This window comes from Flavonifractor sp. An306, assembly GCF_002159455.1.
GTDB lineage: Bacteria > Bacillota > Clostridia > Oscillospirales > Oscillospiraceae > Flavonifractor.
In genome coordinates this window covers 1-43,031 of record NZ_NFIQ01000032.1, presented here as the reverse complement: position 1 = coordinate 43,031, position 43,031 = coordinate 1, and the positions used below count along the sequence as shown (strand labels likewise).

The 43,031-nt window shown below is 63.4% G+C and carries 34 protein-coding genes; 20 read left to right on the top strand and 14 right to left on the bottom strand.

What is annotated here, in order from left to right; translation table 11 throughout:
- Positions 1-128: 128 nt before the first annotated feature.
- From rnr to B5F88_RS09665, 5 genes are all read right to left on the bottom strand, one after another.
- Complete coding sequence (rnr, locus tag B5F88_RS09685; RefSeq protein WP_087345039.1) at positions 129-2,159, bottom strand: ribonuclease R; 2,031 nt, start codon at positions 2,157-2,159, stop codon at positions 129-131.
- Between the two features lie 104 nt (positions 2,160-2,263).
- On the bottom strand, positions 2,264-3,118 hold the full coding sequence (locus tag B5F88_RS09680; protein WP_087345035.1) for a helix-turn-helix transcriptional regulator: 855 nt from the start codon (positions 3,116-3,118) through the stop codon (positions 2,264-2,266).
- 153 nt (positions 3,119-3,271) lie between these two features.
- Positions 3,272-3,508: a preprotein translocase subunit SecG gene (secG, locus tag B5F88_RS09675; RefSeq protein ID WP_204246220.1), complete on the bottom strand. Its 237-nt coding sequence runs from the start codon at positions 3,506-3,508 to the stop codon at positions 3,272-3,274.
- Between the two features lie 131 nt (positions 3,509-3,639).
- Complete coding sequence (locus B5F88_RS09670; protein WP_087345032.1) at positions 3,640-5,412, bottom strand: ABC transporter permease; 1,773 nt, start codon at positions 5,410-5,412, stop codon at positions 3,640-3,642.
- On the bottom strand, positions 5,402-6,169 hold the full coding sequence (locus tag B5F88_RS09665) for an ABC transporter ATP-binding protein (RefSeq protein WP_087345029.1): 768 nt from the start codon (positions 6,167-6,169) through the stop codon (positions 5,402-5,404). The genes B5F88_RS09670 and B5F88_RS09665 overlap by 11 nt, the downstream gene beginning before the upstream one ends.
- Before the next feature lie 200 nt (positions 6,170-6,369).
- On the opposite strand from B5F88_RS09665, the gene B5F88_RS09660 reads away from it, so the two are divergent.
- Entirely contained in the window at positions 6,370-6,744 is a 375-nt protein-coding gene (locus B5F88_RS09660) for a RidA family protein (RefSeq protein ID WP_087345026.1), read from the top strand.
- 251 nt (positions 6,745-6,995) lie between these two features.
- Complete coding sequence (locus B5F88_RS09655; protein ID WP_087345020.1) at positions 6,996-8,324, top strand: solute carrier family 23 protein; 1,329 nt, start codon at positions 6,996-6,998, stop codon at positions 8,322-8,324.
- Between the two features lie 51 nt (positions 8,325-8,375).
- On the opposite strand, the gene B5F88_RS09650 is transcribed toward B5F88_RS09655, so the two are convergent.
- Positions 8,376-9,014: a helix-turn-helix transcriptional regulator gene (locus B5F88_RS09650; protein ID WP_087345017.1), complete on the bottom strand. Its 639-nt coding sequence runs from the start codon at positions 9,012-9,014 to the stop codon at positions 8,376-8,378.
- 374 nt (positions 9,015-9,388) lie between these two features.
- Between B5F88_RS09650 and ssnA the strand changes: the two genes are divergently transcribed.
- The 7 genes from ssnA to arcC all read left to right on the top strand — a co-directional run bounded on the left by ssnA (position 9,389) and on the right by arcC (position 21,731).
- A complete protein-coding gene (ssnA, locus tag B5F88_RS09645) occupies positions 9,389-10,729 on the top strand; it encodes a putative aminohydrolase SsnA (protein ID WP_087345014.1) in 1,341 nt (446 codons plus the stop codon).
- 37 nt (positions 10,730-10,766) lie between these two features.
- On the top strand, positions 10,767-13,763 hold the full coding sequence (gene ygfK, locus B5F88_RS09640; RefSeq protein WP_087345011.1) for a putative selenate reductase subunit YgfK: 2,997 nt from the start codon (positions 10,767-10,769) through the stop codon (positions 13,761-13,763).
- Between the two features lie 67 nt (positions 13,764-13,830).
- Entirely contained in the window at positions 13,831-16,413 is a 2,583-nt protein-coding gene (gene xdh / locus B5F88_RS09635) for a selenium-dependent xanthine dehydrogenase (RefSeq protein ID WP_087345008.1), read from the top strand.
- Between the two features lie 287 nt (positions 16,414-16,700).
- Positions 16,701-17,939: a diaminopropionate ammonia-lyase gene (dpaL, locus tag B5F88_RS09630; protein WP_087345005.1), complete on the top strand. Its 1,239-nt coding sequence runs from the start codon at positions 16,701-16,703 to the stop codon at positions 17,937-17,939.
- A gap of 59 nt (positions 17,940-17,998) precedes the next feature.
- Positions 17,999-19,390 carry a YgeY family selenium metabolism-linked hydrolase gene (locus tag B5F88_RS09625; protein WP_087345001.1) on the top strand — a complete coding sequence of 464 codons (1,392 nt, stop codon included), beginning with the start codon at positions 17,999-18,001 and terminating at the stop codon, positions 19,388-19,390.
- 64 nt (positions 19,391-19,454) lie between these two features.
- On the top strand, positions 19,455-20,654 hold the full coding sequence (gene ygeW / locus B5F88_RS09620; protein ID WP_087344997.1) for a knotted carbamoyltransferase YgeW: 1,200 nt from the start codon (positions 19,455-19,457) through the stop codon (positions 20,652-20,654).
- A gap of 135 nt (positions 20,655-20,789) precedes the next feature.
- Complete coding sequence (gene arcC, locus B5F88_RS09615; RefSeq protein ID WP_087344994.1) at positions 20,790-21,731, top strand: carbamate kinase; 942 nt, start codon at positions 20,790-20,792, stop codon at positions 21,729-21,731.
- 57 nt (positions 21,732-21,788) lie between these two features.
- On the opposite strand, the gene B5F88_RS09610 is transcribed toward arcC, so the two are convergent.
- The 4 genes from B5F88_RS09610 to B5F88_RS09595 all read right to left on the bottom strand — a co-directional run bounded on the left by B5F88_RS09610 (position 21,789) and on the right by B5F88_RS09595 (position 26,514).
- The gene (locus B5F88_RS09610; protein ID WP_140402082.1) at positions 21,789-23,471 is read right to left on the bottom strand and encodes a phosphodiester glycosidase family protein; all 1,683 of its coding nucleotides are present in this window, start codon (positions 23,469-23,471) and stop codon (positions 21,789-21,791) included.
- A gap of 89 nt (positions 23,472-23,560) precedes the next feature.
- Positions 23,561-24,085, bottom strand: coding sequence for a helix-turn-helix domain-containing protein (locus B5F88_RS09605; protein ID WP_087344986.1), 525 nt, complete (start codon positions 24,083-24,085; stop codon positions 23,561-23,563).
- Positions 24,086-24,175: 90 nt separating this feature from the next.
- Positions 24,176-25,336 carry an aminotransferase class V-fold PLP-dependent enzyme gene (locus tag B5F88_RS09600; protein WP_087344983.1) on the bottom strand — a complete coding sequence of 387 codons (1,161 nt, stop codon included), beginning with the start codon at positions 25,334-25,336 and terminating at the stop codon, positions 24,176-24,178.
- On the bottom strand, positions 25,333-26,514 hold the full coding sequence (locus B5F88_RS09595; RefSeq protein WP_087344980.1) for a hypothetical protein: 1,182 nt from the start codon (positions 26,512-26,514) through the stop codon (positions 25,333-25,335). Before B5F88_RS09595 ends, B5F88_RS09600 begins: the two co-directional genes overlap by 4 nt.
- 199 nt (positions 26,515-26,713) lie before the next feature.
- Here B5F88_RS09595 and B5F88_RS09590 point away from each other — a divergent pair, with 199 nt between their 5' ends.
- The 6 genes from B5F88_RS09590 (at position 26,714) to B5F88_RS09565 (ending at position 32,984) form a co-directional block, all read left to right on the top strand.
- Positions 26,714-27,283: a hypothetical protein gene (locus B5F88_RS09590; protein ID WP_087344977.1), complete on the top strand. Its 570-nt coding sequence runs from the start codon at positions 26,714-26,716 to the stop codon at positions 27,281-27,283.
- 11 nt (positions 27,284-27,294) lie between these two features.
- Positions 27,295-27,987, top strand: coding sequence for a response regulator transcription factor (locus B5F88_RS09585; protein WP_087344974.1), 693 nt, complete (start codon positions 27,295-27,297; stop codon positions 27,985-27,987).
- A gap of 29 nt (positions 27,988-28,016) precedes the next feature.
- Positions 28,017-29,492: a HAMP domain-containing sensor histidine kinase gene (locus tag B5F88_RS09580; RefSeq protein ID WP_087344971.1), complete on the top strand. Its 1,476-nt coding sequence runs from the start codon at positions 28,017-28,019 to the stop codon at positions 29,490-29,492.
- Positions 29,493-29,612: 120 nt separating this feature from the next.
- Positions 29,613-30,332, top strand: a complete 720-nt coding sequence (locus B5F88_RS09575; RefSeq protein ID WP_087344968.1) for a DUF4358 domain-containing protein — start codon at positions 29,613-29,615, stop codon at positions 30,330-30,332.
- A 97-nt stretch (positions 30,333-30,429) separates the two neighbouring features.
- Positions 30,430-31,833, top strand: a complete 1,404-nt coding sequence (locus tag B5F88_RS09570; RefSeq protein WP_087344965.1) for an MBOAT family O-acyltransferase — start codon at positions 30,430-30,432, stop codon at positions 31,831-31,833.
- 14 nt (positions 31,834-31,847) lie between these two features.
- Positions 31,848-32,984 carry a DHHW family protein gene (locus B5F88_RS09565; protein WP_087344962.1) on the top strand — a complete coding sequence of 379 codons (1,137 nt, stop codon included), beginning with the start codon at positions 31,848-31,850 and terminating at the stop codon, positions 32,982-32,984.
- 63 nt (positions 32,985-33,047) lie between these two features.
- Here B5F88_RS09565 and B5F88_RS09560 read toward each other — a convergent pair whose 3' ends face one another.
- The 3 genes from B5F88_RS09560 to B5F88_RS09550 all read right to left on the bottom strand — a co-directional run bounded on the left by B5F88_RS09560 (position 33,048) and on the right by B5F88_RS09550 (position 36,687).
- Entirely contained in the window at positions 33,048-34,274 is a 1,227-nt protein-coding gene (locus tag B5F88_RS09560; RefSeq protein ID WP_087344959.1) for a hypothetical protein, read from the bottom strand.
- A 78-nt stretch (positions 34,275-34,352) separates the two neighbouring features.
- Positions 34,353-36,026 carry a Na+/H+ antiporter NhaC family protein gene (locus B5F88_RS09555; RefSeq protein WP_087344955.1) on the bottom strand — a complete coding sequence of 558 codons (1,674 nt, stop codon included), beginning with the start codon at positions 36,024-36,026 and terminating at the stop codon, positions 34,353-34,355.
- A 139-nt stretch (positions 36,027-36,165) separates the two neighbouring features.
- Entirely contained in the window at positions 36,166-36,687 is a 522-nt protein-coding gene (locus B5F88_RS09550) for a transcription repressor NadR (protein ID WP_087344951.1), read from the bottom strand.
- A gap of 128 nt (positions 36,688-36,815) precedes the next feature.
- On the opposite strand from B5F88_RS09550, the gene B5F88_RS09545 reads away from it, so the two are divergent.
- From B5F88_RS09545 to B5F88_RS09535, 3 genes are read left to right on the top strand one after another with little or no spacing between them, the layout of a single operon-like run.
- Complete coding sequence (locus B5F88_RS09545; protein WP_242959722.1) at positions 36,816-37,466, top strand: helix-turn-helix transcriptional regulator; 651 nt, start codon at positions 36,816-36,818, stop codon at positions 37,464-37,466.
- 15 nt (positions 37,467-37,481) lie between these two features.
- Positions 37,482-38,888 carry a Sapep family Mn(2+)-dependent dipeptidase gene (locus B5F88_RS09540; protein WP_087344946.1) on the top strand — a complete coding sequence of 469 codons (1,407 nt, stop codon included), beginning with the start codon at positions 37,482-37,484 and terminating at the stop codon, positions 38,886-38,888.
- Between the two features lie 36 nt (positions 38,889-38,924).
- A complete protein-coding gene (locus B5F88_RS09535) occupies positions 38,925-39,614 on the top strand; it encodes a hypothetical protein (protein WP_087344942.1) in 690 nt (229 codons plus the stop codon).
- A 52-nt stretch (positions 39,615-39,666) separates the two neighbouring features.
- Here B5F88_RS09535 and B5F88_RS09530 read toward each other — a convergent pair whose 3' ends face one another.
- A complete protein-coding gene (locus B5F88_RS09530; protein ID WP_087344939.1) occupies positions 39,667-41,109 on the bottom strand; it encodes a 4Fe-4S dicluster domain-containing protein in 1,443 nt (480 codons plus the stop codon).
- A gap of 213 nt (positions 41,110-41,322) precedes the next feature.
- Here B5F88_RS09530 and selA point away from each other — a divergent pair, with 213 nt between their 5' ends.
- Entirely contained in the window at positions 41,323-42,684 is a 1,362-nt protein-coding gene (gene selA / locus B5F88_RS09525; protein ID WP_242959720.1) for an L-seryl-tRNA(Sec) selenium transferase, read from the top strand.
- Positions 42,681-43,031, top strand: a 351-nt coding sequence (locus tag B5F88_RS09520) for a GTP-binding protein (RefSeq protein ID WP_204246219.1), incomplete at its 3' end; no start/stop codon positions are given. The genes selA and B5F88_RS09520, both read left to right, overlap by 4 nt.

Genomic DNA, 43,031 nt, shown 5'->3' with positions numbered 1-43,031 from the left:
GGGCTCCGGCGTGGGGGTAGGCGTCACGGTGGGAGTGGCCTCCGGCGTGGGCGTAACCTCCGGCTGACCGCCGCAGGCCGCTAAAGCAAATACCATCAGTAATAGAACCGGTATGAGCCAACGTTTTGTCATCGCTTTCTCCCTCCCTTGCGGCGCTTGGGCACGTGCATGGACCGGCCCCGGCCCTTCCCCTCCTTCCGGCGGGGCGGTCTGGACCGCTCCTCCTGTTTGGGCTTCCGGGCGGGCACGGGGACGCCGCCGGGCAGGATGAAGTCGATCTGGCCGGACACCGGATCGGCGGCGGCGCACTCCACCTCCAGCTCCATGCCCAGGGCGTACCGGCCATTGGGACCCTGGAGGGTGAGCCGGGCCTCGTCGTACTCCCAGGGTCCGCCGGGCAGGGCCTCCGCCGGCAGCAGCCCCTCCACCCCGCCGGCCACCATGACGAACAGGCCGAACCGGGTGACGCCGGTAATGGCGCCGGTGAACTTCTCCCCCAGCTGATGGGACATATACTCCGCCAGATACCGCTTTTCAATCTCCCGCTCGGCCTGCTGGGCGGCCAGCTCCCGCTGGGAGGACTGGAGGGCGGCCCGGGGCACGGCAGCGGTCAGCCGCTTCCCTTCCTTGTTCCACTTGCCGTCCAGAAGGGCGGTGAGAATCCGGTGGACCATCAGATCCGGGTAGCGGCGGATGGGGGAGGTAAAGTGGCAGTAGTAGGGGGCCGCCAGGCCGAAGTGGCCCAGGTTCTCCCCGTCGTACCGGGCCTTCATCAGAGAGCGGAGCACCATCATGGACACCGCCCCCTCCTCCGGCTTTCCCTTGGCCCAGTCCAGCAGCTTCTGCAGGCCGGGGCCGTCGGCGGTCTTGAGATCATAGCCCAGCGGCGCCACCAGGGTGCGCAGGGCGTCGGTCTTTTCGGTGGAGGGCTTTTCGTGAACCCGGTAGACGCAGGGTTTCCCCGCCCGGGCCAGGTGCTCTGCCACACACTCGTTGGCGGCCAGCATGAAGGCCTCGATGAGCTTTTCGCTCTCCCCCTGGCGGCGGAGCAAAACAGCCACCGGCTCTCCCTGGTCGTCGCACACCACCTGGCTCTCCTGGGTCTCCAGGTCCAGGCCGCCCCGGCGGCGGCGGCGCTCCTCCAGCACCCTGGCCAGGGCGGCCATGTCCTGCAGCATGGGCAGGATATGGTTGTACTTTACCGCCAGGGCCGGGTCCTCCCCCGCCAGCAGCTTGTTGCAGTCGCCGTAAGTCATCCGCTCGGCGGACCGGATCACGGTCTTGGCAATCCGGTGGTCCGCCACAGCCCCCTCCCGGTCCAGGGTCAGGATGCAGGACAGGGTCAGCCGGTCCACCTGGGGGTTGAGGGAGCAGATGCCGTTGGACAGGGCCTCGGGCAGCATGGGCACCACCTGGTCGGCAAAGTACACCGAGGTGCCCCGCTCATAGGCCTCCAGATCCAGGGGGGTGCCGGGCTGGACATAGTGGCTCACGTCGGCGATGTGGACCCCCAGCACCCAGCGTCCCTGTTCGTCTTTCTCCAGGCTCACCGCATCGTCAAAGTCCTTGGATGTTGCCCCGTCGATGGTGATGATGGTCTTGTCCCGCAGATCCAGCCGCCCCTCCAGGGCGGCGGTCTGGACAAATTGGGGGATGGAACGGGTCTGCTCCATCACCTCCGGGGGAAAGTCCCGGTGGATGTCGTTTCCGTACAGGATGGCCGCCACGGCGCTCTCCCGCTGGTCGGCGGGGCCGAAGGTCTCCCGCAGGGTGCCCACGGGGGGATGGCGGTCGCCGCCGAAGCTGGTCATGGACACCGCCGCCCGCTCCCCCACCCGCAGGTTCCGCCGCTTGGTGGCCACCTGGATCAGGCCGGGCAGCCGCTGGCTGTCCGGGCAGAGCCACAGGGCCCGGTCGTGCTTTTCCAGCACGCCGATGACCGTCTTGTTGGCCCGCTCCAGCACGCCGGTCACCCTGGCCGTCCGGCGGCCGGTGGCCGGGTCCTCCTCGGTAATGACGGCGGATACCTTGTCCCCGTTCCAGGCGCTCCCCTGGGCCCGGGGCGGGATGAAGCAGTCCTCCCCCTCCTCCGGAATGAGAAATCCAAATCCACGGCCGGTGGCCTGGTAAGTTCCTGTGAGTTTTTGTAATTCTTTCATATATAATTCCTTTCTGTGTTCACTCTACTTATTATACCCCCTTTTCTTTCCGGTCTCAACGAAAAGATAGGCCCTCCGGCAAAGCCGCCGGAGGGCCCGCAGGATCAGCCGGGCACCTGTTTCCGCCTGCCCCGGAGCAGGGCCAGGGTCAGCGTGATTGCCGCCGCCAGGGCGGCGGTCTGTCCAGCGGCGCAGGCCCCCTGGAGCAGACCGGTCACCAGCCCCGGCAGCTGGATGAGGCCGGTCTCGTCCGCAAACAGTCCAAAGAACAGGGCGCACAGCCGCCATATCAGCAGCGCCGCCGCCCACAGCACCGCGGTCAGCCCCACCATTGGGGAGGTAGGCTCCTTCCGAAGGCCGGAGAAGCTGCGGGCCGTGGCCACTGTCAGGGCCGCCATGACCGCCAGCATCACCCAGCCGATGAACAGGCGGAAATAGTTCATCTCCCGGGTAAAATGGGGGGTGGCGAGGACCAGGCGCCAGGTGATGCCGGTGGCCATGGTCCAGTAGACCTGCTGAGGCAGATAGACCGCCCAGGCGCACCACAGCCCCAGCCGCAGCCGGACCTTCAGACAGAGGACCCCGCACAGCAGAAAGGGCAGCAGGAGCATCAGGCTCAGCAGCAGCCCCTCCAGCCCCCACAGCAGGGTGAACAGCAGCAGGCCCAGCAGCCCCACCGCCAGCAGTACCCCGCCCAGCACCTGGCGGCCCTGGGGCTGGGCTGCCGTGGGCGGCTCCGGTTCGCGCTCCTTCTCCTCATCCCCTTCCCCGCACACCAGTTCATCCAATGTCACGCCGAACCGGCGGCTGAGGGCCACCAGCTTGTCCAGGTCGGGCACCGAGCTGTCGGTCTCCCACTTGGACACCGACTGCCGGGACACCCCCAGCGCATCGGCCAGGTCCCCCTGGGACAGGCCCCTGGCCTTCCGCAGGCGGCAGATCTTCTCTCCCAATGTCATGGTACTCCTCCTTCCGCTTTCCCAACCAGCATAGCCGAAAGGGGCGGATTTGTCCACCAAGCGGCCTTTCAATGGGCGCAACCAACAGTTGCATCCGGCATTTTTCCAACAAAAAACGCCCTTCCGCAGTCGGAAGGGCGTTTTTTCGGTTTCTCAGAGCAGGCAGATGACAAAGGTGAGGATCATAAATCCAATGGCCACCCACTTGGTCATCTTGGCCAGCTTGGCGTCCCAGCTCTTGGCCTTGTTCTTGGCCATAAAGGTGTCCGCCACACCGGCGATGGCACCGGACAGGCCGGCGCTCTTGCCGGACTGGAGCAGCACCACGGCGATGAGGAACAGGCAGGCCGCCACGTCAATCACGCTCAGAACCAGCTTGGTAATATCCACGCTACATCGTCCTTTCGACCCCGTCACGGGGTATGTCGCTATCGTTTGGCGCTTGCAAACCGCGCCTACTCTCACACGTAAGAGGTATGATAGCACATTTCAGGGCCGATTGCAAGGGTTTTTTCGTTCTTTTACCGGGAAGTGCGCAAAATTCTGCGGCTTCCCCAGCAGGTGGCCAGGAAGTAGCCCCCGTACACCACCAGCAGCAGCAGGGCGGTCACGGCGGAGGAGGCGGCGGCATCCACCTTTCCTACCTCGGCAATGACGGCGTTGGCGGCGGTCATACCCACCGCCGCGTGGACCAGAGCCAGAGACAGGGGGAGGAAGAAGGCCAGGAACACCTGGGCAGTCACCGCCCGTCCCCGCATACCGGCCGGGGCCCCCAGCAGGGACAGGAGCCGGTACTGCCCGGCGGAATCGGCGGCCTGGGTCAGCTGCTGGAGGGCCAGCACCGCCGCCGAGGCCAGCAGGAACAGCACCCCCAGGTACAGGCCGATAAAGAGCACCAGCACCTTGGTGCCCATCATGCCCAGCCAGTTCTGCAGCTTGCTGGACCAGCTGAAGCCCCCCAGCTGGGCCAGGCCGGACACCGCCTCCTCAAATTTCTCCTCGGCGGCGTTCTTGTCTCCGGCGTAGTCGGCCAGGAAGTACCAGTAGTTCAGCGGGGCGGTCTGGCCGCCCTGGTGGGCGGACACTTTCAGCCACTCCCGCTCCAGGAAAGCGTCCGCCTCCTCCTTGCCCCAGCGCTGAACTATGGCGTCATAGTCAGCCTGGGTCAGGACGTTGGAGTTCTCCCCCTGATAGACGGGGAAAGAGAGCCAGGCGGAGCACTCGCGCTCCGGATCAAAGCCCCCTTCCTTTAAAATGGCCGCCAGGTCGGGCTCCGGGTCCTCCGGCTCATTCCAGAAGATCAGCTGCATGTCCCGGGGGCTCATCTGATTGGTCATCTGCTCCACGGTGTTGTTCAGCCCCACCGAGCTGGCGGTGATGCCCAGGGCCAGCAGCAGCATGAGGCAGATGACCGTCATGGAGCGGTAGGTGGTGTTGATGCGGGCGTTGAACTGCCGCAGGACAAAGAGGTTGAGATTTTTGTAGTAGAGCCCCTTGCTGCTCTGGCAGATGCGGAGTAAAAAGCCGGACAGGGACCGGAAAAACAGCAGGGTGCCCAGGCTGCCCAGGCCGATCATCACCCAGAACAGGGTATCCACCCGCAGCAGCCCCCGGGTCAGCAGCATGGCGTAGGCGATGACCAGCAGGACGAGCCCTACCAGGAACAGGGCCACCGAAGCCCCCAGGCTCCGCTGCCGCAGGGTCTGGTTCACCCGATTGGCCCGCATCAGGTCGATGAGCCTGCACCGGGACACGGCGAAGGCGTGGTACACCATCACCAGCAGAAAGATGACGGCAAAGGCCAGGGCGGTCTTGACCAGGGCGGGCAGGGACAGTTCAAAGGTGAAAAAGGTCATGGGTACGGCGAACAGCCCGGCGGTAAAGGCGCTCAGGCCCCAGGCGGCCAGGACGCCCAAAACCAGCCCCGCCGCCAGGGCCAGCACGCCGATGCACACCGTCTCCACCAGCAGCAGCCGGGCCACCTGCCACCGCTCCATGCCCAGCAGCAGATAGGTACCCAGCTCGCTTTTGCGGCGGCGGATGAGAAAGCCGGAGGCGTAGAGGATCAGGAAGGCCAGCACCACCCACACAAAGACGGACAGGATGCCGATGAGCCGCTGGATGGCCTCCACCACGTTGACCTTAGGGTTCTGGGCCAGAAAGCGGAGCACCGACTGGGTTTCCAGGGCGTTGAACACATAGAACAGGCACACGCCGAAGGCAATGGTGAGAAACCACACCCCGTAGTCCTTCACGCTGCGGCGGACGTTTTTCAGGGCCAGCTTAGAGAACATCGCTCTGGTCACCTCCCAGCCGGGTCACCACGCCGATGATCTGCCGGAAAAAGTCCCGGCGGCTCCGCTCTCCCCGCTCCAGCTGGGTGAGCACCGCCCCGTCCTGAAGGAACAGGATCCGGTGGCAGTAGCTGGCGGTAAAGGCGTCGTGGGTGACCATGAGGATGGTGGCCTCCCGCTGGCGGTTCAACGCCTCAAACCGGTCCAGCAGCAGCTTGGCGGATTTGGAGTCCAGCGCTCCGGTGGGCTCGTCAGCCAGCACCAGGGCGGGGTCGGTGACGATGGCCCGGGCCGCCGCCGTCCGCTGCCGCTGGCCGCCGGACATCTGATAGGGGTATTTGTCCATGCAGTCGGCGATCTCCAGCAGCTGGGCGGTCTCCCGTACCTTTTTCTCCACCAGCCCCGGGGCCACCCGCCGGATGGTGAGGGCCAGGGCGATATTCTCAAAGGCGGTGAGGGTGTCCAGCAGATTGCAGTCCTGGAACACAAAGCCCAGCCGCTCCCGCCGGAACCGGGAGATCTGCTTGGGCCTGAGCCGGGTCACCTCCCGGCCCTCCACGCAGATGCTGCCGCTGGTGGGGGTGTCAATGGTGGACACGCAGTTGAGCAGGGTGGACTTGCCGCTGCCCGACGCCCCCATAATGCCCACAAATTCCCCCTGCTCCACCGTGAAGCTCACGTCGTCAATGGCCCGGATCAGGCTGCCCCTGCCGCCGTACTCCCGCACCAGATGTTCTACTTGTAAAATCGGTTCCATCTCTGTATCCTCCCTTTCGTTTGTCTCAGGATAGCAGAACTTTCTTAATTTTTTGCAAAGGCCCTCTTACCCTTTTGTGAAGGCTTTCCCATATTTTTCTTGCATGGGGACAGAATTTTTTTAAGTAGTCCTTGATTTTTTTCTGCGCCCTATTATAATGGAGACGAACACATGCAATATTTTATAAGGAGGACTCTTTTATGAATCAGACCATTACCGCCACCAACGCCCCCGCCGCCGTAGGCCCCTACTGCCACGCCAAGCTGGCCGGCAACACCCTGTACACCTCCGGGCAGCTGGGCCTGGTGCCCGCCACCGGAGAGCTGCCCGCCGGCGTGGAGGCCCAGGCCCGTCAGGCCCTGGACAACCTGGGAGCCGTGCTGAAGGCCGGCGGCATGGACTTCTGCGACGTCACCAAGACCACCGTGTTCCTGGCTGACATCAACGACTTCGCCGCCATCAACGCCATCTATGCCGAGTATTTCACCGGCGAGGCTCCCGCCCGCTCCTGCGTGCAGGTGGCCGCGCTGCCCAAGGGCGCTCTGTTCGAGATCGAGGCTGTCGCCGTTAAGTAAACACCTGTCCGCAAAGAAGCGGCCGCTCTGTGAGCGGCCGCTTCTTCTTTAAACCTACCGGTTTACTATTTGTCAGTTTTCCACCCTTCCCTTTCACCATCCCTTCCACTTTTGTATGTTGTGTACAAATTTTTGCCATTCTTTTTGGTAGGCGACCCGGATTTTTTCCTTGCATCTTTGTGGGAAATCGGTTATAGTTTGGATTGTAAAAAATGTTGTTTGTGCTAAAAAAATTTTGTGAGGTGAAAGGAATGGGTGCCCCAAATCTGAACGGATCTGACACCATTTTCCAATGGAAAGGCATTCCCCAACCGGGACAGCTGGTACCGCTTGGTCTGCAGCACGTGGTGGCTGCGGTGGTGGGCATCATCACCCCCGCCATTCTGGTCTCCAACACCTGCGGACTGTCCGAGGCGGAAAAAACGCTGATGATTCAGGTCTCGCTGATCCTGACCGCACTGGCTACCCTGCTCCAACTGTTCCCCATTTTCGGGCGCATCGGCGCCGGCCTGCCCGTCATCATGGGCATCAGCTTCGCGTACATCCCCACCCTGCAGGCCATCGGCACGGAATTTGACATGGCGACCATCCTGGGCGCGGAGATTGTAGGCGGCTGCGTGGCCATCATCTTCGGCATCTTCGTCAAGTGGATCCGCCCCCTGTTCCCCCCCCTGGTCACCGGCACGGTGATCTTCACCATCGGCCTGTCCCTCTATCCCACCGCCGTGAAGTACATGGCCGGCGGCGCCGGCACCCCCATCTTCGGCACCCCCAAGAGCTGGCTGGTGGCCCTGGTCACCCTGGCCGTGGTGTTCATCCTCACCAACTTCACCAAGGGCATCTTCAAGCTGGGCGCCATCCTCATCGGCATGATCGTGGGCTACATCGTGTCCCTGCCTCTGGGTCTGGTGGACTTCGCCGGCGTGGGCACCTCCCAGTGGGTGGCCCTGCCCCAGTTCATGCCCTTTGAGATCAAGTTCGTTCCCGCCGCCTGCGTGTCCCTGGGCATTGTGTATGTGGTCAACGCCGTGCAGACCATCGGCGACCTGAGCTCCACCACCATGGGCGGCATGGACCGTATGCCCACCGACAAGGAGCTGGCCGGCGGCATCATGGGCCAGGGCGTCATGAGCATCCTGGGCGCCTTCTTCGGCGGTCTGCCCGCCGCTACCTACAGCCAGAACGTGGGTATCGTCACCGTCAACCGGGTCATCAACCGGGCGGTGTTCGCCCTGGCCGCCCTGATCCTGCTGGTAGCTGGCCTGATGCCCAAGTTCGCCTCCCTGCTGACCACCATTCCCCAGAGCGTCATCGGCGGCGCCACCATCTCCGTGTTCGCCACCATCACCATGACCGGTATCCGCATGATCACCGAGGGCGGCTTCACTCCCCGCAAGAGCTCTGTGGTAGGTCTGTCCGTGGCGCTGGGCGTAGGCATCACCCAGGTGTCCGGCTGCCTGGCCGGCGAGGGCTTCCCCAGCTGGGTCAACACCGTGTTCGGCTCCTCCTCCGTGGTAGTCGCCACTCTGATGGCCATTATCCTCAACCTGGTGCTCCCCAAGGAGAACGCCAAGAAATAAGCACAAAAAGCGCCCGGCTCCTTTGGGAGCCGGGCACTTTCCAAGCCGCAATTACTCTTTGGCCTCGTCAATGTAGCTGTACAGCGTATATTTGGAGATTCCGAAGAACTTGCACACCTTGTCGCCGCTCTTGGTGATGAGGAAGGCGCCGGTCTCGTTGAGAAACTGCACCGCCTTCACCTTGTCCTCCTTGGTCATCAGGGCCACCGGCTTGCCCACGATCTTCACGCTCTGCTCAATGAGCTCGTCCAGCAGGTCGGAGACGTTGCGGGAGATGGCCTCCGGCTCCTTCTCCTCCTTCTCGGTGGCGGTGAACTGCTTCAGGGCGGTCTCCATGGCCAGCATCAGGGTAATATCGTAATTGATGCCGAAGATGCCGATGGGGTCCCCGTCATCGTCCCGGATGTAGATGGTGGTGGACTTGAGGATCTTGCCGTCCCGGGTCTTGGTCAGGTAGCTCAGGTGATCCTGCAGCTGGCTGTTTTCCCCCCGCAGGGCCTCCAGCACCACATGGGAAGGGCCGTCCCCCACCTTCCGGCCGGTGACCTGGCCGTTCTCAATGGCGACGATGGAGCTCTCCGGGTCATTGGTGGCCAGGTCGTGGACCACCACCTCGCAATTGGGTCCAAACTGGCTGGCGATCCCTTTGGCCAGTTTGAACAGAAATTGCAGCGTTGAGGCTTCTAACACGTGGCTTCTCTCCTTTTCATAGCGTACGTTTATTGAAGTTATCTTCTATTTTACCACAGGCGGCTATAATTGCAATAAAATTATGCGGCCTAAAAATTTTTTAGTTTTTCTAATAAAGGTGTTGCATGTCCGGGCGTTTTGTGGTAATATGAATCCGTAGAGCAAAATAATCTGTTCATATTTCACAAATTTTAACATGTGGTTGTGGCTGCAACGGAGTGCTATCGCGCACGGGCTGGATGGACCTGGATTTCGTCTGGGGAGTTGCGGACACACTGCGGCTCCGCTCCAAAAACCGGCGTCCATTCTTTGAAGAATGGGCGTTTTTTTCTTGCGAAAAAGAACATCTTATATCATAACAGGAGGAACTGCATATGCTGCTGGTTGGAAACGGAAAACTGATTACCCGGGATCCGGCTCTGCCCTATCTGGAGGACGGCGCCGTAGCGCTGGACGGCGAGGTTGTCAAGGAAGTGGGCACCCTGGCCGACCTGAAGGCCAAGTATCCCGACGCGGAGTTTGTGGACGCCAAGGGCGGCGTGATCATGCCCGGCCTCATCAACGTCCACACCCACATTTATTCCGGCCTGGCCCGGGGCCTGGCCATTGAGGGCAACAACCCCACCAACTTCCTGGAGGTGCTGGAGGGGATGTGGTGGAACATCGACCGCCACCTGACCCTGGACGGCACCCGGGCCTCCGCCTACGCCACGGTGCTGGACTGCATCCGGGACGGCGTGACCACCATCTTTGACCACCACGCCTCCTTCTGCGAGATTCCCGGCTCCCTGTTCGCCATCAAGGACGTGTGCCAGGAACTGGGCATCCGGGCCAACCTGTGCTACGAGGTCAGTGAGCGGGACGGCGAGGAGAAAACCCGCCAGTCCATCCAGGAGAACGCTGACTTTGCCAAGTGGGCCAAGGAGCAGGACGACGACATGATCAAGGCCATGTTCGGCGGCCACGCCCTGTTTACCATCTCCGACAAGACCTTTGAGGAGATGGTGAAGGCCAACGACGGCATGACCGGCTTCCACATCCATGTGGCCGAGGGCATGAACGACGTGTACGACTCCCTGCGCAACTACGGCTGCCGCCCGGTGAACCGTCTGCTGTACAACGGCATCCTGGGCGAAAAGACCATGCTGGGCCACTGCATCCACGTCTCCCCCGCCGAGCTGGACATCATCAAGGAGACCAATACCATGGTGTGCCACAACCCGGAGTCCAACATGGGCAACGCGGTGGGCTGCTCCCCGGTGCTGCAGATGTACGGCAAGGGCATCCTTATCGGCCTGGGCACCGACGCCTACACCCACGACATGCTGGAGAGCCTGAAGGTGCTGCTGCCCATGCAGCGCCACAACGCCGCCCTGCCCAACGTGGGCTGGTGCGAGGCCACCGGCATGCTCTTTGAGAACAACGCCAAGATCTGCTCCCGCTACTTCAAGAAGCCCCTGGGCGTGCTCAAGAGCGGCGCCGCCGCCGACGTGATCGTCATGGACTACAAGCCCTTCACCCCCTTCTCCACCGAGAACATCGACGGCCATATGCTCTTCGGCATGATGGGCAAGAACTGCCGCACCACCATCATCAACGGCAAGGTGCTCTACAAGGACCGGGAGTTCGTGGGCATCGACGAGGAGCGCATCAACGCCTGGACCATGGAGCAGGCCAAGAAGCTGTGGGGCGAGCTGAACCACCGCACCTACTGATATCTATTCATCTGATCAAATTTGGAGGTCGAATCGTATGAGCGACATTATGCGCCCCATCCCCTTTTCCAACCTGATGAACTGGATCCTGTCCGAGTACAAGAGCCAGGGCTCCATCTTCGGCGTGTCCAAGCTGGTGCGCCACGACAACGGCAAGGCCCTGCCCATGTTCAAGGAGAAGATCGAGTCCCCCTACGGCCCCGCCGCCGGTCCCCACACCCAGCTGGCCCAGAACCTGGTGGCCGCCTACGCCGCCGGTTCCCGGTTCTTTGAGCTCAAGACGGTGCAGATCATGGACGGCGACGAGCTCTCCAAGTGCGTGGCCAAGCCCTGCATCACCGCCGAGGACGAGTGCTACAACTGCGAGTGGTCCACCGAGCTGTACGTGCCCCAGGCCTTTGACGAGTACGTGAAGGGCTGGTTCGCCTGCAAGCTGCTGGCCAAGGAGCTGGGCCTGGGCGACCCCGACGGCTTCGTGTTCAACATGAGCGTGGGCTACGACCTGAAGGGCATCCAGAGTGAGAAGATCGACAAGTATATCGAGGGCATGAAGGACGCCTCCGGCAGCGCCGTGTGGCAGGAGTGCATGGACTGGGCCCTGAACAACCTGGACAAGTTCCAGAACGTGGACGCCGACTACGTGAAGGGCATCTCCCCCAAGGTCTCCAACTCCATCACCGAGTCCACCCTCCACGGCTGCCCCCCCGACGAGATCGAGCGCATCGCCACCTACCTCATCACCGAGAAGAACCTGAACACCTACGTCAAGTGCAACCCCACCCTGCTGGGCTATGAGTTCGCCCGCAAGACCCTGGACGGCCTGGGCTTTGACTACATCGCCTTTGACGACCACCACTTTGTGGAGGATCTGCAGTGGGCCGACGCGGTGCCCATGTTCCAGCGGCTGATGAAGCTGACCGCCGAGCGGGGTCTGGAGTTCGGCGTGAAGCTGACCAACACCTTCCCCGTGGACGTGAAGGCCGGAGAGCTGCCCAGCGAGGAGATGTACATGTCCGGCCGCTCCCTGTACCCCCTGTCCCTGTCCCTGGCGGGCAAGCTGGCCAAGGAATTCGGCGGCAAGCTGCGCATCTCTTACTCCGGCGGCGCCGACTACTACAACATCAAGGACCTGTTCAACGCGGGCATCTGGCCCATCACCATGGCCACCACCGTCCTCAAGTCCGGCGGCTACCAGCGGTTCAGCCAGATCGGCAACCTGCTGATGGACATTGACTACGGCCCCTGGGCCGGGGTGGACCCCGCCAAGGTGGAGGGCATGGTCACCGCCTTTGCCTCTGATAACCACTACCAGAAGCCCATGAAGCCCATCCCCAGCCGCAAGACCGACAAGAAGGTCCCCCTCATCGACTGCTTCTCCGCCCCCTGCCGCAACGGCTGCCCCATTGAGCAGGACATCCCCGCCTACCTGATGCGGGTGAACGCCGGCAAGTTTGAGGAGGCCCTGGAGATCATCACCCACCGCAACGCCCTGCCCTTCATCACCGGCACCATCTGCTCCCACCGCTGCCAGGACAAGTGTATGCGCAACGCCTATGAGGAGAGCGTGTATATCCGCACCCAGAAGCTGAAGGCCGCCGAGGGCGGGTTTGACGCCCTGCTGCCCAAGCTGAAGCCTGGCGCTCCCGTGGCTGGCAAGAAGGTGGCCGTCATCGGCGGCGGCCCCGCCGGTATGTCCGCCGCCTACTTCCTGGGCCGCTCCGGCGTGGACGTCACCGTATTTGAGCGCAAGGACTCTCTGGGCGGCATCGTCCGCCACGTGATCCCCGCCTTCCGCATCAGCGATGAGGCCATTGACAACGATGTCAAGCTGATGAACGCCATGGGCGTGAAGGTGGAGCTGAACACCGAGGTCAAGGACGTGCAGGAGCTCTTCAGCAAGGGCTACACCCATGTGATCCTGGCCACCGGCGCCTGGGAGAAGGGCAGCGCCGGACTGGAGTACGGCCAGGAGATGAACGTCATTGAGTTCCTGGAGAACGCCAAAAAGAACCCCGGCAGCCTGAACCTGGGCAAGCACGTGGTGGTCATCGGCGGCGGCAACACCGCCATGGACGCCGCCCGGGCCGCCAAGCGTATCCCCGGCGTGGAGAGCGTGTCCCTGGTCTACCGCCGCACCAAGCGCTACATGCCCGCCGACCAGGAGGAGCTGGAGTTTGCCCTGGAGGACGGCGTGGAGTTCAAGGAACTGCTGGCTCCCGTGGGGGTGAAGGACGGCGTGCTCACCTGCCACGTGATGGAGCTGGGCGCCCCCGACGCCTCCGGCCGCCGGTCCCCGGTGGACACCGGCAAGGTGGCTGAGGTGCCCGCCGACACCGTGATCACCGCCGTGGGCGAGAAGGTGGACACCGCTCTGTACACCGCCAACGGTCTGGAAGTGGATAAGCGAGGCAAGGCTGTGGTGAACGCCGACACCCTGGAGTCCTCCGTGAAGAACGTGTTCGTCATCGGCGACGGCATGAAGGGCCCCGGCACCGTGGTGGAGGCCATTGCCGACGCCACCAAGGCCGCCCGGGCCATCGAGAACTTCGACGTGGACACCTACGTGGACAAGAACGTGAACCCCGACTACCAGAAGCCCCTGTCCCGGCGGGGCGACCTGTGCGCCGACTGCAAGAGCAGCAGCGAGATCCGCTGCCTGGGCTGCGCCACCGTGTGCGAGACCTGCACCGAGGTGTGCCCCAACCGGGCCAACGTGGCGGTGGCGGTGCCCGGCATGCGCCAGCGGCAGATCATCCACGTGGACGGCATGTGCAACGAGTGCGGCAACTGCGGCACCTTCTGCCCCTACGACTCCCGGCCCTACAAGGACAAGTTCACCCTGTTCTGGAGCGAGGAGGATTTCCAGAACAGCGAGAACCAGGGCTTCCTGAAGCTGGACGGCACCAAGACCCGGGTGCGTCTGGACGGCCAGGTGAAGGAGTACGACGTGGCCGACGAGAGCTACGGCCTGTACGATCCCCTGCGCCGCCTGATCTGCGCGGTGTACGACAACTACAGCTATCTGCTGAAATAAGCGGCCAAAAGCCTGCCGCCCCCTGGGGGCGGCGGGCTGAACCCGCATCAGAAAAGAGGTACCTCACATGAGCGAGAGCTATTCCTTTACTGTCAACGGCGTCCTGCGTACCACCCAGGAGGACAAACCCCTGCTGCGCTATCTGCGGGAGGACCTCCATCTGACCTCGGTAAAAGACGGCTGCAGCGAGGGCGCCTGCGGCACCTGCACCATTGTGGTGGACGGCAAGGCCGTCCGCTCCTGCATCCTCACCACCAAGAAGGCGGTGGGCAAGACCATCCTCACCGTGGAGGGCCTGAGCTATGACGAGCAGGAGGCCTTTGTGTACGCCTTCGGCTCGGTGGGGGCGGTGCAGTGCGGCTTCTGCATCCCCGGCATGGTAATGGCGGGCAAGGCCCTCATTGACCAGAACCCCAACCCCTCTGAGGGTGAGATCAAAAAGGCCATCCGGGGCAACGTGTGCCGCTGCACCGGGTACAAGAAGATCATCGAGGGCATCTCCCTGGCCGCCGCCATCCTTCGGGGAGACGAGAAGATTGACCCCGCTCTGGAGGGGGGCGACCGCTACCAGGTGGGCGACCGGGCCTTCCGCACCGACGTACGGGAGAAGGTGCTGGGCACCGGCGAGTACTGTGACGACGTGGAGATGGAGGGCATGGTCCACGGCTCGGCCATCCGCTCCCAGTATCCCCGGGCCAGGATCCTGAACATTGACGCCTCTGAGGCCCTGGCCATGCCCGGCGTGCTGGCCGTCCTCACCGCCGACGACGTGCCCCACAACAAGGTGGGCCACCTGCAGCAGGACTGGGACGTGTTCATCGCCAAGGGGGCCGTCACCCGCTGCGTGGGGGACGCCATCTGCATGGTGGTGGCGGAAAACGAGGATATTCTCCGGGAGGCCAAAAAACTGGTGAAGATCGACTACGAGCCTCTGGAGCCGGTGCGCACCATCCAGGAGGCCATGGCGGAGAACGCCCCCCTGGTCCACTCCAAGGGCAACCTGTGCCAGTCCCGCCACGTCACCCGGGGCGACGCCAAGACCGCCCTGGCCAACTCCAAGTACGTGGTCACCCAGCGGTATCAGACCCCCTTCACCGAGCACGCCTTCCTGGAGCCCGAGTGCGCGGTGGCCTTCCCTTACAAGGACGGGGTGAAGGTGTACACCTCCGACCAGGGCGTGTACGACACCCGGAAGGAAATCTCCATCATGCTGGGCTGGGAGCCCGAGCGGATCGTGGTGGAGAACAAGCTGGTGGGCGGCGGCTTCGGCGGCAAGGAGGACGTGTCGGTGCAGCATCTGGCGGTGCTGGCCGCCCTGAAGGTGAACCGCCCGGTGAAGGTGAAGCTGACCCGGCAGGAGTCCATCAATTTCCACCCCAAGCGCCACTATATGGAGGGTACCTTCACCCTGGGCTGCGACGAAAACGGCATCTTTACCGGCCTGGACTGCGAGATCTACTTCGACACCGGCGCCTACGCCTCCCTGTGCGGCCCGGTGCTGGAGCGGGCCTGCACCCACTCGGTGGGTCCCTACTGCTACCAGAATACCGACATCCGGGGCTTTGGCTACTACACCAACAATCCCCCCGCCGGCGCCTTCCGGGGCTTCGGCGTGTGCCAGAGCGAGTTTGCCCTGGAGTCCAACATTAACCTGCTGGCCGAGAAGGTGGGCATCTCCCCCTGGGAGATCCGCTACCGCAACGCCATCGAGCCGGGCAAGGTGCTGCCCAACGGGCAGATCGCTGACTGCTCCACCGCCCTGAAGGAGACCCTGCTGGCCGTCAAGGACGTATATGAGGCCAACATGGACCACGCCGGCATTGCCTGCGCCATGAAGAACTCCGGCGTAGGCGTGGGCCTGCCCGACAAGGGCCGGGCCAAGGTGATCATCCGGGACGGCAAGGTGGAGCTGTACTCCGCCGCCTCCGACATCGGCCAGGGCTGCTTCACCGTCTTTGTGCAGGTCATGGCCCAGACCCTGGGCCTGCCCAAGGAAAAGCTGAAATGCATGGGAGCCAACTCTGAGCTGGCCCCCGACTCGGGCACCACCTCCGGCTCCCGCCAGACTCTCATTACCGGCGAGGCTGTGCGCATGGTGTGCGAGGATGTGAAAAAGGACCTGGACGCCGCGGGCGGCGACCTGACCCAGCTGGAGGGCAAGGAGTACTTTGCCGAGTTCTTCGACCCCACCGACAAGCTGGGCGCCGACGTACCCAACCCCAAGAGCCATATCGCCTACGGCTTCGCCACCCATGTGGTGATCCTGGACGATGAGGGCAAAGTAAAAGAGGTGTGGGCCGCCCACGACTCGGGCAAGGTGGTCAACCCCATCTCCATCCAGGGCCAGATTGAGGGCGGCGTGCTCATGGGTCTGGGCTATGCCCTGACGGAAAAGTTTACCCTGAAGGACTGCGTGCCTCAGGTGAAGTTCGGCACCCTGGGCCTGATGCGGGCCGACCAGATCCCCGACATCCACGCCATCTATGTGGAGAAGGAGGAGCTGCTCCCCTTCGCCTATGGCGCCAAGGGCATCGGCGAGATCGCCACCATCCCCACCGCCCCGGCGGTGCAGGGGGCCTACTACGCCCGGGATCACATCCTGCGCACCTCCCTGCCCATGGAGGATACCTTCTACAACAAGAAAAAATAACCCCCATTTACCCTCCCCTTGCGAAGGCCGGACGGCCCTCCCCAGGGCCCTGGTCCGGCGGCTGCGGCCGCGCTGTACCAGGGCCCCTTTTTTCTCACTTCACTGTAAAGCGCGAAAGGGCGGAGCCATTGATATCCCATGGTTTTTGCCCTACCAAAAAAATTTTTAGCTTTACATGAAATTTTTTAGTTTTCCCTCTTGACATCTGCTCCACACGTGGTATGATTGTGTCAGAAATAAGCTGAAAAATATGCAGGCTTCAAAAACATTTTGGAGGCGACAGATTGATGAAAGACCAGATCAAATGGGTCCTGAACAAGATGCCTAAGAGCGACGACAAGCAGCTGAGTGTGATGTCGCTCTCCAACGTGGCCAAGGCCCGGTTCTTCCACAGCTCCTTCCCCCAGTACTCCATCACTCCTCTGGCCCAGCTGGAGGGCATGGCCAAGTACCTGGGCCTGGGCGGCCTTTTCGTCAAGGATGAGTCCTACCGCTTCGGCCTGAACGCGTTCAAGGTACTGGGCGGCTCCTTCGCCATGGCCCGGTACATCGCCAGCGAGATGGGCCGGGACGTGTCTGAGATGACTTACGACTATCTGACTAGCGAGGCCTTCCGCAAGGAGTTCGGCCAGGCCACCTTCTTCACCGCCACCGACGGCAACCATGGCCGGGGCGTGGCGTGGGCGGCCAACAAGCTGGGCCAGAAGGCCGTGGTACATATGCCCAAGGGCAGCGCCAAGTCCCGCTTTGACAACATCGCCAAGGAGGGCGCCAAGGTCACCATCGAGGAGGTCAACTACGACGACTGCGTGCGTATGGCCGCCGCCGAGGCCGAGCAGACCGAGCACGGCGTGATCGTGCAGGACACCGCCTGGGACGGCTATGAGGAGATCCCCTCCTGGATCATGCAGGGCTACGGCACCATGGCCAACGAGGCCGCCGAGCAGCTGCGCCAGTGCGGCGTGAACCGGCCCACCCACGTGTTCGTGCAGGCCGGCGTGGGCTCCCTGGCCGGCGCCGTGGTGGGCTACTTCGCCAACCTGTTCCCCAACGATCCTCCCAAGTTCGTGGTGATGGAGGCCCGGGCCGCCGACTGCCTGTACCAGGGCGCGCTGGCCGGGGACGGCTCCCCCCGCATCGTCACCGGCGACCTGCAGACCATTATGGCCGGCCTCGCCTGCGGCGAGCCCAACACCATCTCCTGGGATATCCTGCGCAACCATGTGTCCGCCTTCCTGTCCTGCCCCGACTGGGTGAGCGCCAAGGGCATGCGGATGCTGGGCGTGCCTGTTAAGGGCGACCCCACCGTGATCTCCGGCGAGTCCGGCGCGGTGGGCATGGGCGCTCTGGACGCCATCATGTGCGACGACACCTATAAGGAGCTGCGGGAGGCTCTGGAGCTGGACCGGTTCAGCCAGGTGCTGATGTTCTCCACCGAGGGCAACACCGATCCCCTGAAGTTCCGCCGGGTGATCTGGGACGGCGAGTATCCCACCACCGACACCCCCCAGCACCCCTATCAGTAAGTAAGCAAGACCCATTTGGGATGAAGAAAAGGAAAAACTAAGATTTGGAGGTCACTGACATGGATTTTGAGAAGATCAAAGCCGCCGCCGAAGGCTACAAGGCCGACATGACCCGCTTCCTGCGGGACATGATCTCCCATCCCAGCGAGAGCTGCGAGGAGAAGGAAGTGGTCGCCTGCATCAAGGCCGAGATGGAGAAGCTGGGCTACGATGAGGTGGAAGTGGACGGCCTGGGCAACATCATCGGCTGGATGGGCCAGGGCGACAAGATCATCGCCATCGACTCCCACATCGACACCGTGGGCATCGGCAACATCAACAACTGGACCCACGACCCCTACAAGGGCTATGAGGACGACGAGGTCATCTACGGCCGCGGCGGCTCCGACCAGGAGGGCGGCATGGCTTCCGCCGTGTACGGCACCAAGATCATGAAGGAGCTGGGCCTGATCCCCGACGGCTACAAGATCATGGTGGTGGGCTCCGTGCAGGAAGAGGACTGCGACGGCATGTGCTGGCAGTACATTGTCAACAAGTTCTTCCCCGCCAAGGGCATCAAGAAGGAGCAGGTTGAGTTCGTCATCTCCACCGAGCCCACCGACGGCGGCATCTACCGCGGCCACCGCGGCCGTATGGAGATCCGGGTGGACGTGAAGGGCGTGTCCTGCCACGGCTCCGCTCCCGAGCGCGGCGACAACGCCATCTACAAGATGGCCGACATTCTCCAGGACGTGCGCGCCCTGAACGAGAACGACGACGCCGACTCCACCGAGATCAAGGGTCTGGTCAAGATGCTCAACCCCAAGTACAACCCCGAGCACTATGAGGACGCCCGTTTCCTGGGCCGCGGCACCTGCACCACCAGCCAGATCTTCTACACCTCTCCCAGCCGCTGCGCTGTGGCCGATTCCTGCTCCATCTCCATCGACCGCCGCATGACCGCCGGCGAGACTTGGGATTCCTGCCTGGAGGAGATCCGCAACCTGCCCAACGTGAAGAAGTACGGCGACGACGTGAAGGTGTCCATGTACATGTACGACCGTCCCTCCTGGACCGGCGAGGTGTACGAGACCGAGGCCTACTTCCCCACCTGGATCAACAAGGAGAACGCCGCCCACGTGCAGGCTCTGGTGGACGCCCACCACGCCCTGTTCGGCGAGAAGCGCATCGGGCCCGACGGCGCCATGCACCTGCGCAACCGTCCTCTGATCGACAAGTGGACCTTCTCCACCAACGGCGTGGCCATCCAGGGCCGCTACGGCATCCCCTGCGTGGGCTTCGGCCCCGGCGCCGAGAGCCAGGCGCACGCTCCCAACGAGATCACCTGGAAGAAGGACCTGGTGTCCTGCGCCGCCCTGTACGCCGCCGTGCCCGGCCTGTACAAGGAGGAGAACAAGACCGCCGATGTGTCTCAGTTCCGCGCCGGCAAGACCAACAACGACATCAAGTAATTTTCTTCCCGCAATTACTTCCATTACTTCTTAAAATCTGAATTTTGAAAAGGAGACGATCCACATGGACGCCAAGCTGCAGGCTTATATTGACAAACTGAACAAGCTCAACTTCAAGGAGATGTACAACGGCGACTTCTTCCTGACCTGGGAGAAGACCGACGACGAGATCGAGGCCGTGTTCACCGTGGCCGACGCTCTGCGCTACATGCGCGAGAACAACATCTCCACCAAGATCTTCGAGTCCGGCCTGGGCATCTCCCTGTTCCGCGACAACTCCACCCGTACCCGGTTCTCCTTCGCCTCCGCCTGCAACCTGCTGGGCCTGGAGGTCCAGGACCTGGACGAGGGCAAGAGCCAGATCGCCCACGGCGAGACCGTCCGTGAGACCGCCAACATGGTGTCCTTCATGGCCGACGTCATCGGCATCCGGGACGATATGTACATCGGCAAGGGCAACGCCTACATGCACGAGTTCATGGACGCCGTGACCCAGGGCAACCAGGACGGCGTGCTGGAGCAGAAGCCCACTCTGGTGAACCTGCAGTGCGACATCGACCACCCCACCCAGGCCATGGCCGACATGCTGCACATCATCCACCACTTCGGCGGCGTGGAGAACCTGAAGGGCAAGAAGATCGCCATGACCTGGGCCTACAGCCCCAGCTACGGCAAGCCCCTGTCCGTGCCCCAGGGCATCATCGGCCTGATGAGCCGCTTCGGCATGGACGTTGTCCTGGCTCACCCCGAGGGATACGAGGTCATGCCCGAGGTTGAGGAGGTCGCCAAGAAGAACGCCGAGAAGTCCGGCGGCACCTTCACCAAGACCCACTCCATGGCCGAGGCCTTCAAGGACGCCGACATCGTGTATCCCAAGAGCTGGGCTCCCTTCGCCGCCATGGAGAAGCGCACCAACCTGTACGCCGAGGGCGACAGCGAGGGCATCAAGGCTCTGGAGAAGGAGCTGCTGGCTCAGAACGCCAACCACAAGGATTGGTGCTGCACCGAGGAACTGATGAAGACCACCAAGGACGGCAAGGCTCTGTACATGCACTGCCTGCCCGCCGACATCAACGACGTCTCCTGCAAGGACGGCGAGGTTGAGGCTTCCGTGTTCGACCGCTACCGCGATCCTCTGTACAAGGAGGCCTCCTTCAAGCCCTACATCATCGCCGCCATGATCTTCCTGGCCAAGTGCAAGGATCCCCAGGCCACTCTGAAGGCTCTGGAGGAGCGCGGCCTCGCCCGTTGGTTCAACAAGTAAGCGTAAGCTGCTTTTGAACGGATAGACTTCCATTTCTTTTCCCTTCATCCACGGCCCGTCCGCATAGGTCCTCCTGCCTGACTTTGTGCGGACGGGCCGCACTATTTCAAATTTTATGACCGAGGTGTTTACCATATGGGCAAGCGTATCGTAATCGCGTTGGGCGGCAACGCGCTGGGCAACAACCTGCCCGAGCAGATGATCGCCGTGAAGCAGACCTCCAAGGCCATCGCTGACCTGATCGAGGAGGGGCATGAGGTCATCATCGCCCACGGCAACGGCCCCCAGGTGGGCATGATCCAGAAGGCCATGGCCGAGCTGACCCGGTCCGACCCGGAGAAGTACATCCCCTGCCCCCTGTCGGTGTGCGTGGCCATGAGCCAGGGATACATCGGCTACGACCTGCAGAACGGCCTGCGGGAGGAGCTGCTGGACCGGGGCATCAACAAGGGCGTGGCCACCGTGCTCACCCAGGTGGAGGTAGATCCCCTGGACCCCGCCTTCCAGAACCCCACCAAGCCCATCGGCGCCTTCATGACCAAGGAGGAGGCCGACAAGCTGGTGGCCGAGCGTGGCTATAACGTCATTGAGGACGCCGGCCGTGGCTACCGCCGGGTGGTGGCCTCTCCCAAGCCCCAGTCCATCATCGAGATCGAGTCCATCCGGGACATGGTCTCCGCCGGCCTGGTGGTCGTGGCCTGCGGCGGCGGCGGCATCCCCGTCTACAAGACCGAGGGCCACCACCTGAAGGGCGCGGCCGCCGTCATTGACAAGGACTTCGCCTCCTGCGTGCTGGCTCAGCAGGTCAATGCCGACACCCTCATCATCCTCACCGCCGTGGAGAAGGTGGCCATCAACTTCGGCAAGCCCGAGGAGCAGTGGCTGGACGAGCTGACCCCCGATCAGGCCCGCAAGTACATCAGCGAGGGCCACTTCGCCCCCGGCTCCATGCTGCCCAAGGTGCAGGCCGCCGTGGAGTTCGCTGAAAGCGCCCCCGGCCGCTCCGCCCTCATCACCCTGCTGGAGAAGGCCAAGGACGGCGTGGCCGGCAAGACCGGCACCGCTATCCACCTGTAAACATCAAAAAAATCCCCATTCCATTCGGAATGGGGATTTTTTCTGTCTTTCTGTCGCTCAGGGATTCACATAGACCCGCAGAGTGGTGGTGATCTCCCGGCCGGGGGTGGCGATATACTTGCCGTCGTAGTACATGCCGCAGGAGGCGCCGCCATCCAGGTTGATGGCGTCCACGCAGCCCAGGGCCAGCATCAGCTCCCGCATCTGCTGGATCTTGGCGCCGCCGGGGACGGAGACCAGGATCAGCTTACCGTCGGCGCTGATGCCTGCGGCGGAGCGGGGGGAGACAATGGTGGTGAACCGCTCCTCGGTGAAGGGGGCCTCCAGTTCCGTGTAGATGGCGCCGTCCTGCACCAGACGGGGACCGCCGGCGATCAGGTCCACCACGTTCTCAATCTGGAAACCCTCGGCGTCCTCCTTGAGCAGGTAGGGCTCGATGGTGACGCTCTCGCCCACGGTGGGCTGCTGGAAGTAGGAGGTACCCATAAAGCCGGTACCCATAAACATCACATAGCCGTTGGCGGGGATGGACACCGCGGTACCGGCGCTGACGGGGTTAAAGGAAGTGATCACGCCGTTGTCAATGACAAGCGCGTTGCCAGCGGAGGTAAAGGTCACGGAGGAGCCGTAGGCCCGGCTGTACAGATTGCTGTAGGTGGCGCTCTGGGCGGCGGTGTTCATCTCATAGGCGGACCACTCCTTGCCGCTGCTGGCCTTCACCCGGATGAACATGCCGGGCCGGCCGGTCATCAGATCGCCGTCGGCGGTGATGCCCAGGCAGTTATAGCCGGAGTTGATGTACATGAGCTGCCCGTCGGCGATCACGTGGCCGTTGGGGGTCTTTTTCGCGCTGCCGGAGTTGAAGAAGTTGGCGTTCATCACCAGCTTGGCCCCGCCGGAGTTGTTGACAATGGTGGAGAAGGGGGCGGTGGAGCCCACCACGCCGTTGACGATGTTGGCGTGTACCTCCACCTTGGGGTTGTGGGTGTTGACGGTAAAGACGTGGGCGGTGACGCCGGCCAGGTTCTTCACCTCATAGCTGATGGTGGAGTTGTCGTAGGGCACATAGGTATAGGTCCACTTGCTGCCCCCCAGCACGCCGGCGGCGGTGGCGTCAGCGGCGGTAAACACCCCCTGATCCACCAGGGACTGGGCCAGCGTCTGGCTGCCGTCCTTCATCTGGCACATCAGGGCGGCGTAGGACAGGTCCACCATATCCCCCCGGTTCATGGTCACCTTGGCCAGGGTGGAGGCGGAGGCCGAGTCCATCATGGAGATCCCGGCGGCAAAGGACAGGGCGTCCGACCAGCTGAAATCACCGTTGGCGTCGCTGTACCCCAGGGCCCGCAGCAGGAAGGTGACATAGCCGTTGGCGTTCAGGGTGGTGTTGGGCGCGAAGGTGGTGGCGGAGGTGCCGTTGGTCAGACCGTTCTGGTAGGCGTAGGAGACATAGTTGTCTCCCCAGCTCACATCGGTAAAGGGGGACGGCTCGGTGCAGGCCAGAGCCTCATCCTCCAGGCCCAGCAGGCGGATGAGCATAACCAGGCCCTGGATGCGGGTGGGAACGGCGTCCAGCTGGTAGCCGCCGCCGGTGCCCTGGAACAGGCCCAGGGAGGCCAGCTGATCGGCCCGCTGGGTGGACTCGTCGCTGGAGCCGGAAGCCCCGGCGGGCACCACCAGCAGACCCACCAGCAGCGCGCAGGCCAGTGCCAGGGACAGGATGCGCTTTTTCAGGTTCATGGGAAATCCTCTCCTTCTTTTGTAGATCATTCCAATCATACCATATCAGAGAGGAGATTGTAAACTGAAGCGTCAGCATATGCCTTTTTTCATGTTCTCAAGAGCAGGGTATAATAGATTGGGATGGTGAGATAGAGCATCCAACCTGGGTGCCAGTTGTCCAGCAGAAAGCCTGTGATGAGATACACAACCGTTATCACCACGGCGTAGACCGCATCCAGATGCAGCAGATGGGTGATGACAGGCATGCCTACCATCAGCGCCAGCGTAAGCAGCCAAAGGAGTTTTTCCTTCTTGGCCTGCCGTTTCTTGTTCCGTTTCCGCTCCAGACGCTCCTCCGCGTCCTCGAAGGCCTGGGCCGCCTCAAAGACCTCCCGCTCCTCCCGGGCCTCGGCGCTCTCCTCCGGCCGGGCGGGCTGAAGCAGCAGCTCGTCCAGGGAGATGCTGTACAGCCGGGCCAGGGCGATGAGGTTGTCGGTATCGGGAGAGGACTCCGCCCGCTCCCACTTGCTGACGGCCTGGCGGCTCACCCCCAGACGGGTGGCCAACTCCTCCTGGGAGTAGCCGTGCACCCGCCGCAGGGCCACCAGCCGGTCGGCGATCTCGATATTCATGGGCATCCCTCCTGGGGTTAGTTTATCCGCTCCAGAGACAAAGCGCCACCCATTCCGCTTTTCATGGGCGCAACTATCGGTTGCGGCGGCCTACAGCAGGGCCTCTATGGCCCCTTCCATGTAGTCCAGCTCCCCAAAGGTGGTAAAGGGGCCGATGGAAAAGCGCACCGCCCCCTGGGGGAAGGTACCCAGGGTCTGATGGGCCAGGGGCGCGCAGTGGAGGCCGCAGCGGGTCTGGATGCCGTATTCCTGCTCCAGCCGGAAGGCCATTTCGGCGTTGTCGGCATGGGTAAAGTCCACCGACACCACCCCCACCCGGTTGTAGGGATCGTCGCTGCCCAGCACCCGCAGGCCCTCCCCGTCCAGCTCCTTCAGCCGGTACCACAGGTGGCGGGCCAGCTTCCGCTCCCGCTGCCGCAGTTCCTCCCCCTGCTCCAAAAGGTAGTCCAGGGCGGCCCCCAGGCCCATGATCCCCGGCAGGTTCAGGGTGCCCGGCTCCAGCTTGTCGGGCAGGAAGGGGGGCATATGCAGGGACTCGGACATGCTGCCCGTTCCTCCGGAGACCAGGGGCTCCAGCTCCGCCGCCAGAGCGTCGGTCACCGCCAGCCCGCCGATGCCCTGGGGCCCCAGCAGGCCCTTGTGACCGGGAAAGGCCAGGCCGTCAATGCCCATATCCGTCATATCCACCGGCAGCGCCCCCAGGGTCTGGGCGGCGTCCACCAGGAAGAAGATCCCCCGCGCCCGGCACAGCCTGCCCACCGTGCCAATGGGGAAGAGATTACCCGACACGTTGGAGGCGTGGGTGAGCACCACCGCCCGGATGTTGGAAGTGAGCTTCTCCTCCAGTCCGTCCAGGCTCAGTTCCCCCCGGCCGGTGCAGGGGAGCAGCTCCACCTCCACCCCCCGCGCTTTCAGCTGCTCCAGGGGGCGCAGGACGGCGTTGTGCTCCATGGGGGAGGTGAGCACCTTGTCCCCCGGCCGCAGCAGGCCATGGAGCAGCAAATTCAGCCCCCAGGTGGCGCCGGGGGTAAACAGCACGTTGCGGCTGGAGGGGGCGTTGACCAGCTTTTGCAGCTTTTCCCGCACGGACAGCACCTGTCCGGCGGCGTCCATGGCGGGGGCGTAGCTGCCCCGGCCCACGTTGCGGCCCACCCGCTCTATGTATTGACACATGGCCTCTCCCACGCCGGGGGCCTTGGGAAAGGAGGTGGCGCCGTTATCCAGATAGACGTTCTCTCTTCGCTTTCTCATAAATCCGTCTCCACAGTCAGATGGAAGGAGTAGCCCTCCCCCCGCATTTGGCTTATTGCCTGGGGCAGCATGGCAAGCACGGTTTCGCTGTCATCCAGCAGGATCCGCACCAGCCCCTGCTCCCCCTCCAGCTCCTGCAGCAGGGCGGAGCGCTGGACGCTCTGGCTCCGGCCGTCGTCCCTGGCGTCCAGGCCGCCGGACCAGCAGGCCCAGCCCGCCTGAGCCATGGCCCGCTGGGCCTCACCGTCTCCCCCCTCCAGATAGACGATGTGGGGGCGCAGGCGGAGGTAGTCCTCCAGCCACGCGCTGCCCTGCTCCGCCTCCTCCAGGGCCTGCTGGGCGCTGGTCTCCTGGATGCTCAGGCCAATGGTGTGGCCGGAGCCCACCGCCCGGCGAATGGCGGCCTCGTTCTCCGCCAGCTCCTCCGGCCGGAAGAGAAGCAGCGCCCTGAGCCCCGCCTGCTCCAGGGCGTCCAGCAGCTGCTCCGCTCCGGAGCCGGTACACTGGAAGGCCAGGGCCACCGTCAGCTGCCGCTGGCCGGTGTCCTCCGGCGTGCTGGAGGGCCGGACGGTGGAGCTGGTGTTCCCTCCAACGGAGGCGGCGGGGCTGGAGGCGGCCGCCAGCACCTCCATGTACTCATTGTAGCGCACCCGCATGGAATTGGTGGCGGAGTCCACGAATTTGGAGGTGCTCAGCCACTCCTGGCCGTTGGTAATGCGGATCAGGGTGCCGTATTGCGTGGGGGTATAGCTGTAGCTCAGGCCAAAATAGCGGCACACCCCGGTGAGGGGCACAAACACCCGGCCGTTGCGCACCACCGCCTTCATCTCCATATCCTCGCCGGTGCCCGCCTCCTGGCAGGTGCCGGCGTTGACGTCAAACACCAGGGTTCCCTCCAGGCTGTAGAGGGAGAACAGGTACTTGGAGCCGCTGTGCTCCTGGCCGTAGGAGACCCCCAGGTTCACCCCGGTGTAGGTCCAGTCAAAGGCGTGGTAGGGCACATACATGCTCCCCCCGATCCGCACCGGCATGGCCTCCAGCGGCAGGTTGAGCATCTGGTCGTTTTCCGCCATGATGTAAATATCCACCTCGTCGGCCATGGCCTGGGTGCCGGCCAGCAGCCCCACCGCCAGCACGGCGGCGCACAGGCAGACCAGCAGCCGCCTCCATCGTGCCATCCGACCGCCTCCCTTCTGCAAGATATCTGATTATACCACGGATGCCGCCGGGGGTAAAGCGGGCCTTGCGCCCCATTTTCCCCCATAGTATAATGGAAAAAAGTTCTCCGGGGATTTAATGGGATTTTAACACTTCCTAAATGCCATCTTCAACGGCGGGCCGGTATACTGATACCATACCGTGGAAGGGTGTGACGTTATGGAAATTACATTGGAACAGGTGGAGCGCCTGCGGGAGAAGGCCGACGTCTCCTATGAGCAGGCCAAGGCGGCGCTGGAGGAGGCGGGGGGCAGCCTGCTGGACGCGCTGATCCTGCTGGAACGGCAGGGAAAGGTGAACCCCGGCGCAGGGCGTAGCGCCCACTATTCCACCCGGCCCGGGGCGGGGAACCAGAGCAGCCAGGCCTTCTACCCGGGACCAGCGGAAGAGCCCCCGGAGCAGGGCTCCGGCTTCTGGCATATGGCGCAGGACCTGCTCCGCCGGAGTGTGGAGAACAATCTGGAGGTCTGGCGGCGGGGGGAGCATATGGTGAGTATTCCCCTGCTCATCGCCGCCTTGCTGCTAGTGGTGGCCTTCTGGATCTGCCTGCCGCTGGTGGTGGTGGGTCTGCTGGCGGGCTGCCGGTTCCGGTTGGCCGGGCCGGACTTTGCGCACGGCCAGGCCGGCGAGGCGGTCAGCCGGGCCGCCTCCGCCGTGGGGAACACGGTGGAGCGCATCCGGGACCAGGCCCAGCGCTATTTTCACGAAAATCACAGGGATAAGAAGTGAGGTGTTGCTCCATGGGGGAGCGGATCCTGCTGGTGGAGGACGAGGAAAAGCTGGCCCGTATGGTGGAGCTGGAGCTCCAGTACGAGGGCTACACGGTGGAGAAGGCCTTTGACGGCCGGACCGGGCTGGAGCTGGCCCTGGGGGGCGGCTTCGACCTGGTGCTGCTGGACATCATGCTCCCCGCCCTGTCGGGGATGGAGGTGCTGCGGCGGCTGCGGCGGGAGAGCCAGGTGCCCGTCATCATGCTCACCGCCCGGGACACGGTGGTGGATAAGGTGTCCGGCCTGGACATGGGGGCGGACGACTACGTGACCAAGCCCTTCGCCATCGAGGAGCTGCTGGCCCGCATCCGGGCGGCCCTCCGCAAGCGGCCCGCCCGCCCGGCGGAGGAGGCCCCCCTGCTCACCGCCGGGCCGCTGGTCATGGACACCGAGCGGCATGAGGTGACGGTAAACGGCCAGAGCGTGGCTCTCACCCGGCGGGAATTCGATCTGCTGCGCTGCCTGCTGGAGCACAAGGAGAAGGTGCTCACCCGGGAGGCCCTGCTGGACCAGGTGTGGGGCTTCGACTTCGCCGGGGAGACCAACGCGGTGGACGTATACGTCCGCTTTCTCCGTTCCAAGCTGGACGAACAGTTTCACTTCAAGCTCATCCACACCGTCCGGGGCGTGGGCTATACCATCCGGGAGGAAGGGAACCCGTGAGCCGCCGGTGCGGAGAATAGGAGGCTGACATGGCCCGTAAATCCAGCCGGCAGGGTGGCAGGTTTCAGTCCTCCATCGTGGCCCGGCTCAACATCAAGCTGTTTTTCCGGCTGCTGGGCATCTACCTTATGCTGGACCTGCTGCTGGTGCTGCTGTTCTGCGGCGGGCTGGTGGCCTGGGCGGAGGGGCAGGCCGCCCAGCTGGCCGAGCTGGCGGAGGAGCGGGGCGTCCCCTCGGCGGAGGCCACCGAGTGGATGGCCGCCGGCAGCTACACCGTCTCGGCGGGGGCGGAGACCCCGGAGGGAGTCAAACTCCCCGGCTGGCTGCCCAGCCCGGCGGGGCTGGAGGAGGATGAGCGCTACTTTGACCCGGGGACGGCGGACCTGCTGCCCCTGCTCACCTTTGCCAGCGGCGGCTCCACCAGCTACACCCTGATCACCCAGTGTCAGGGGCAGAGCTGCACCATCCGGCTGGACTTGTCCCGCCCGGCGGCCATCTTCGTCTTTACCGCCCGGGTGCTGCTGGTGTGCCAGCTGGTCAGCCTGATTTTCAATCTGCTGAAAAACGCGGGCACCATCCGCCGCACCCTGCGGCCCATCCAGGAGCTGGCGGCGGCGGCGGTTCGGCTGAATCAGGCGGCTCAGGGCATGTCCCCGGAGGAGCTTCAGGCCCTGGCGGGCAAGCTGGACGAGATCAACGCCACCCATCTGGACCGGCGCATTTCGGTCACCGGCACCCAGAAGGAGCTGCGGGACCTGGCCCGGGCCATCAACGCCATGCTGGACCGCATCAACGCCGCCTACCGCTCCCAGATGCGCTTTGTGTCCGACGCCAGCCATGAGCTGCGCACCCCCATCGCCGTGATCCAGGGGTACGCCAACCTGCTGGACCGGTGGGGCAAGGACGACCCAGCCACCCGGCAGGAGGCCATCGACGCCATCCGGCAGGAGGCTGACTCCATGAAGGAGCTGGTGGAGCAGCTGCTCTTCCTGGCCCGGGGAGACAACGACTCCATGAAGGTGAGCTTTGAGCCCTTCGACCTCACCGAGGTGGCGGGCGAGGTGCTGCGGGAGACCCAGATGATTGACCAGACCCACAAATTCACCGCCCGGTGGTCCCTGCCGGTGCCGGTGTGGGCCGACCTGGGGCTCATCAAGCAGGCCCTGCGGGTGCTGGTGGACAACGCCATCAAGTACACCCCGGAGGGGGGGCGCGTCACCATCTGGGCGGAGGGGGCGGACGGTCTGGCCCGGCTGTCGGTGGAGGACGAGGGGCAGGGCATTGACCAGGAGAGCCTGCCCCACATCTTCGACCGCTTCTACCGCACCGACGAGAGCCGGGCCCGCCAGACCGGCGGCACCGGCCTGGGTCTGGCCATCGCCAAGTGGATCGCCGACCGGCACGGCGGCTGGTTCGAGGTGGTCTCCTGGCCCGGCGTCGGCACCCGGATTACCCTGGTGCTCCCCCTGGCCCCCATGGAGGAGGGCGAGCCGGAGGCCTCCTGACATCCACGCGGCCCATCCTGTTTCGGATGGGCCGCTTTTTTTGCAAATCGGAGGGAACTTTTTTCTCACAGCTGCCGTCCAATAGTTCGAAACTCAAAAACAGAAAAGGAGCTACCAACTATGAATCGTCGTTTTCTCGCTCTGGCCCTGGCCGGAACGCTGACCCTGAGCCTGCTCACCGCCTGCGGCGGCGGCAGCGATACCCCCGACACCCAGACCACCCCGCCCACCGTGGAGAGCGCCTCTCCCGCACCCGAGTCCTCCGCCCCCGTGGCGGAGACCACCCCTGCCGTCCCCGAGTCCTCCGCCCCCGTGACCGAGGAGAGCCAGGCGCCGGAGAGCACCCCCTCTTCCAAGCCCTCCGCCGCTCCCACCACCAAGCCCACCCAGAAGCCTGCTGAGAGCTCCAAGCCCTCCGCCACCCTCGCGCCCACTCCCACGCCGGAGAGCAAGCCCGAGACCGACGTGGTGGCCTCCGTGTGGAATGACATCTCCGCTCTGGAGCTGCCCAGCATGACCGAGCTGGACGACTCCCTGCTCAGCAGCCTTTACGGCATCGACGCCGCCGATCTGGTGAGCTATGAGTGCTACATGCCCCTGATGGGCGTCCACGCCACCGAGTTCTTTGTGGCCGAAGTGAAGGACGGCAAGATGGACACCGTGAAGGCGGGCATCGCCAAGCGCCAGGCCGACCTGGACACCCAGTGGTCCCAGTACCTGCCCGAGCAGTACGAGCTGGTGAAAAACTACAAGCTGGTGACCAACGGCAACTATGTGCTCTTTGCCATCGGCGAGCAGGCCGATCAGGCGGTCAGCATCTTTAACAGCTATACAAAGTAAGGAATCTGTGGTATAATAAAGATTACGCGCAACGCGCCCGGCAGGGCCGCTCCTGCCGGGCGCGTTTTCGCAAGTCTGAGAAAGAGAAGGTGAGACGTTGGTCTTTTCCAGCCTGTATTTTCTGTTCCTCTATCTCCCTGTTGTATTATTGCTCTATTATATTACGCCTCTGAAGTGGCGCAACCTGCTGCTGCTGGTGGCCAACCTGATCTTCTACGCCTGGGGCGAGCCGGTATATATCCTGATCATGTTCGTCTCCATCGCCATCGACTACACCCACGGCATGCTGGTGGAGGCCAACAAGCGGAAGGGCAACGACCGGGGCGCCCGGCTGGCGGTGGCCTCGTCGGTGGTCTGTAACCTGGCCCTTCTGTTCTTCTTCAAGTACTGGGACTTCATCGCCGGGTCGCTGGAGGCCATTGGACTCACCTTCATGCCCAAGCTGGGGCTGAGCCTGCCCATCGGCATCTCCTTCTACACCTTCCAGACCATGAGCTACACCATTGATGTGTACCGGGGAGACGCCAAAGTACAGCGGAACATCATCAACTTCGGCACCTTCGTCACCCTGTTCCCCCAGCTTATCGCCGGTCCCATCATCAAGTACAAGGATCTGGGGGATCAGATCGACTACCGGAAGCACTCCCCGGAAATGTTCGCCTCCGGCGTGCAGGTCTTTGTGGTGGGCCTGGCCAAAAAGGTGCTGCTGGCCAACAACCTGGGCATGCTGTGGGACGTGTACAAGGCCCTGCCCACCGGGGAGCTCACCGTGGCGGGGGCCTGGCTGGGGGTGCTGGCCTTTTCCCTGCAGCTCTACTTCGACTTCTCCGGCTACTCCGACATGGCGGTGGGCCTGGGGCGGATGCTGGGCTTTGAGTTCATGCGCAACTTCAACTACCCCTATATCTCCAAGTCCATCACCGAGTTCTGGCGGCGGTGGCACATCTCCCTGGGCACCTGGTTCCGGGAGTATATGTATATCCCCCTGGGGGGCAACCGGGTGAGCAAGCCCCGGCTGTTCTTCAATCTGCTTATCGTGTGGGCGGCCACCGGCATCTGGCACGGAGCCAGTTGGAATTTCCTGCTCTGGGGCCTGTACTTCGCCGCCCTGCTGATCCTGGAGAAGGCCTTCCTGGGCAAGCTCCTCCAGAAGCTGCCCGCCGTCCTGTGCCACATCTACACCCTGTTTTTCGTGCTGGTAAGCTGGGCCATCTTCGCCGTGGAGGACTTCGGCCAGCTGGGCGCCTACCTGAAGGCCATGTTCGGCATGGCGGGAGGCGGCCTGACCAACGATAACGTCTGGTATTATTTCTCCTCCTATCTCCCCATGCTCATCATCGGTGGGGTAGCCGCCACCCCGCTGGCGGTGAAGCTCTGGGGCAAGCTGCCGGAGAAAGCCGTCAAGCTGGTGCTGCCGGTGCTGCTGCTGGCGGGCCTGATCTTCTCCACCGCCTACCTGGTGGACGCCACCTACAATCCCTTCCTCTATTTCCGCTTCTGATTGGAGGTTCTGACATGTCGAAAAAATACTGCATCTTTATCACCGCTCTGTTCTGCGCTTTTATCGGGGTATTCCTGGTGGCCAACGCCGTCGCCCCCGACCGGACCTTTTCCGAAATGGAGAATCGCAACCTGGAGCAGCTGCCCACCCCCTCGGTCAAGACGCTGCTCAGCGGGGAGTTCATGAAGGACTTTGAGACCTACACCACCGACCAGTTTGTGGCCCGTGACGGCTGGATCGGCCTGAAGTCCGCCACGGAGCGGGCGCTGGGCAAGCAGGAGAACAACGGCGTCTACTTCTGCGACCAGAACACCCTCATCACTCGCTTCGACCAGCCGGACAGCCAGAAGGTGACGGACAACCTGAATTATGTGAACAACTTTGTGGAAAATGTGGATATCCCCGTAACCTTCTCCCTGATCCCCACCCAGGCCTGCATCTGGGCCGACCGCCTGCCGGAGGGCGCGCCCAACGCCAGCCAGACCGACATTCTGACGCAGGCTCAGGCCGCGGTGCCCGGGGCCACCTGGGCCGACCTGTACACCCCCCTGTGGGAACACAAGGATGAGGACATCTTCTACCGCACCGACCACCACTGGACCAGCCTGGGCGCCTACTACGGCTACACCGGCCTGGCCCAGGCCCTGGGCTATGAACCGGTGAGCCTGGACAGCTACACCGAGACCGTCCGCTCCACCGAGTTCTACGGCACCGTGTTCTCCTCCTCCGGCGTGCGGTGGGTAAGCCCCGACACCATTTCCACCTATGTGCCCGACACCGGCATCACCGTGGTAAGCCACACCTATGACAACAAGGGCAACCCGGTGGAGGAGCCCCGGTCCCTGTATGTGGAGTCCTTCCTCAATGTGAAGGACAAGTACTCCATGTTCCTGGGGGGCAACCAGTCTCTGGGCGTAGTCACCACCCCCAACACCGACAAGCCCAAGCTGCTCATCATCCGGGACTCCTATACCGACTCCCTGGTGCCCTTCCTCACCCCCCACTTCTCCGAAATCCACCTGATCGACCTGCGGTACTACAAGCTGTCCATTCAGGAGTATATTCAGCAGAACGAGATCGACCAGGCCCTGGTGCTCTACAGCGTGCCCAACTTCGTCACCGACTCCAACCTGCTGTGGATCGCCCGCTGAACGCAAAAACAAACATGCCCCAGTCCCCGCAAACTTGCGGGGACTGGGGCATGTTTTCTGCTGTCAGTAGCCCAGCTCCTGGAAAATCTCCTTGACAGCCCCTTTGTGCTCCACGGAAGTGGTACACAAAACCAGCGTATTGTCAATGCGGGACACCACGGAATAGGTTCCCCCGGAGGTCAGGGCATATTCCGCGCTGTTGAGGAGGTTGGAGTGAACCTCGCTGTAGGAGCTGCCCCTGTTCTGCACAAATTGGTCCTCCAGGCTGGAGAAAGCCTGCCTGGCCTCCTGTTCCGTGGGATAGCTCAGGTACCATATACTGTACGCCTGGCTCCTGGCCTGAAAGGCCAGCTCCCATCCGCCCTCCAGCTCCGGCGGGGCCTCCGCTGTGACGGTATAGCCGTACTCGCTCATCTGTACCGCGAAATCTCCGGGAACCAGGGCGGTTTTCGCCTGGAACAGCGGCAGCAGCAAAACGATTGCGCACACAACCACGCCCACCCCCAGGGCCGCCAGGATGCCGATGAGCCGCCGCTTCATCTTTCTGCCCAGCTCCAGCTCAGCGGCGGACTGCTCCGGGCGGGCGCTCAGCAGCTGGTTCAGCTGGTCGGCCGCCGCCGGACCGAAGGTGCGCCGGATCCAGTTGGGGTCATATTTGTGGTTGTTCCGGTCAAAGGTGTAGCTCCAGGACTTCTCCACCTCACAGGTGGAATACCGCCCGGGCCGGTTAAACTGCCGGGCGTCCACATAGATGGTGAAAAAGCTGAGGATGGGCAGCATGTCCCGGCAGCCGTCCTCCAGGTGGAGATAAAACACATCCAGCCGGTTCCAGGTGTCCAGGGGCTTGGTGATCTGGGCAATCTGCCGCTCCCCGTCAAACACGCTGATGACGTAGATCCTGCCCAGGGCCCGGGCATAGCAGTCATAGATGTGCTCCCGGTAGTCTATGGTCATCTGCTTGGTAAAGGCTCCGTCAATCTGGGTATAGAACGAGCCGTACACCGCCCCGTCCCTGCCCACCACCTGGTACTCCCCCAGCTTTGTGGCCGAACCGAACAGGTATTTATACCGGGAGACAGACTGGAGGGTGTTCTCCAGGACGTTATAGGCGGTGTGAAACACCTCGTTTCCATCGGCGTCTGTAAAACTCAGCCGGCGCAGATGCTCCATCTGAAATGGAAGCTGGACATCGGCCCAGGGCGTCTGGGCCCGGAACAGAACCCGGTCCTCCCCTTCCACCTGGAACAGATGGCTTCCATTGGCCTGGGTCTGCCGTATGGTGACAAACATGGATTCCTCTCCCATCCCTGAAAAAAACGCCGGCTTCCGCCCAAGGGCGGAAGCCGGCGTGCTCAGTGTGCTATGTAATTAGTCGCGCTGAGAGTGCCAGGTCATAGAGTGGTTCAGCTTGCCGATGACAAACATGACCACCACGGTGGAGACAATGGCGATCAGCAGGCAGACGATCTGGGGCACATAGTCGATGATCAGGCCGGTGATGATGTAGTTGACAAAGCCGATAGCGGCCACGGTGACGGCGTAGGGCATCTGGGTGGCCACGTGGTTCAGGTGGTAGCACTGGGCGCCGGTGGACGCCATGATGGTGGTGTCGGAGATGGGAGAGCAGTGGTCGCCCATGACCGCGCCGCCCAGGGTGGCGCCGATGCCCACCATCAGGATGGGCACTTCGTTGAGGGCCTCGGCGGTCAGGTTGTCAAAGCCGCCGGGGGTGAAGATCTCCAGCACGATGGGCAGCAGGATGCCGAAGGTGCCCCAGGAGGTTCCGGTGGCAAAGCCCAGGAAGCAGGCGATCAGGAAGACCACGGCGGGCAGGAAGTTGTGCAGGCCGGGGCCCAGGGTCTCCACGAACTCGGCCACGAACTGGGGGGCGCCCAGGCCGTCACGGGTCACGCCGCTGATGGTCCAGGCCATGCAGAGGATCAGGATGGCGGGCACCATCTGGTTGAAGCCCTTGGGCAGGCAGTCCATCAGCTCGGTAAAGGTCATGGAGCGGCGCACCATGAAGTAGATCATGTCGATGATGATGGCGATGATGCCGCCGAAGGGCAGGGCGAAGAAGGCGTCGGTGTTGGCGAACATCTCCAGGATGGTGGTGCCGCCCGCCAGCCAGCCGGCGTACAGCAGGCCGATGACGCAGCAGATGATGAGGATGACGACGGGCAGGATCAGGTCAATGACCTTGCCGTTGGGGTTGAACTTCATCTCCTCGGCGTCGGCGTAGGGCCGCTCGGGGGTGGTGTACAGGTCGCCCTTGGCGGCGTTGTCCTCATGCTTCTTCATGGGGCCGTAGTCCACGTTGAGGGCCGTCATGATGATGATGAAGACCATGGTCAGGATGGCGTAGTAGTTATAGGGAATGGCCCGCAGGAAGATCTGGAAGCCCAGCTCCTCGTTGTTGATGACGCCGGTAACGGCGGCGGCCCAGGAGGAAATGGGCATCATGATACACACGGGGGCGGCGGTGGCGTCGCACATGTAGGACAGCTTGGCGCGGGAAATGTGGTGGCTGTCAGCCACGGGGCGCATGACGTTGCCGGTGGTCAGGTTGTTGAAGTAGTCGTCCACGCCCAGCACGATGGCCAGGATGAAGGTGGACCACAGGGCGCCGGCCTTGGTCTTGATGTGGGCCACAGCCCAGTCACCGTAGGCCTTGGAGCCGCCCGCCCGGATCATCAGGGCCACCAGGGTGCCCAGGATGACCAGGAAGATCAGGATACCGGCGTTGCCGCCGATGTTGCCCACAAAGCCGTTGACCAGGTGGTTGAAGGTCATGACCGGGTCGAAGTTGGCCTGGAGGACAAAGCCCACCAGGATGCCGATAAACAGGGACGAATACACTTCCTTGGTGATCAGCGCCAGAACGATGGCCACCACAGGGGGCAGCAGGGACCAGATCGTGCCATAGAACTGGCTGACGGCCGCCTCGTCGCCCTCAGCAAAGGCCACCAGCGTCAGGACGCTGACCAGTGCAAACAGGACGAGCAGGAACTTGCCAAACTGCTTTGTACGTGGTGAGTTCATAATAACCCTCCCTTATAAATTCGAATCCTAAAAGCCTCCCCAACCCAAGGATTCATCCTCATCATACACTATCATTCACAATTTGGCAACACTTTTTTGTCAAAATGTACAGTCGGACTAGCTCTTTACTATGTTAAATTCACATATTGAGCAAAAACCCCTCTTTTGCAAGTGCTTTTTGTATCCTTTGAAAACTTTTTTCGTCCTGACAGCGGATGGTGTGGAGGTGGATGCCGTCGGTGAGGTCGGACAGGGGCCGGGCGCCGTGCCGGGCCACCCGCTCCACAAACTCCTGTACATCATATCGGCTGCGCACGCCCAATATGCCGGTAAGCTGGCCGTAAACCGGGTGCTCCACAATGACGTCCACCACCTCGCCTCCGGCATCCACGATGGCATTGAGTTCCGCCTGGGTCTCCTCCGGGGTGTGGACGCAGGCCACCGTCCGCTCCACCCCCTCCGTCCGCCGCTCCAGCAGGTAGCCTCTGGGGGTGGCCAGAATACGGGCGCCTCCCGCCCGCAGCAGGGCCACATCGCCCACGATGATCTGCCGACTGACGGAAAGCCGCCGGGCCAGGGACGCCGCGCTCACCGGCGCCGCCGCCTCCTCCAGAATCCGGGCCACCTCCGCCCGGCGCTGCGCTCCATTGTGTTCGCCCATGGTCCGCCCCTCCTTTTGTCCCAAGTATAGCAGTTCCGCCCCGTCGTGTAAATCACCTTGCATTTTCGGCGGGAGCACAGTAAAATAGAAGGGCTATGGTGTCATCTGGAGAGGAGCGGAAAACCTGTATGATGGATCGGGAGGAAGCCTTTGAGTTTTTGGACCGTACCGCCCGGGGAATCGCGGAGATGTTCGGTTCCACCTGCGAAACCCTGGTACACGACATGGGGGACCCCAGTCATCCCATACTGTCCATTTACAACGGCCATGTCTCCGGGCGGACGGTGGGTTCCACCCTGGACATTCTGGGCACCGCCCGGGCCCTGGACCAGGACGCCCTGGTCACCGATTTTGTCAATCTCTACGCCACCACCCCCTCGGGCCAGCAGATCAAGAGCAGCACCTTCCACCTCATCGGGGAGGACTACAACCTGGCTCTGGGCATCAACTTCGACTACTCCTCCCTGGTGTACGCCAACCGGATCCTGGTGGATCTGATGAGCGCGGAGGCCGACCTGCAAAGCGCCATGTGGCACGGCGGGGACAAGCAGCTGGGCGATCTGTTCGAGGAGTGTCTGGCGGCGGTGGGCAAGCCGGTGAACGCCCTGAACAAGCGGGACCGGATGAAGATTATCGCCCTTCTGGATCAGAAAAACGCATTTTCCTTCCGCAAATCGGTTCCCTTTGTGGCCAAGCGGCTTCAGGTATCCCGATACACGGTGTACAAATACCTGGGAGAGCTGGCGGGAACCGGCAGCGAGGATGATCCTACCGAATAAGGAGGCATATGTTTTATGTACAAGCAGCAGATTGATTCCTATTTTGCCGATCCCGCCCGCCGGGCCCAGCTGGTGGAGCATATCTCCCGGCTGGTACGGGTGCGCAGCGTCCGGGAGGAGGCCAAGCCCGGCATGCCCTTCGGCCCCGGCCCCGCCGCCGCCCTGGCGGAGGGCCTGAAGCTGGCCGAAGAGCTGGGCTTCTCCGTTCAGAACTATGACAACTATGTGGGAACGGTGGACCTGAACGGCCAGGACACCGCGCTGCACATCCTCTGCCACCTGGACGTGGTGGGCGAGGGCACCGGCTGGACGGTGACCGCCCCCTACGAGCCCAAAGAGGTGGACGGGATGCTCTACGGCCGGGGCACCGACGACGACAAGGGCCCGGCCTGCGCCGTGCTGATGGCCATGCAGGCGGTAAAGGACCTGGGGGTACCCCTGAAGCACAACGCCCGGCTGATCCTGGGCACCGACGAGGAGAGCGGGTCGGAGGATCTGGCCTACTACTATGGGAAAGAGCCCTATGCCCCCTACACCTTCTCCCCCGACGCCGAGTTCCCCCTCATCAACATTGAGAAGGGCAGCTACCGGCCGGTCTTTACCAAGAGCTGGGAGGCCGAGACCGCCACGCCCCGGCTGAAGGAATTCCACGGCGGCTTCCGCACCAACGTGGTGCCGCCGGAGGCGGAGTGCGTGCTGGCCGGGCTGTCCGCCGAGGCCGTCCGCCCCTACTGCGACACCACCGCCGAGCTCACCGGCGCCAGCTATGAGCTGAAGGAGGAGGGGGATGACCTGCGGATCCTCTGCCACGGCAAGGGGGCCCACGCCTCCACCCCGGAGGAGGGCAACAACGCCATCACCGCCCTGCTGGAGCTGCTGTGCACCCTGCCCCTGGCCAAGGTGGGCTCCACCGCCGCCCTCCACGCCCTGAACGCCCTGTTCCCCCACGGAGACTGGGGCGGCAAGGCCCTGGGGGTGGCCCAGTCCGACGAGATCTCCGGCGTGCTCACCCTGGCCTTCTCCCTGCTGGAGATCACCGAAACCGGCCTGCGGGGCCAGTTTGACAGCCGGGTGCCCATCTGCGCCAACGAGGAAAACTGCAAGGCGGCGGCGGAGGCCTCCTTTGCCCGCTTCGGCTTCACCGCCGAGGGCGGCATGCAGGAGCCCCACCATACCCCCGCCGACTCCCCCCTGGTAAAGACGCTGCTGCGCTGCTATGAGCAGTTCACCGGCCAGCCCGGCAAATGCCTGGCCATCGGCGGTGGCACCTATGTCCACGACATTCCCGGCGGCGTGGCCTTCGGCTGCTGCATGCCCGGCTTCAACGGCAACATGCACGGCGCCGACGAGCACACCTGCATTGCCGACCAGCTCACCGCCGCCAAGATCTTTACCCAGGCCATCATTGATCTGTGCTCCTGACCCGGAGGGGTTGTCAAGAGAGAGAGGACAAAGAGAATGAGAGGAAAGACCGCAGCTCTGACCCTGACACTGGCCCTGGCGCTGGCCCTTCCCCTGACCGCCTGCAGCTTCGGTGGGCTGACGGAAAAGGACGCCATGTGCTATATCCAGGGCACCATGGATGAGAACTATCTGGGCAAAGCCGACCCGGAGTTTCTGGAGCTCATCGACATCTCTGAGGAGGACGTGGACCAGATCTACGCCGACAGTCTGACCACCGAGGCCCAGTTTTTCCTGGACTCCTTTGTGGAGAGCGAGCTGCCCCAGGAGGAGGAAGAGCGCCTGCTGGAGGAGCTGAGCAAGATGTACCGGCAGATCTACGCCCAGTCCAGGTACACCGTGGAGTCCGCCTCCAAAATGGACGAGCGCACCTTCAGCGTCAAGGTAACGGTGGAGCCTATCGACATCTTCCATCTGGTGGCGGACGATTTGTCCAACGGCGCCGCCGACGACCTCAACAGCCGCTACCCCGATCAGATGACCGACGAGGAGTATCTGGCCTATGAGGTGGAATGGGTGGAGCTGTTCATGGACCTGACCGAGGAAAATCTGCCCCGGCTGGGCTATCTGGAGCCCTCCACCATCCTGGTGCAGGTGGCTCTGGGAGACGACGACTACTGGGGCATCCCCGACGACGATTTCTGGGCGCTGGACGCGCTGGTCATCGACTACAATCTGTATGGATGAAACAAACAGGGGCCCCGCCGGTTGATCCCGGCGGGGCCCTGTCTCTTTGCGCTTATTCCGCTTCGTCCTTCTGGGACAGCGTCTCCGCGGCGGCCACCGCCTCCTCAATGGTGCGGCCCTCCGCCTGCTTGGCGTGGCGGTCCACATCCCCCTGGTTCTTGGGGGAGCGGATGAGCTGGGCGGGACCCTGAACGCAGCCGCCCTCGCAGGCCATACCCTCGATAAAGTTGAAGTCGCCGATGCCCTTGGCCGCCTTCAGGAAGGCCAGCTTGCAGGCCTCCAGCCCGCTGCAGGTCATGGGCTTAACCTCAAACTTGCTGCCCCGCTCGGCCAGGGCCTCCTTCACGGCGGCGGTGACGCCGCCGCTGCGGGCAAAGGACCGGCCAAAGCCGCTGGCCTGGTCCAGGTCGGCGTCCTCCAGCTTGGACACGTCGATGTCACGGGACTCAAACATGGCGTACAGCTCCTCAAAGGTGAGGGCGCTGTCCACCGCCCGCATGGTCTTGCCCAGCTTGACCTCCTTCTTCTTGGCCACGCAGGGCCCGATAAAGATCACCTTGGCGGAGGGGTCCTTCTTCTTGATGTTCCGGGCAGCCATGATCATGGGCGAGGGGGTGGAGGAGATCAGGTGGGCCTGCTCGGGGAAGTTCTTCTCCACAAAGTCCACAAAGGCCGGGCAGCAGGAGGAGGCCAGCATGCCCTTCTCCTCCAGCTCCACCGCCTCGTGCTTGGCGGTCATGTCGGCGCCCAGAGCCACCTCCACCACGTCGTGGAAGCCCAGCATCTTCAGGCCGGTGACCACCTGGCCCAGATCAGCCGGGGCAAACTGGCCGGCGATGGAGGGAGCCACCGCGGCGTACACGTGGAAGCCCCACTTGTCGGCCCCCTGGAGCATTTGAATGGCGTCCACAATAAAGGCCTTGTCCATAATGGCGCCGAAGGGGCACTGGTACACACAGGCGCCGCAGGAGGTACACTTGTTGGGATCAATGAAGGCCTTGCGGTCCTCTCCCATGGAGATGGCCCCCGCCTTGCAGCTGCGCTCGCAGGGGCGGGTCTTTTTTTCAATGGCGCCGTAGGGGCAGGCCGCCACGCACTTGCCGCAGGTGATGCACTTCTTATGGTCGATGGTGGCCTTCCGCTCCACCACGGTAATGGCGTCCTTGGGGCAGGCGTGGACGCAGCGGGTGGCGATACAGCCCCGGCAGGAGGGGCCCACGGAGATCTCGGTCACCGGGCACTCGTCGCAGGCGATGTCCAGCACCTCCACCAGGTTGGGGTTGGTGCGGTCGCCCCCCATGGCCACCTTCACCCGCTGGCTGATGATAGCCCGCTCTTTATAGATACAGCAGCGCATCTTGGCCTCCGGCCCGGGGATCAGCTGCTCGGGAATATCCAGAATTCCGGTCTGCAGGTCATCCGCCCAGGCCAGCTTGGCCACCGAGCGGAGCACATCGTTTTTCAGTTCCTGTACATGTGTCTCAAATACCCGCATGTCAGTCGCTCCTTTTCACAACACCAAATCATTTCGTCAACTTTTTCACAATTTGATGATACCTGTTTTGGCTCTCATCTGTCAATTGCAATTATTCCTTTTCTTAGCGTAATTTGCAAGGCTTTTTCTGAAAACCATAAAGTTTATACGCTATCGTTTGCCGAAATGTGGTATACTGCAAGGGAAACGCCAAAGAAAAAGGGAGGCTGTGCCGTGGCAAAACACAAACTGTCCCAGCTGCCGAAAATGGACCGGCTGCTGGCCCGGGAAGAGCTGGCGGGCTGCGGCCTGCCCTACCCGCTGGTGCGGCGGGCGGCGCGGCAGGCGCTGGAGGAAGCCCGGCAAGGGCTGCTGGCCGGGAGCCGGGACAGGGCCCCCACCGAGGCGGAGGCCGCCGCCCGGACGCTGGCGCTGGCCCGGGCCCTCTCCCGCCCCGGTCTTGTTCGGGTGATCAACGCCACCGGGGTGCCCCTGCACACCAACCTGGGCCGCTCCCCCCTCTCCCCCCGGGCGGCTCAGGCCGTTCAGGAGGCGGCGGCGGGCTACTGCTGCCTGGAATACGACCTGGCCTCCGGCCGCCGGGGGAGCCGCACCGGCCGGGTGGAGGAGCTGCTGCGTGCGCTCACGGAGGCGGAGGGGGCCTGCGTGGTGAACAACAACGCCGCGGCGGTGCTGCTGATGCTCTCGGTCCTCACCCCCGGCCTGGGGGTAGCCATCTCCCGGGGGGAGCTGGTGGAGATCGGCGGCGCCTTCCGGGTACCCGACATCATGGCCCGCAGCGGGGCCCGGCTGGTGGAGGTGGGCACCACCAACAAAACCCGCCTGTCCGACTACGCCGCCGCCCTGGATGCAGGCGCGGCCCAGGCCCTGCTGAAGGTCCACCCCAGCAATTTCAAGGTAGTGGGCTTCACCCAGGCGGCGGAGCTGCCCCAGCTGGGGGAGCTGGCCCGGCAGAAAAATGCACCCCTGCTGTGCGATCTGGGCAGCGGCGCCCTCTCCACCGGGCGCTTTCCCGGGGAGCCTACGGTGGAGGAGGCGGTGCGCTGGGCCGACGTGGTGTGTTTCTCCGGCGACAAGCTGTTGGGAGGCCCCCAGGCGGGGATTTTGCTGGGCCGGGCGGCACCCATGGCCCGGCTCAAATCCGATCCCCTGGTTCGGGCCCTCCGGCCGGACAAGCTGACCCTGGCGGCTCTGGAGGCCACCCTGATGGACTGGCGGGACGGCATCCTCCCCCCGGCGGCGGCCATGCTGGGGGCGGACGGGGACACCCTGCGCCAGAAGGCAGAGGAGCTGGTAGCCCGGCTGGATCCCCTGTGTCCCCAGGGCTGCGTCTGCCAGCTGGCCGAGAGCCCCGGGGAGGCGGGGGGCGGCTCCATGCCCGGCATATCCCTCCCCGGCTGGGCGGCGGCCCTCACCCCGGCGGAGGAGCTGGAGTCCTTTTTCCGGGGTTGGGAAATTCCCGTCATCGGCCGTATCCACAAGGGCAGGCTGCTGCTGGACGTGCGCACCCTACTGCCGGGAGATGAGGACGTGATCGCCGCCGCCCTCTCCCGCTGGAAGGGGGAAGAGCCATGATCCTGGGCACCGCCGGCCATGTGGACCACGGCAAGACCGCCCTGATGAAGGCCCTTACCGGGGTGGACACCGACCGGCTGGCGGAGGAACGCCGCCGGGGCCTCACCATCGAGCTGGGCTTCGCCCCCCTCACCCTGCCCAGCGGCCGGGAGATCAGCGTGGTGGACGTACCCGGCCACGAGAAGTTTATTCCCACCATGCTCTCCGGCTGCGCCGGGATGGACCTGGCGCTGCTGGCCGTAGCCGCCGACCAGGGGCCCATGCCCCAGACCAGGGAGCACCTGGCCATCCTGTCCCTGCTGGGGGTGCGGCGGGGGGTGAGGGCCACCACCCCCCGCCGCACCCCC

Excerpts from the sequence above, each read along its gene's own strand:
- rnr (WP_087345039.1), bottom strand. The coding sequence starts at position 2,159 with ATGAAAGAATTACAAAAACTCACAGGAACTTACCAGGCCACCGGCCGT.
- B5F88_RS09680 (WP_087345035.1), bottom strand. The coding sequence starts at position 3,118 with ATGACATTGGGAGAGAAGATCTGCCGCCTGCGGAAGGCCAGGGGCCTG.
- B5F88_RS09670 (WP_087345032.1), bottom strand. The coding sequence starts at position 5,412 with ATGTTCTCTAAGCTGGCCCTGAAAAACGTCCGCCGCAGCGTGAAGGAC.
- B5F88_RS09665 (WP_087345029.1), bottom strand. The coding sequence starts at position 6,169 with ATGGAACCGATTTTACAAGTAGAACATCTGGTGCGGGAGTACGGCGGC.
- B5F88_RS09660 (WP_087345026.1), top strand. The coding sequence starts at position 6,370 with ATGAATCAGACCATTACCGCCACCAACGCCCCCGCCGCCGTAGGCCCC.
- B5F88_RS09655 (WP_087345020.1), top strand. The coding sequence starts at position 6,996 with ATGGGTGCCCCAAATCTGAACGGATCTGACACCATTTTCCAATGGAAA.
- ssnA (WP_087345014.1), top strand. The coding sequence starts at position 9,389 with ATGCTGCTGGTTGGAAACGGAAAACTGATTACCCGGGATCCGGCTCTG.
- ygfK (WP_087345011.1), top strand. The coding sequence starts at position 10,767 with ATGAGCGACATTATGCGCCCCATCCCCTTTTCCAACCTGATGAACTGG.
- xdh (WP_087345008.1), top strand. The coding sequence starts at position 13,831 with ATGAGCGAGAGCTATTCCTTTACTGTCAACGGCGTCCTGCGTACCACC.
- dpaL (WP_087345005.1), top strand. The coding sequence starts at position 16,701 with ATGAAAGACCAGATCAAATGGGTCCTGAACAAGATGCCTAAGAGCGAC.
- B5F88_RS09625 (WP_087345001.1), top strand. The coding sequence starts at position 17,999 with ATGGATTTTGAGAAGATCAAAGCCGCCGCCGAAGGCTACAAGGCCGAC.
- ygeW (WP_087344997.1), top strand. The coding sequence starts at position 19,455 with ATGGACGCCAAGCTGCAGGCTTATATTGACAAACTGAACAAGCTCAAC.
- arcC (WP_087344994.1), top strand. The coding sequence starts at position 20,790 with ATGGGCAAGCGTATCGTAATCGCGTTGGGCGGCAACGCGCTGGGCAAC.
- B5F88_RS09610 (WP_140402082.1), bottom strand. The coding sequence starts at position 23,471 with ATGAACCTGAAAAAGCGCATCCTGTCCCTGGCACTGGCCTGCGCGCTG.
- B5F88_RS09605 (WP_087344986.1), bottom strand. The coding sequence starts at position 24,085 with ATGAATATCGAGATCGCCGACCGGCTGGTGGCCCTGCGGCGGGTGCAC.
- B5F88_RS09600 (WP_087344983.1), bottom strand. The coding sequence starts at position 25,336 with ATGAGAAAGCGAAGAGAGAACGTCTATCTGGATAACGGCGCCACCTCC.
- B5F88_RS09595 (WP_087344980.1), bottom strand. The coding sequence starts at position 26,514 with ATGGCACGATGGAGGCGGCTGCTGGTCTGCCTGTGCGCCGCCGTGCTG.
- B5F88_RS09590 (WP_087344977.1), top strand. The coding sequence starts at position 26,714 with ATGGAAATTACATTGGAACAGGTGGAGCGCCTGCGGGAGAAGGCCGAC.
- B5F88_RS09585 (WP_087344974.1), top strand. The coding sequence starts at position 27,295 with ATGGGGGAGCGGATCCTGCTGGTGGAGGACGAGGAAAAGCTGGCCCGT.
- B5F88_RS09580 (WP_087344971.1), top strand. The coding sequence starts at position 28,017 with ATGGCCCGTAAATCCAGCCGGCAGGGTGGCAGGTTTCAGTCCTCCATC.
- B5F88_RS09575 (WP_087344968.1), top strand. The coding sequence starts at position 29,613 with ATGAATCGTCGTTTTCTCGCTCTGGCCCTGGCCGGAACGCTGACCCTG.
- B5F88_RS09565 (WP_087344962.1), top strand. The coding sequence starts at position 31,848 with ATGTCGAAAAAATACTGCATCTTTATCACCGCTCTGTTCTGCGCTTTT.
- B5F88_RS09560 (WP_087344959.1), bottom strand. The coding sequence starts at position 34,274 with ATGTTTGTCACCATACGGCAGACCCAGGCCAATGGAAGCCATCTGTTC.
- B5F88_RS09555 (WP_087344955.1), bottom strand. The coding sequence starts at position 36,026 with ATGAACTCACCACGTACAAAGCAGTTTGGCAAGTTCCTGCTCGTCCTG.
- B5F88_RS09550 (WP_087344951.1), bottom strand. The coding sequence starts at position 36,687 with ATGGGCGAACACAATGGAGCGCAGCGCCGGGCGGAGGTGGCCCGGATT.
- B5F88_RS09545 (WP_242959722.1), top strand. The coding sequence starts at position 36,816 with ATGATGGATCGGGAGGAAGCCTTTGAGTTTTTGGACCGTACCGCCCGG.
- B5F88_RS09540 (WP_087344946.1), top strand. The coding sequence starts at position 37,482 with ATGTACAAGCAGCAGATTGATTCCTATTTTGCCGATCCCGCCCGCCGG.
- B5F88_RS09535 (WP_087344942.1), top strand. The coding sequence starts at position 38,925 with ATGAGAGGAAAGACCGCAGCTCTGACCCTGACACTGGCCCTGGCGCTG.
- B5F88_RS09530 (WP_087344939.1), bottom strand. The coding sequence starts at position 41,109 with ATGCGGGTATTTGAGACACATGTACAGGAACTGAAAAACGATGTGCTC.